Origin of the sequence: Streptomyces sp. NPDC085944, from assembly GCF_040686295.1 — a bacterium.
Lineage (GTDB): Bacteria > Actinomycetota > Actinomycetes > Streptomycetales > Streptomycetaceae > Streptomyces > Streptomyces salinarius.
This window is the reverse complement of the sequence record NZ_JBFBJX010000030.1, coordinates 1-57671: the sequence shown is the minus strand read 5'-3', so window position 1 is coordinate 57671 and position 57671 is coordinate 1. Positions and strand designations below refer to the sequence as shown.

Annotated in this window: 24 protein-coding genes and 1 pseudogene (1 of these 25 running past the window's edge); 7 read left to right on the top strand and 18 right to left on the bottom strand. The window is 74.0% G+C overall.

Annotated elements, in window-relative coordinates; translation table 11 throughout:
* Together AB0P07_RS34835 and AB0P07_RS34830 are read right to left on the bottom strand one after the other, a co-directional pair.
* Positions 1-173: the 5' portion of a DUF4303 domain-containing protein gene (locus AB0P07_RS34835; protein ID WP_365557971.1), read on the bottom strand. The gene continues 160 nt to the left of window position 1, outside the view; 173 of the gene's 333 nt are visible here — the first part of the coding sequence; its start codon is at positions 171-173; its stop codon lies beyond the left edge, outside the window.
* A gap of 46 nt (positions 174-219) precedes the next feature.
* Positions 220-480: pseudogene (locus tag AB0P07_RS34830) on the bottom strand (IS3 family transposase); the annotation flags it as partial.
* 1213 nt (positions 481-1693) lie between these two features.
* Here AB0P07_RS34830 and AB0P07_RS34825 point away from each other — a divergent pair.
* A complete protein-coding gene (locus tag AB0P07_RS34825) occupies positions 1694-4075 on the top strand; it encodes a LuxR C-terminal-related transcriptional regulator (protein ID WP_365557969.1) in 2382 nt (793 codons plus the stop codon).
* Between the two features lie 146 nt (positions 4076-4221).
* Here the strand turns inward: AB0P07_RS34825 and AB0P07_RS34820 are convergent, their stop codons facing one another.
* Positions 4222-6456: a pyridoxal-phosphate dependent enzyme gene (locus tag AB0P07_RS34820; protein ID WP_365557968.1), complete on the bottom strand. Its 2235-nt coding sequence runs from the start codon at positions 6454-6456 to the stop codon at positions 4222-4224.
* A gap of 25 nt (positions 6457-6481) precedes the next feature.
* Positions 6482-6709 carry an MbtH family protein gene (locus AB0P07_RS34815; protein WP_365557965.1) on the bottom strand — a complete coding sequence of 76 codons (228 nt, stop codon included), beginning with the start codon at positions 6707-6709 and terminating at the stop codon, positions 6482-6484.
* Between the two features lie 243 nt (positions 6710-6952).
* On the opposite strand from AB0P07_RS34815, the gene AB0P07_RS34810 reads away from it, so the two are divergent.
* From AB0P07_RS34810 to AB0P07_RS34790, 5 genes are all read left to right on the top strand, one after another.
* The gene (locus AB0P07_RS34810) at positions 6953-7579 is read left to right on the top strand and encodes a TetR family transcriptional regulator (RefSeq protein ID WP_365557963.1); all 627 of its coding nucleotides are present in this window, start codon (positions 6953-6955) and stop codon (positions 7577-7579) included.
* Between the two features lie 153 nt (positions 7580-7732).
* On the top strand, positions 7733-10477 hold the full coding sequence (locus AB0P07_RS34805) for a LuxR family transcriptional regulator (protein ID WP_365557961.1): 2745 nt from the start codon (positions 7733-7735) through the stop codon (positions 10475-10477).
* Positions 10478-10594: 117 nt separating this feature from the next.
* Entirely contained in the window at positions 10595-13495 is a 2901-nt protein-coding gene (locus AB0P07_RS34800; RefSeq protein ID WP_365557960.1) for an AAA family ATPase, read from the top strand.
* A 269-nt stretch (positions 13496-13764) separates the two neighbouring features.
* Complete coding sequence (locus tag AB0P07_RS34795) at positions 13765-14136, top strand: nuclear transport factor 2 family protein (protein ID WP_365557958.1); 372 nt, start codon at positions 13765-13767, stop codon at positions 14134-14136.
* A gap of 143 nt (positions 14137-14279) precedes the next feature.
* Entirely contained in the window at positions 14280-15722 is a 1443-nt protein-coding gene (locus AB0P07_RS34790) for an FAD-dependent oxidoreductase (RefSeq protein WP_365557955.1), read from the top strand.
* A gap of 19 nt (positions 15723-15741) precedes the next feature.
* Here the strand turns inward: AB0P07_RS34790 and AB0P07_RS34785 are convergent, their stop codons facing one another.
* The 13 genes from AB0P07_RS34785 to AB0P07_RS34725 form a co-directional block, all read right to left on the bottom strand.
* On the bottom strand, positions 15742-16659 hold the full coding sequence (locus AB0P07_RS34785) for a kinase (RefSeq protein ID WP_365557954.1): 918 nt from the start codon (positions 16657-16659) through the stop codon (positions 15742-15744).
* Positions 16656-18143, bottom strand: coding sequence for a lyase family protein (locus AB0P07_RS34780; RefSeq protein ID WP_365557951.1), 1488 nt, complete (start codon positions 18141-18143; stop codon positions 16656-16658). Before AB0P07_RS34780 ends, AB0P07_RS34785 begins: the two co-directional genes overlap by 4 nt.
* Complete coding sequence (locus AB0P07_RS34775) at positions 18134-19786, bottom strand: condensation domain-containing protein (RefSeq protein ID WP_365557949.1); 1653 nt, start codon at positions 19784-19786, stop codon at positions 18134-18136. Before AB0P07_RS34775 ends, AB0P07_RS34780 begins: the two co-directional genes overlap by 10 nt.
* A complete protein-coding gene (locus tag AB0P07_RS34770; protein ID WP_365557946.1) occupies positions 19783-23019 on the bottom strand; it encodes an amino acid adenylation domain-containing protein in 3237 nt (1078 codons plus the stop codon). Before AB0P07_RS34770 ends, AB0P07_RS34775 begins: the two co-directional genes overlap by 4 nt.
* 49 nt (positions 23020-23068) lie before the next feature.
* Positions 23069-24217 carry a glycine amidinotransferase gene (locus AB0P07_RS34765; RefSeq protein WP_365557943.1) on the bottom strand — a complete coding sequence of 383 codons (1149 nt, stop codon included), beginning with the start codon at positions 24215-24217 and terminating at the stop codon, positions 23069-23071.
* 58 nt (positions 24218-24275) lie between these two features.
* On the bottom strand, positions 24276-25580 hold the full coding sequence (locus tag AB0P07_RS34760; RefSeq protein WP_365557941.1) for a PLP-dependent aminotransferase family protein: 1305 nt from the start codon (positions 25578-25580) through the stop codon (positions 24276-24278).
* Positions 25577-26956 carry a (3,5-dihydroxyphenyl)acetyl-CoA 1,2-dioxygenase DpgC gene (dpgC, locus tag AB0P07_RS34755; protein WP_365557939.1) on the bottom strand — a complete coding sequence of 460 codons (1380 nt, stop codon included), beginning with the start codon at positions 26954-26956 and terminating at the stop codon, positions 25577-25579. The genes AB0P07_RS34760 and dpgC overlap by 4 nt, the downstream gene beginning before the upstream one ends.
* Positions 26953-27669 (bottom strand): enoyl-CoA-hydratase DpgB, encoded by a 717-nt coding sequence (gene dpgB / locus AB0P07_RS34750; protein ID WP_365557936.1) that lies wholly within the window; start codon positions 27667-27669, stop codon positions 26953-26955. The genes dpgC and dpgB overlap by 4 nt, the downstream gene beginning before the upstream one ends.
* 20 nt (positions 27670-27689) lie before the next feature.
* Entirely contained in the window at positions 27690-28736 is a 1047-nt protein-coding gene (gene dpgA / locus AB0P07_RS34745; RefSeq protein ID WP_365557974.1) for a 3,5-dihydroxyphenylacetyl-CoA synthase DpgA, read from the bottom strand.
* A 128-nt stretch (positions 28737-28864) separates the two neighbouring features.
* Entirely contained in the window at positions 28865-29776 is a 912-nt protein-coding gene (locus AB0P07_RS34740) for a TauD/TfdA family dioxygenase (RefSeq protein ID WP_365557934.1), read from the bottom strand.
* Between the two features lie 67 nt (positions 29777-29843).
* Positions 29844-30755 (bottom strand): sulfotransferase domain-containing protein, encoded by a 912-nt coding sequence (locus tag AB0P07_RS34735; protein ID WP_365557931.1) that lies wholly within the window; start codon positions 30753-30755, stop codon positions 29844-29846.
* Between the two features lie 97 nt (positions 30756-30852).
* On the bottom strand, positions 30853-32064 hold the full coding sequence (locus tag AB0P07_RS34730; protein ID WP_365557927.1) for a cytochrome P450: 1212 nt from the start codon (positions 32062-32064) through the stop codon (positions 30853-30855).
* A gap of 45 nt (positions 32065-32109) precedes the next feature.
* Positions 32110-50850, bottom strand: coding sequence for a non-ribosomal peptide synthase/polyketide synthase (locus AB0P07_RS34725; protein WP_365557925.1), 18741 nt, complete (start codon positions 50848-50850; stop codon positions 32110-32112).
* 302 nt (positions 50851-51152) lie between these two features.
* On the opposite strand from AB0P07_RS34725, the gene AB0P07_RS34720 reads away from it, so the two are divergent.
* Positions 51153-52214: a methyltransferase gene (locus tag AB0P07_RS34720; protein WP_365557922.1), complete on the top strand. Its 1062-nt coding sequence runs from the start codon at positions 51153-51155 to the stop codon at positions 52212-52214.
* Positions 52215-52274: 60 nt separating this feature from the next.
* Here the strand turns inward: AB0P07_RS34720 and AB0P07_RS34715 are convergent, their stop codons facing one another.
* Positions 52275-57623, bottom strand: coding sequence for a type I polyketide synthase (locus AB0P07_RS34715; RefSeq protein ID WP_365557919.1), 5349 nt, complete (start codon positions 57621-57623; stop codon positions 52275-52277).
* Positions 57624-57671 lie beyond the last annotated feature (48 nt).

Here is a 57671-nt window from a genome sequence, read left to right as displayed (position 1 = left end):
CCGTAGCAGCACAACGGGGAGTCCGCGCACGACCACTTGAGGGCGAGAGGCGCGCAGCCCTGTCGTTCCGACTCCGCCGCCGGGGTTTGGTGAGACCAGGCGGAACGCGCGGCCGTGGAGTCCGGCGAGCAGAGCGACGGGCGCCGACAGCGCGGCTCGGGACCGGTCCGCACCCCGCCCACCTGCGGCGCGGCGTCTGCGAGAAGTTCCGATGCGGCCGGCTATCGCCCAGCCGGCCAGCCGTCGCGATGCGAGGTCGATGACGGTCGCCAGGCAGCAGAACCTCCCGCCCTCGACGGGCAGGTAGGTGATGCCGCCGGCGTACTTCGTGTTCGGAGCCTGGACGTTGAAGTCGCGGCCGATCAGGTCCGGCGCCGTGTCCGCTGCCGCGCCGGGGACGGTGGTGCGGTGACGGCGGCGCAACCGGATCCCTTTGATTCCGGACGCGCGCATGATCCTGGCGACGCATTTGTGGTTGACCGTCTCACCGCGGTTCACCAGCGGCCGCGACTCGTACAGCGCGACCGCGTCCGCCTTGAACTCCGGCGGACAGTTCTTCATGACCACGAGATGTCCGTCCTCGGATCCTCAGGATCCGGTGTCTCGTGCGTCCAACATCAGGGGTCAAGGCCCATTGCGAAACTTCGCACTTCAACGGAACCGCGACTCCGACACCGACCCGCATCCGCCGTGTCCGCCCCGACCAGCCACGACGGCAAGGCCGCGTCAGCAGACGCTCCCCCAGTGTGCCGTGCGATTCCAGGGGCGCGTCCACTGCGATCGGCGTCGGCCACCGCCACGAGGGAGGCCGACGCCGACGCCCTGACTCACGACCGAGTACCTGAGCGAGGAGCCGATCAGCGCTCCAGTACCGCGCAGGTGTTGTCCGGACGGATGTGGTGGGCGACGGCGACCGGCAGCGCGAGCCGGGCGAGGACACCTGGTCGCAACGCGGCCGGACGGCAGCACGGGGCGACTCACGGTGGGCCGCCGATCGGGTGAAGGCGGAGCGGCGGGACTGAGCCCCCGCCGCGTCTGCCCACGGGAGTGCCGAGAAAGCGGGCCGTTTGGAGAGGGTGAGGGAAAACGGAGGAGATCCGACCTGCGCTGCCGGTGAAAACGGGCCCGCACGGCGACGTCCATGCGCCCTTCTGCCGCAGATAGTGCGAGAACTCCGTTCAGAACGGGCACGAAACGGTCTCTGCTCACAGAGAAACAGACGCACTGCCCCCGAACCCCCGAACCCCTGGACCACAGTATTTTGGGCGCGTGCAAATCATTGCTTGACCTGCGGACGCGACCATTTCTAGGCTCTGAGGCAATGAGTCAGAACACTCACGCCCAGCGGCTGAAGTGTTTCTCTCCACAGGCTACGGACGCTCATCCTTGCCCCGATTGCTGATTGCTGATTGCTGACGCCCCGGCGCCCACCGCACCGGCACCTTCTGCGATTCCCAGTAGCACCCTCGTCTTCCCCGACGCCGGCCTTGCCTCCCGAACCACTGCACGTCACCGCACCCGCCGACCCCCATGAAAGGTGTGTGCCATGTCCGCCCCCACGACTGTCACGTGCGACACATGCGGATCCCCACTGGCCCGGACCAAGCAGCACCGCTCCCCACAGCCCCGTGCGCGCTACTGCTCCAACGCCTGCCGCCAGCGCTCCTATCGGATGCGGCATCGATCCGGCGGTGTGGACGCAGGGCTGAGCAGCGAACACCTGACCCAGCTGAGCAGCTTTCTCGGCCGGACCGAGGAACTGGTCGAGCTGACCCGGCTGTTGCGCGAGGGCCGGCTTCTGACACTGACCGGGCCCGCCGGGGTGGGCAAGTCCCGCCTGGCGTTGGAGGTGGCCGGTCAGGAAGCACGGGGCCGCCGGAGCGAGGTGTCGGTGGTGAGGCTGAGCACCGTCACCGACGCGGACGCGGTACGCCGGCGGATCCTCGACGCGCTCGGCGACGAACCTGAAGGGCATGCCCCAGCGGACCGGCTGCTCGTCCTGGACGACTGCGACCACGTGCTGTACACCTGTGGAACCCTGCTGACCGAACTGCTCCCCGCCCGGCCACGGCTGAGCGTGCTGGCCACCAGCAGGGAGCCGCTGTGCCTGCCCGGTGAGTCGGTCTTCTCCGTACCCGGCCTCTCGCTGGGCGCCTGCGAACCCGTGGCCTCCCTTGCCGACGTCCTGCGGTCGGACGCGGTCACGCTCTTCGTCGACCGGGCCCGTGCGATGGCCCCGGACTTCCGGCTCAGCCGGGACAACGCCGGCGACGTGGCCGAGATATGCGCGCGTCTGGACGGGCTGCCGCTGCCGATCGAGATGGCGGCCCGGCTGGTCCGGGTCTTCCCGCCGGCCGAGATCCGCTCCCGACTGCACGACCGGCTGGCGCTCCTGACGAACGGCTGGCGGCTCGCCGACGAGCACCACCGGAGTCTTCGCGCGGCGCTGGAGTGGGGGTACGCGCTGCTCGGCCCGGTGGAACAGGCGGTGCTGCGAAGGCTTTCGGTCCTGCCGGGTGGATTCGGGCCGGATGCGGCCGTTGCCGTCACGGCCGACCTGCCGGACGCGGCGACCGCGTTGCCGGAACTCCTGGTCGCCCTGGAAGCGAAGTCCGTCATCACACCACTGCCCAGGGCAAGCGGCGGGACGCGCTTCCGGATGCTGGAGTCCATGCTGTGTTTCGGGCAGGAGCGGCTTGTCTCGGAGGGGGAGGACACGGCGGCGTACGAACGGCTGACGGCCTGGCTGACATCGTTGTCACAGCCACTGCGGGAGGAGGCGGTGGTCCCGGCGGCGACGCTTGACAGACTGGCCGGGGAGCGAGTCAACCTCGCGCACGCGGTGCGGTGGCTGGCATGGGGTTCCGACGAGCGCCAGCTTCTCCTGGCCGGGGCGCTGGCGGCGGTGGAGGAGACGCAGGGGCAAGGCCTTGAGGTGGCCGAACTGGTGGAGCACGCCCTGGAGCAGGCCGGGTCGGGATCCGTTTATCGTGCCGTGGCGCTGGAGGCGGCGGCCCTGACCGGCCAGGACGCCGGGACGGACGGGGCGGCGCGGCGGATTGACGAGGCTGTGCGGGGCGAGCGGCGTCGGGGCCGTTCACCGCTGTTGGGGCGGCTGCTGCTGGTACGAGGGACCCTGCGTCAGGTGCGGGACGAGAGCCGGGCGGCGGTCAGCGATTTGGAGGACTCGCTGGAGATCGGTCTGCGGTCGCGGCACGACGGCCTGGTGGCTCTGAGCCTGGGCGCTCTCGCCCGGTACCGGCTGGAGAGCGGCGACCCGGCCGGCGCGGAACGCGACCTCGACCGGGCGCTGCCTGTGCTGCGCGGCGAAGTGGTTCCGCCCTGGCTGGGCCCCGTGCTGTCCACCGCCGGCTCGCTGGCGCTGGAACTGGGCGACGCGCGACGGGCGGAGGAGTACTTCGCCGAGGCGCTGCGCTGCCGGGCACATCGCCGCGGGGACGTGGCACGCGCGTTGGAGGGGCTCGCGCTGGTCGCCATCCGCGGCTACCGGTTCGACCGGGGGGTACAACTGCTGGGCGCCGCTGAGCGGCTGCGCGGCGGAGGGAGCGGGGAGAGCGGCTGGTGGCGGCTGCGCATACAGCGGGCGCGTGAGACCGCGATGCGGGCGCTGCCCGTGGGCCGGGCCGAATCCTGGCTGGAGGCGGGGCGTGCGATGCCGTGGCGGCAGACGCTGTGCGTGGCGCTCGGCGAGGAACGGACGGAGACCCGGGTCAGGGGGGCCGCACATCCCCTGAGCAGGCGGGAGCAGGACGTGGCCGCGTTGGTTGTGGAGGGTCTGACCAACCGGCAGATCGCCGCGCGGATCCATGTGTCTGTCCGCACAGTGGAGACTCACATCCGTCATATCCGCACCACGCTGGGCCTGCGATCGCGGGCGCACATCGCTGCGTGGGCAGCGCAGCAGCAGGGCGACGTGCCCGAGGCGCCCTCACCGGCCGCCTCCTGGCCGGCGACAACCGTGCCCCTGTGGCGGCTCTTCGAACCCGCGGAGCCGCCGCGGGGGGTGAGGGCCGGCGGCAGAGCCGCCCGGCCGGAACTGCGGGGCAGCGTGTAACCGCCGTACGGGCTGCGGTGTCCTGCCGCCGTGGCCCGTCCTCCTCACCCGCGCCGCGGTGGCAGGGGCAGGGGTTCGCCCGGGACACGGAAAGGGGTGGGCCGGGGCCGTACCGCCCCGGTGCGGACGGCCGGCGGTGCCCCGTCTCACGCGGCCGGGGTGGTTTCCACCCGGATCAGTGCCGTCGCCGTCTCCAGCGCGGTCTCGACCTCCTGCCGCGTCGAGCCGACCGCGACGACGTGGCCCAGGCGATCGTAGGCGTCCCGCGGCGGGCACACCGTCCGCCCCGCGCTCCCGGTGGTGACGACGGACGTGATGCCGGGAACCCGGGCGGCCTCGGCAGCACCGGTGATGGCGGTCAGTCGCCCGCTATCCGTGACGGTCAGGAACCGCAGGCCGGCGTGCCGGGCCCGGTCCGCACCCAGTGCGAGGGGGCGTCCGGTAACCGCGCGCAGGTGTTGGTCCAGCAGGTCGATGCCGGTCGCGGCGCGCACCAGTTCGGGGATCATGCCGCCGGCCAGTCGTCCGTTGACCTCGATGACGACGGGTCCCGCCGGGGTCAGGCGGACCTCCACGTGGGCGGGGCCGAGTTCGAAGCCGATCGCCTCGAGTGCGTGCCGCGCGCTCTCCGCGAGTTCCGCCTCGGCCGCGGCGGGCAGTACGGCCGGGAAGAGGTGCCCGGTCTCGACGAAGTACGGCAGCGCGGTGGTGGTCCGCTCGGTGATGCCGACGCACACGGCCTCACCTCCGGTGCAGAACATCTCCACGCTGTACTCCGGGCCCCGCGCGAATTCCTCGACAAGCACCTTGCCCGCACGCTTTTGGCCCCGGACGTTCTCGGTGGCGGCGAAGATGCTCGCGGCCTGCGCGAGGGCACTCGCCTCGTCGGCGCACCAACGCACGTCCTGCGAGCCGGAGCCGTCGGCCGGTTTGACCACACAGGGCAGGCCCACACGGGCGACGGCGGCAGCGACACCGTCGCCCGATTCGACGACGACGTGGGCGGGCTGCGGCACACCCGCCTCGCTCAGCACCGCCCTGCTCAGGGACTTGTCGCGGCACAGCGCGGCGGTGTCGGGAGCGTGTCCGGGCCGCCGGAACGACCGCGCCAGCAGCGCCGCGTGGACGAGGTAGAAATCGCTGGTGGTGGTGACCCCGGCCACCGAACGTCTCGCAGAGGCCGAATCCGCGGCGGCACGCACGGCCGCGGCGTCCTCGGTGTCGCAGCGAACGACGGGACAACCGGTCTCCTCCAGTCCCGCGTAGCGGGCCGGGTCCTTCGTCAGGAGGACCGGGGCGAGGCCCAGCCGGGTCGCGGTCCGCAGGGCCAGCATGCCGGTGCCGGTGGTGTTGGACTCGACGAAGAAGAGCACAGGTCGGTCCCGGCGCGGGATCACCGCGCAGGACCAGCTGTGGACCGTCGTACCGAAGGGCACCTCGGTGGGGGCGGTGGCGACGGGACCGGCGGCCTCGTGGCGGTAGACGGTCTCGGCATAGCGGTCCCCGCGGTCCGGCATGATGCCCACGAGCCGGGTCCCGGGCGCGGCACGGGCCGCGAGGTGGGTGAGGACCCGGTAGACCGAACCGGAGGTGTTGCCGGCGAAGATCTTCTCCTCTCTCGCGAGGCGCTTCGTCGCGTCGAAGGCCTCGTCGTCGGAGAGCCAGTGGACCTCGTCGAAGAGCCGGTAGTCGATGTTGTCGGGGTGGAGGCTGTTCCCCAGACCGCTCTGTTTGCGGGTGGCGAGGTCGGGCTGGCCGAACAGGACGCTGCCGACGCAGTCGACGCCCACCACCTTCAGGTCGGGCAGGTGCTCCAGGAGCGCGGCGGAGGTGCCGCAGAGCGAGCCGCCGCTGCCGACGGAACCGACCAGGACGTCAACGGTGCCCAGGTCGTGGAGGAGTTCGGCGGCGAGGGTGCGGTAGGCGGTCGGGTTGTCCGGGTTGCTGTACTGCTGCGGCCACCAGGCGCCCGGCAGGTCGCGCATCAGGTCGGCGAGTCGCTCGAGGCGTGCGCTCTGCCAGCCCTGGGCGGTCATGGCCTCCACGATGTGCACGCTGCAGCCCATCGCCTCCAGCTTGGCGAGGGTGACGGGGTCGATGCGGGGGTCGGTGACGATGTGCACCGGGTGTCCGAGGTAGGTGCCGACCAGGGCGACACCGAGGGCCATGGTGCCGGAGGAGCTCTCCACGATGGGGGCACCTTCTCGCAGCGCACCGGTGCGGCGGGCCTCGAGGATGATGCGGCGGGCGACGCGGTCCTTCATGGCGTAGGGGTTGAGCAGTTCGAGCTTGGCATAGACCTCGACGCCGTCGGGGGCGTCCGTCCGCAGCCGGACGGACGGGGTGTTCCCGATGGCGTCGACGAGGGTGTCGTGTCGCATGCGCGCTCCTCGGGGTGTGCCCGGGTCAGTCTTCCATGGCCTCGATCAGGCTCCTGGGCCGCAGGTCGGTCCAGTTCTTCTCGATGTGGGCCAGACACGCCTCGCGGCTGTCCTCGTCGTGCGCGACGGTCCAGCCGTCGGGGACCTCCGCGAACGCGGGCCACAGGGAGTGCTGCCCCTCGTCGTTGACGAGAACCCGGAAGGTGGCGTCCGGATCGTCGAACGGGTTCACTGTCCCACCGTCCCTTCCCATGTCTTCGCACGGTGGCCGTTCCACCGTCGCGCCGTCATCCTCACGGCACGTACCGGGGCCGGTCCTCGGTGGGATCCACCGTTACGGCGCCGAGGAGGCCTCCGCCTCGCAACGTGCCTGCTAGAACTGGGGCCGTGTTCCGGGAGTTTGCCGGATGGGGGGCTGCCGGGGTGCGGATTTCGCAGCCGCCCGTGGGCGCGCCGAAACAGGACAAGCGCCTGCCATCACCAACTTGAGGACGCGATGTACAGGAAACCGCCGTCCAGCCCCGTGCACGGCCGTACCTTCACCCAGGAGGCGCGGAGGGCGCAGATCGTCGAGGCCACGATCGAGACGCTGGCCGAGATGGGTCACACGAAGACGTCGTTCACGGCGATCTGCAAACATGCGAACCTGAGCAGCACCGGCCTGATCTCCTACCATTTCGCGGGAAAACCGCAATTACTCAGGGAGGTCACCAGGACCATCGTGGCCAGGGCGGGCACCCTGCGGACCAGCCGTGTCGTGCGGGAGGCGACGTACCGCGGAAAACTGGTCGCCTACATCGCCTCGTACTTCGACTTCGTGGACCGCTACCCGGCGCACGCCCGGGCACTCGTCGAGATCGCCGCACTCGTCCGCGAGCGGCCGTCGGCGGAACTGGACGACGTCGCGCGCAGCGCGTTGTCGGTGGAGAGCTTGGTGACACTGCTGGAAGAAGGATGCCGTGCGGGCGAGTTCCGCATCGCCGACCCGCCGGTGCTGGCGCTGACCGTGCAGGGCGCACTCGACAACGTGGTCCGTCATCACGAGTTGTTCGCCGTTGCCGAGCTGGACCACCTGGCCCGGGAGCTCACGGAGATCTTCACCCGTTGCGCTCTGTCCCCGTAATGGCCCGTCGCGGTGCGTGAACCGTTCGTCCGGGTGATGCGTACTGGATTCGGACGCGGTGGCGGGCCCGGCGGTGTCCGGCGCTCGCCGGTCCGGGGCTGGGTAGAAGTACGTACGGGGACGGCCGCCGGAGCGCACGGGAACGGGACGACTTTGCTGCTACTGGAACGTGAGACCGAACTGGCGCTGGCGGCTGCCTGCCTGCGCCGGGCCACGGCGGGACACGGATCTCTGCTGCTGGTCGAGGGCCCGCTCGGCACGGGCAGATCGTCGTTCCTGGAGGCACTGCCCGAGCAGGCGCCGGGTGGGCGGATCACGGTTCTCAGGGCTCAGGCGTCCAGCTCGGAGCGCCGGCTGGCGTTCGGTGTGGTCGACCAACTGGTGGAGTCCGCGGCCTGCGCCGCGGCGACGGCGGAGTCCGGCAGGGCGCGGCGGCCCTGCGACTACGCGCACCGTGAGCCGGCCGGTGACCGGGTGTCCCTGTCGGATGTCCTGGACGCAGTGCCCGGCGAGGGTACGGTACTTGTCCTGGTCGACGATCTGCACTGGTGCGACGCGGAGTCGCTGGCGGAGCTCTCGAAGGGCCTGGCCGGACGGCACGATCGCCGCGTGGTGTTCGCCATGTCGCTGCCGTCCGGGGTCGTGCCCGCTGCGGGTTCCGTCCTGCGCGGGCTGGTGGACGCGGCGGACCGGAGGGTCCGGCTGGGCCCGCTCGGCCCCGAGGCCGTGCGCCGGTCGGTCGAGGCCGCCCTGGGCGGGAGCGCGGACGCGGAGTTCGTGGCGGCCGTGCGGGTGCGGTCCGCCGGCAGTCCACTGCTGCTCCGGTCCCTGCTGGACGAGGCCTACTCCCGCGGTCTGCGGCCCCGGGCCCGGGGCGCGGAGCTGGCGCGTACGCTCCGCTCCGACGTCCTGTGCCAGTACCTGACCGCGTTCCTGCGGTCCCAGCCCGACGCGCTCCGCCGCACCGTGCACGCCCTGTGCGTCCTGGGCGGTGACGCGGACCGACGGGTCGCTGCCCTGCTGGCGGGCCTGGACGCGGCGGGGTACGCGGAGGCGGTCGGCGCGCTGCGCCGCTGGGGGCTGGGCCGGCCGGGGGACGAGGAGTACGGCACGCTCCTGTGGGACGCGCTGGCGGACGGTGTCCCGGCGGACGAACTCACCGATATGCGCAACCGCGCCGCGGTGCTGCTGCACCGGACGGGGCACTCCGTGGAGGCCGCCGCCGGGCAGCTCATGTCGGTGCACACTCTGCGGGCTCCCGGCGCCGCGGGGATCCTGCGTGCCGCTGCCGACCGCGCTCTGGCACGGGGAGCGCCGCGCGACGCGGCCCGCTATCTGCGCCAGGCTCTGCTGGACGGCTCGTGCACGGGCCCGCTCCGGGCCCGGGTGCTGACCGATCTCGCCGTGGCGGAGCGGCAGTTCGCGACCGTTGCCGCGCTGCGGCACGTGGTCGAGGCGCTGCCGTTGTTCGAGTCCGCCCTGGACCGTGCCGCCGCCGCCGTGCAGTTGGGCCCGCTGCTCTACCAGCCCTCGGAATCCGGCATCGCCGCCCTGACCGGGGACCTGGCGGCCCAACTGCGAACGCGGGGCGGTGAAGACGCCGCGGCGGCCGAACTCACGATGCGTCTGGAGGCCCGCCACTACGCCCTGAGCGCCCAGGATCCCGCGGTCGTCCCCGCCGCCCTGCGCCGGCTCGGCGAGCTGGGCGCCCGACCGCCCGTGAGGACGGTGGGCGAACGGGAACTGCTCGCCGCGCTCATCCACATCGCGTTCGTCACCAACAAGGCGTCGGCCGAGCGGGTGGCGGACCTCGGGGCATCCCTCATGGCGCTCGAACCGCCGGATCCCCGCCATGCCCACACTCCCCTGCCGCTGGCGGTGAACGCCCTGGCCGCCGCGGAGAACACCGCCGAGACGGTCCGCTGGCTGGACGCGGTCGACCGGCGCGTCGGCCAGAACGCGGACGCCGAGACGGCCGTACTGCGGGCGGAGCGCGCCATGGTGGCCCTCTCCCACGGCCGGATCGCCGAGGCCCGCCGGACGGTCGTACCGACCGGTGCCGCGGAGGAGGCGCAGGCCCGTGCCTCGGCCCTCTGCACCGCCGTCCACGCCATCGTCACCCTGCGCAGCGACGAGCCCGAGCTGGCCGAGGGGCTGCTCACCGGCAATCTCTGCCACCACCGGGACCAGTACCACGCCGCGCTCCTGCACATGGCGCGCGGTCTGCTCGCGGCGCGGCGTCGGCACGACCGCATCGCCCTCCACCACTTCCGTACGGCCGGTGAGCGGCTGGAGCGGATCGGCTGGTCGAATCCCGCCGTGCTGCCGTGGTCCTCCCGGGCGGCCCTCGTACACCTCCGGCTGGGCGAGCAGGACCGGGCGCTGGCCGCGGCACGGCTGGAAGTGGAGCGGGCCCGCGCGTGGGGCGCGCCGTCCGCACAGGGGCGGGCGCTGGTGGCGCTGGGCCGCGTCACTCCCGGCCGCCGGGGAACGAACCTGCTGGCGGAGGCGGTCTCCGTGCTGGAGCGGTCCACGAACGCCGACGAGCTGTGCCGGGCGCTGTACGCCTACGGCAGCAGGGAGGGCGTGGACGGGCGACGGGCCGGAAGGGCGCTGGAACGGGCCCGCGAGCTGTCCGTCCTGTGCGGTGCGGACCGGATGACGCGGCTGATCCGGGAGCAGATCGGCCGACGCCCCGCCGTGTCCGGGCAAGCGCCCGAACTCACCCCGTCCGAGGCGCGGGTCGCCAGGCTGGCGGCCGCCGGACTGCACAACGCGGACATCGCACGCGAACTCCAGGTGTCCAAGCGCATGATCGAGAGGTACCTGACCAACGCCTACCGCAAGCTCGACATCAGCGGGCGCCACGCCCTTCCACCGGACGTCGGCGCGCGATGAACGGCACACCGAACCCGTGGACCGCAGTGTTTCCACCGCGAGCGAGGGTTTGCTTGACCGAGCAGGATTCCACTTCCTAAGGTCGATCCCACTCGATCATGAGGTGATCAGGACCGGGTGCACGGCGCTGGGAGGCGGGTCACTATCACTACGTCGGGCGTCCAGGGCCAGAAGCTGCCGGCCGGTCGGACGCGGCTCGTCGAACGTGAGCGGGAGATCGCTGTCCTGCGCACCCTCGTGCGCCGGACCGCGGCAGGACGCACCGGCCTCGTCGTCGTCAAGGGGCCGGCCGGCATCGGCAGGACGGCGCTCCTGGGGGCGCTGGCCGAGGAGGCCGGGCGCCGCGGGCTGCGCGTCGTCAGAACGGCGGGAGCGCGGGAACGGATGCTCCGCTTCGGCTCTCCGGGCGCTCCGACCGACACCACGGCCCACGACGGCCGCGCCATGGCCACCCCGGGCCGGCGGCCCTCTCCCCCGGGGCGGCGGGCACGCGTCCTTCTCGCCTCGCCCGATACCACCGCCGCACCACCCCTTGACGGCCCGCTCCTCACCCACCGGCAGGTGATGGGTTGCGCCGTGGCGACGCGTCCGACGCTCCTGTCGGTCGACGACGCCGACCGCGCCGACCTGGAGTCGATCAGGGCGCTGGTCCGCCTCATGCGGACCCGGCAGGACCTGCCGGTCCTGCTGGCCCTCGGCTGGCGCGACGGTGAGGAGCCGATCGCGCCCATGGAATGGGCGACCCGCTCGATGCTCGAGGTGATCAGGCCGCGGCCACTGTCCGGGCAGGGGGCCGCGACGGTGGTGCACCGGCTGGCGGGGACCGCCGTCGAGGCCCGGTTCCAGGCGGACTGCCTGACCGCGACCAGCGGTGTCCCCTCGCTGGTGACGGGGCTGGTCGCCGGCCTGGACGAGCTGCGCCTGCCGTTGACGGGCGCCGGCCTCGAAGCGGCGAGCGCGGGCGACATACCGGTGTTCGGGGCACGGGTGCGGTGTCTCCTGCACGGGCAGTCCCCTGTCGCGATGCGTGCGGCGCAGGCCATGGCCGTGCTGGGCGACGGGACGGATACCACCACCGCGGCCGGTCTGGCGCGGGTGGAGACAACCGCGTTCACCCGCTCCCTGCACAGGCTGGAGACGATCGGGCTGGTCCGGGCGTTGGCCGGGGACACCTGGTCCTTCGCGCACCCGGCCGTCCGGAACGCGGTCCTGACGGGAACCCCGGCCGGGACCCGGAGGGACCTGCACGGGCGCGCCGCCCGGCTGCTGCACGACAGCGGAGCACCGGCCGACGCCATCGCCGTGCACCTGCCGGCGTCACCGGCAGTCGCCCGGGAACCGTGGGCGACTGCCCTGCTGCGGGAGGAGGCCCGCACGGCACTCCTGCGCGGCGCCGCGGAACACGCGGTGAGGTTACTGCGGTCCTGCGTCCCGCCGGGGCGCGAGGACAGCTGCGACCCGGTGCTGGTGATGGAACTGGGCATCGCCGAGAGCAGGGTGGACGCGGAGTCCGGCATCGGGCACCTGACGTCCGTGCTGGACCGCCTGCCCGACCCCGACCTGCGTCTGACGGCCCTCAGCACGCTCGTCGGAGCCCTGACGCGCACCGGCAGGACAGGACGTGCGGCCCAGTTGCTGGCCGCCCAGGACACCGGTTCGCCCTCCGGACGGGCTCGTCTCCAGCTGCTGGAGGCGGACATGCTGTTGGCCGCGACCGACAACCGCGAGGCCTATACGGGCCTGCTCGAAAGGGCCTCGCTGCGTCTGGACCTGCCCGGCACGACCCCGGCGGAGCGGGCCCTGCTGGCGGGCCGTGCCTTCATCGCGGTGAGTCGGGCCGAGCACCTTCCGCAGGCCCTGTCCGCGGCGGACAGGGTGCTGCGCAACGGTACCCCGATCACCGACTCCCCCGTCTCGCTGGCCGCCGCGGCCACCGCGCTGGCGTACGCGGACCGTCCCGCCGACGCCGCCCACGTGTACCGGCAGTTGCTGGAGGGTGCCGACGCCGTGCCCGACCACCTGCGGGCGGGTCTGCTCGCCCTGGACGCTGAGGCCGCCCAGCGGCTGGGGCGTATCGACCAGGCGCTCCGCTCCACGGTCCAGGCCCTGGGGTCGACGCCCGGCGCACGGGTCACCCACCACCAGACGCTGGCACTGGCGGTCCGGCTGCACGCGCTCCTCGACCGGGGCGACGTCGTGGCGGCCGACGCCCTGGCCGGTACGGTGCCGCCGGACGCCATCGACGACGCCTGGCAGTGGAGCGAGTACCTCGCCGCCCGCGGGCGCCTCCGGCTGGCCCAGGACGACCCGGTGGCCGCGGTGGCGGACCTGACGGAGTGCGGCCGCCGGCAGGAGCTGTGGCAGCGGACGAACCCGGCCGCCTCGCCGTGGTGGTACTGGGCCGGCCACGCCCACCTGGCCGTCGGCGACCCGGCCGAGGCCGGCCGGCTGGCCACCCGGGCCGTGGATCTCGCGCACTCCGCCGACTTCCCCGTCGCCCTGGGCACGGCGCTGGAGCTGCTGGCCTCGGCGGGCGGGGAACGCGGGCGGCTGCAGATCCTCGAGGACGCCGAGAGCGTGCTGGCGCAGAGCGGGGCCGCGCTCTCGCTGGCACGGACCCGGGTGGCCCTCGGCCGTGCGCTGCTGCGGGCCGGGCACGTCGGACCGGCCCGGAAGGTGCTGCGCCGGGGCTGGGACGAGTCGCACGCGCTCGGTGCCCACGCCCTGCACGACGAGGCGCACGGTCTGCTGCTCAGCGCGGGGGCCCGGCCGCGGCGCGCCACCTCGCGCGGTGCGGGCGAACTCACCCGCAGCGAGAAGCAGGTGGCACGGCTGGCGGCGGCGGGGCGGACCAACCGGCAGATCGCGGAGGCACTCTTCGTCACGCGCCGTACGGTGGAACTGCACCTGACCTCGGTCTACCGCAAGCTCGGCCTGTCGGGACGGAAGGAGTTGCGGAGCGCCCTGGCGCGGTCGCGGGGCGCCACGGACCCCGCTCCCACCGGTCGCGAGCGGTGACCCGGGGGCCGACCGGCGCCGGCTCCAACGACCGTGCCGCTCATCGGACTTCTTTTCCCGGTGGGCTGCCCCGACGCACCGAAGTGTGTCTAGTCTTGCAGGAGTCGCACAGCTCTCGCAGAACTCGCGCAGCCAGGCCGTTCGCCTGTCGTCTGCCGGATCCGTTCTCGCCCACCGCGGGCCGGGTCCCTCTCTCCCCCCACCGTCGGCGCCGGTCGGCTCCCCGTCGCGCGGAGCACCGAGCGCCCTCATGACCGGAAGGAAACGGCATGACCGCTTTCGAGGTGGAGCAGATCGCCGAACGAGTCCGCCGCTACTACGCGTTGGTGGACGACGGAGACGTCCGGGGAGTGGTCGGGCTCTTCGCCGACCGCGCGGTGTACGAGCGTCCCGGCTACGAGCCGATCGTCGGACGGGACGGGCTCGACGCCTTCTACCGTGATGAACGGGTCATCGACACGGGAAGTCACACGGTCGTCAGGCTGGTGGTCGGGGCGGGCGACGCCGCCGTCGAGGGTGAGTTCCGCGGGACGCTGAAGGACGGCAGCGAGGTGGGCCTGCGGTTCGCCGACTTCTTCCGGCTGAACGGGGACCTGCTCTTCGAGGCCCGCAACACCTACTTCTTCTCGCCGATGGTCTGAGCGTGGGGCGGCGCCGCGCGTAACGGTGGCTGACACCGATGTTCCGGGCGCCGCCGCCCGCGAGGATTCCGTCCGGACGACCGCGCCGTGGTCGCCGCCGGCCGGTCCCGTCGGCCGGTCTCCCCTCGGGCGGAAGGGCCACCATGACCAGTACCGGCGATTCGGAATCGGCGGAGTCGTTCGACGTGGTCGTCGTCGGAGGCGGCCCCGCCGGGTCGTCGGCCGCGACGTTCGTGGCCATGCAGGGGCACCGTGTCCTGCTGTTGGAGAAGGAAGGCTTCCCCCGGCACCAGATCGGTGAGTCCCTGCTGCCGTCCACGGTGCACGGGATCTGCGTGCTCCTCGGCGTGTCCGAGGAACTGCACAGTGCCGGGTTCGTGAAGAAGCACGGCGGCACGTTCCGCTGGGGCTCCAACACCGAACCGTGGACCTTCGACTTCGCGCTCTCCGAGAAGTTCGCGGGCCCCACCTCGTACGCCTACCAGGTCGAGCGCATGAAGTTCGACCAGTTGCTGCTCGACAACGCCCGGCGCAGGGGCGTCGTGGTCCGTGAGCGCTGCGCGGTCCGCGACGTCCTGGAGGACGGCGGCCGGGTCACCGGGGTGCGCTACACGGACGAGCACGGCACCGAGCGGGAGGCGCGCGCGCGGTTCGTCGTCGACGCCTCCGGCAACCAGAGCCGGCTGCAGGGACGCGTCGGCGGCGAGCGTCGCTACTCGGAGTTCTTCCAGAACATCGCGCTCTACGGCTACTTCGAGGGCGGCAAGCGACCGCCCGCGCCGAACAGCGGGAACATCACCTGCGTCGCCTTCGACTCGGGCTGGTTCTGGTACATCCCGCTGTCCGACACCCTCACCTCGGTGGGCGCGGTGGTGCGCAAGGAGTGCGCCGACCGGATCCGGGGCGACCGCGGCCAGGCACTGGCCAAGATGATCGCCGACTGCCCGCTGGTCTCCGACTACCTGTCGGAGGCGGAACGGGTCACCAGCGGGCCGTACGGCGAGGTCCGGGTGCGCAAGGACTACTCGTACCTGCACGACCGCTTCTGGCGGCCGGGCCTGACGCTGGTGGGTGACGCGGTCGGTTTCATCGACCCGCTGTTCTCCTCCGGCGTGCACATGGCCACGTTCAGCGCGCTGCTGGCCGCGCGTTCCGTCAACAGCGTGCTCCGCGGCGACCTGGAGGAAGAGGAGTGCTTCGCGGAGTACGAGGCCCGGTACCGCAAGGAGTACCAGACCTTCCACGACTTCCTCGTCAGTTTCTACGACGTCACCCGCGACGAGCAGCAGTACTTCGACGAGGCCCGGCGCGTCACCCGTGACTCCGCGCCCGGCGCCGGGGCGTTCGTCGGGCTGGTCGGCGGGGGTGCCTCGGACGACACGGCGCTGACCTCCGACGACTACCGGGACCAGCGCAAGAAGGACCTGCGTCAGCAGTCCCGGGACGTCCACTGGGAGGGGCACCGCATCCAGATGCAGGCGGCCTTCGGTGAGGCGGACGACGACCATCCGGCCGTCAAGGACGGGCTGGTCGTCGCGCAGGACGGCATGCACTGGACGAAGAGCGCGGAGCCCGCTCCGGTGTGATCCGGCGCCCCTTCTCCGGCTACCGCGTCTGCGGCGCCTGCGCGACGGCCGAGCGGTAGACGGAGAGGGTTCCGGGAAGCTCGGAGCAGGCGGCGCGCGCCGCTTCGAGCCTCTCCCGGTGCCCGTCGGCGGTGGTGTCGAGGAGCAGCCCGAGCATGGTGCCGCTGTGCGTGCAGACCACTCCGGGGGCGCCGACGCGTTCGGCGATGGCGGTCATGGCGTCGAGATTGCGCTTGGGCAGCCGGCGCTGGTTGAGGGCGGCACTGCGGGTGCTGACCGCGCCGACGGCGCTCAGGTCGGCGCCGCGCACGGCGCGGGCGAGGTCGTCGACGAGTCGCGCGTACTCGTGCCGCAGTCCGGGCGGCACGGGGTGGGGGCGCCGGTTGTGGGCGACGGTGTCGAGGTGTCCGCCCTCGTCGACGGCGACGACGGTGACGGGCGGCAGCACGCCGAGGCGGGCGCGGAGCCGGACGGCACGGTGTTCGAAGACGACGACGCCGGGGTGCATGACCCCGTCGGTGGGTTCGACGGGGCGCAGCCAGTCCTCTACGGCGGCCGGTGAGGTGTCCAGTCCGAGTACGGTGCCGACGCCGCGGGCCGTCGCGACGAGGTCGGCGGAGGAGCTGGCGAGGCCCTTGCCGACGAGCAGGTCGCTGTCCAGCAGGAGGGTGCCCCCGCCGCCGTCGCCGTGGGTGTCGAGCATGGCCCTCGCCAGCGTGAGCGACTTGGTCTTGTGCGCGGGGTAGACGTGGAGCGGGCCGTGCGGGTCGAAGCGGAACCGGGCGCGGCTGCCGAGGCTGATCGGGAGGGTGGCGAGGAAGGCCGTGCCGTCGGGCAGGACGCCCTGGAGGAGTTCCCCGAAGGTGCCGCAGGCGGCGCCGGTGCCCTCGGCGATGTCCACGGCGACCCGGCGGGCGGCCGCCGTCAGCCCCGTCATGTCTGGCCCCCTGCGGTGATGGGGGTTTCGAGGTGACGTGCCGCGGCTGTCCGGTGTGCGGTCCTGCGCGACCACTCGGCGTCGAGCCGGTCGAGTTCGCGCGACTCGTCGGCGAGGAGCCGCGCGACCTGGTCGGGGTGGGCGGAGCCGGCCGAGCGCTTGGCGCGCAGTCCCGCGTCGATGTCGAAGGACTCGGCGAGCAGTTCGGCGGCCGGCTCGGCCTCGTGACCGGATTCGGCGGCGCAGGCCCGCAGCAGGTCGGGGTCGGGGCGGTCGGCGCGCAGGCCCTGCTCGACGGCGCGCTTGACGTAGCGTCCGGCGACGATCTGGGCGGTGCGCCAGGGGATGCCGCAGTCCAGGGTGAGGCGGTTGGCGAGGGTGAAGCCGCCGAGGTGGTCCTCGGCGCAGGCGCCGCGCATCCGGTCGGTGCGGTAGGTGGTGCCGGTGACGACGGCGTGGGTCAGACGCAGCAGCGAGCGCATGGCCCGGGCCTGGGTGTGCAGGTGGGCGCCGGTCTCCTTCGACACCTCGACGGTGTTGCTGTACGGGGTGTTGCGCTGCCCGGCGACGAGGTCGGCGGCCCGGCCGACGACGTGGGCGCAGCGTCCGCGGATGCGTTCGAGTACGGGGAAGTTGCGCTTCTGCGGCATGGCCGCGGAGATGCCGACGAGGACGTCGGGCAGGTCGAGGAAGCCGAAGCCGCTGCCGCCCCAGGTCATGAAGTCGGTGGTGAAGCGGCTGAGGACGGCGGCGTAGCCGGCGAGGTCCGAGGCCATGCCGGTGGTCCAGGTACGGGAGGCGACACCGACCAGCGCGTGCGGCTGGGCGCGGGCGAAGCCGAGGTGGGCGGCGAGCCGGTCGCGGTCCCAGGGCAGTTCCTGTCCGGCCATGGCGCCGGATCCCAGCGGGCAGGCGTCCGTCTCGTCGTAAGTGTGCAGCATGCGGCGGAGGGCGGCGCCGGTCTCGGCGGCGAGGGCGGCGAGGTGGTAGGCGGGAGTGATGATCTGTGCGGCCTGGCCGTGGGTGTAGCCGGGCATGGGGGTGTCGGTGTGGCGGGCGGCGAGGGCGGTGACGGCTCGGCCGAGGTCCAGGAGGTCCGCCGCGACGGCGGTGAAGGCGGTGCGTGCTGCCATGAGCTGGGCGCACACCTGGGCGTCGTTGCGGCTGCGGTCGACGTGCCAGGCGGCGAAGGGCGGGGTGGGGCCGGACTGCACGTGGTGTTCCAGCGCGAAGGAGATGTCGGACATGTTGCGCTGCGGGTCGGCGCGTATCGCGTCGGCGTCGAGCGAGCCGAGGCGGGCGTCGAGGGCCACGGCGCCCGCGGTGTCGACCAGCCCCATCCTCAGGTACTCGCGCAGCAGGGCCCGCTCGACGGCGACGTAGTGGGGCAGCAGGTGTTCGGCCTCGTGGGCGAACTGCGCGGCGAGCACCTCCTCGTGCCACACGTCGCTCGGTGTGCCGTCGATCCGGCCGGTCACCGCCATGCCGTCCTCCCGTCCGGGGTGCTTTTCAGGGCGGTGGCGAGTCCGGCCACCGTCGGGTCTGCGAAGAAGGTCCGCAGCGTGGGGCCGCTTCCCCGCGCCGGGGCGAGGCGGGCCAGCAGGCGCAGGGCCTGGAGCGAGTGGCCGCCCGCGGTGAAGAAGTCCTCGTGTACGTCGACGGTGCCGCTGTCGGGGCCGAGCAGCGTCCGCCAGACGGCCGCCACCCGTTCCTCGGCCGCGTCGCGCGGGGCGGTCCGCGCGCCCGGGGCGGACCGTGCGGCCGGCGCGGCGCCCGCGGAGCGGGGGGTGTGCCGGGGGGCGGGGCCGGTCAGCAGCGCGGAGAGGCGGGTGCCGGGAGCGTCGAGGAGGGCGGCGAGCAACCGCAGGTAGTCGGCGAGCAGCAGGTCGGCGGTGGAGCGGTCGAAGAGGGCGGCATCGTAGACGAGGCGCAGGCCGCTGCCGGCGACGTCGAGGAGGAGGTCCTCCTCGCAGGAGGAGACGGGCGGGCCCAGACCGTCGGCGGCGGTGTGGTTGAAGGCGAGCTGGTAGAGGGGCGGTACGCCGGGCAGGCGTGGCGCGGCGAGGCGTTCGACGAGGCTCTGGAAGGGGATGTCGAACTTCTCCCCGGCGCGGACGGCGGTGGTGGTGCGGCGGACCAGTTCGGTGCCGTCGGGGTCGCCGGAGAGGTCGGCCCGCAGGACGCGCATGTTGACGAAGGTGCCGACCATGGCGCGGGTGGCGGGGTCGTCACGGCCGGCGACGGGCAGGCCGACGGCGAGGTCGGCGGCGCCGGAGTGGTGGTGGAGCAGCGCGGTCCAGGCGGCGAGGAACAGCATGACGGGGCGGGTCCCGTGGTGCCGGGCGGCACCGGTCAGGGCCGCGGTGACGCCGACCGGCAGGGCGGCGCGCACCTCGGCCCCGCGGAAGGTGCGGGCGGGCGGGCGCGGCCGGTCCAGCGGGACGGTGTGCACGGGGGGCAGCCCGCGCAGCCGGGTCCGCCAGTGGGCGGCGGCCGCGTCGGCGCCGCCGGTGCGGGCCCGCTCGCGTTCGCGCCGCGCGTACGCGCCGTAGCCGAGGGGCAGCCGGGGCAGGCGGGCCTCGCGTCCTTCCTCGGCGGCGGCGCAGAGTTCGGTGAGTTCGGCGTGGACGTTGAACCCGGAGGCCGTGTCGTACACCGTGTGGTGGGCCGCGAAGACCACCGACCAGGCCCCCTCCCCCAGGTTCAGGACGGCCGCGCGCCACTGGGGAGCCCGGTGGGGGTCGAACGGGGTGCGGGCCAGCCGGGCACGCAGGGAGCGCCGTTCCTCGGCCTGTGCGACGTGGTCGTGCGCGCTCAGGTCGGCCAGTTCGATCCGCGGCTCGGGACGCGGGTGCACCTCCTGGCGGAGCCGTCCGTCCACGGTCCGCAGGACGGTGCGCAGGGGTTCGTGGCGGTCCATGAGGACGTGCAGGGCGTGCACGAGGTCGTTCGCGGTCACCGCCGCGTGCAGGGGGAACTCGTCGACGGCGCAGTAGGTCGGCGGGTCGTGGGCCAGCCGGGAGGCCAGCCAGGCGCGTTCCTGGGCGTACGTCGCCGGGGCGGTGGCCGGCCCGACGGCATCGGGTGCGGGCCGGCCGTCGCGCACGGCGGGTCCGGGACGCGTCACGACGGCCCGCCGTCGCTCAGCGGCAGGACGTGGCCGGGCAGCCGTACCGGGTCGCCGAGGACGACGGCGATCTCCCGGGCGCCCTCGTAGGGTTCGCGGGCGTGGGCGGTGCGGATGTTGTCGACGAGCAGGACGTCGCCCTCCTGCCAGGGCTCCCCGACGGTGAACCGGTCGTAGACGGCGTTGATCTCCTCGACCGCGCCGGCGGTGACGGGGCCGCCGTCGCCCGCGGCGGTGTCGAAGGGCAGCCCGCCGGGTCCGTAGACGTCGGTGAGGTACTCCCTGATCGCGGGTTCGAGGGTGAGGCCGTTCAGGAAGGCGATCTGGTTGAACCAGCAGGGGGCCCCGGTGCGCGGGTGGGGCACCACCGCGGCGCGGCGCTGGCGGGTGAGCAGACGGCCGTCGGCGAGCCAGGTCGGTTCGACGGCGGCTTCGGCGCAGTACGCGTCCACCGACGCGCGGTCGGTGCTGCCGAACGCCTCGGGCCAGGAGAGCCCGACGTCGTGGTAGGCACGGCGCAGCAGCCAGCCGTGCTCGGCGAAGCGGGCGGTCAGGTCGGACGGGAGCGCGGCGAGTACCTGCTGGGAGTCGGCGACGGTGGTGCGGCCTGAGCCGTCGGGCGCGGTGAGGCACGCGAAGAGCAGGGTGCCGGGGACGGTGGCGGCGTGGCTCAGCTCGTGGTGCATGCACATCGGGTCCTCGGCGGGCCAGTGGCTGCCGGAGTACACGCCTGGGGCGAGTGCGGTGCGGGGCGCGAAGCCCTCCCGTTCCGTCAGGGGTTCGATGCCGAGCGCGGCCGCGACGCGCGCGACGTCGGCGGGGGTGCGGGCGCCGACGCCGCGGAGCATGACGGCGCCAAAGGCGGCGAGGGCGGCGAGCGCCGGGGCGCGGTGCGCGGTGGCGCGGGCGGCGGAGTCGGGGGCGGGGTCGGCGGTGCGGCAGTCGAGGACCGGCAGCGGCGCCGGGCCCTCGGCGGGGCGGGCCGGGGTGGTCGCGGGGGCGGGGCCGGCCGGCGCGGTCGCCTGGGCGGGAGCGGACTTGCCGTCCAGCAGAGCGGCGACATCGGCGACCGTGGGGGTGTCGCGGAGTTCGGCGACGGTCACCCTGCGGTCGAGTTCGACGGCCAGGCGGATCGCGGTGAGGGAGGTGCCGCCGAGGTCGGTGAAGCGGCTGTCGCGTCCGATGCGGTCTTCCGGCACGTGCAGCAGGCGGGCCCAGACGGCTGCGACGCGGCGTTCGGCGGGGGTGTCCAGCCGCGGGGCGCCGGTGCCGGCGCTCCCCCGGGCGTGCGCGTTGTCACGGGCGCGGGCGGTGAGGGCCTGCTTGTCGATCTTCCCGTTGCCGGACAGGGGGAGTTCACGGACGCGGTGGAGCCGGTGCGGAACCATGTAGTGGGGCAGGGCGGTGCCCAGGGCGTGTGCGGTGCCCGCTCCGTCGGGGGCTTCCTCGCCCGTGTAGTAGGCGACGAGCTGGGGCGCGTCGTCGGTGCCGGCGACGACGACGGCACCGTCGCGGACGCCGGGGACCTGGAGCAGCCGGTCCTCGATCTCGCCGATCTCGATGCGGAAGCCGCTGATCTTCACCTGAGCGTCGCGCCGGCCCAGGTACTCCAGTTCGCCGGAGGGGAGCCGGCGGCCGAAGTCCCCTGAGCGGTAGAGGCGTTCGGCGGGCCGCAGGGGGTCCTGGTGGTAGACGGCGGCGGTGCGGTCGGGGTCGTTGACGTAGCCGCGGCCGACGCACACACCGGCGATGACGATCTCGCCCGGGGCGCCGTCGGGGACGAGGTGGAGCTGTTCGTCCATGACGTAGACGCGGCAGTTGCGGATGGTGTCGCCGAGGGGCACCGAGCGGTGGTCCGGCACGGCGCGCATGACGCCGTGGTGGGAGTCGTCGCTCACCTCGGTGAGGCCGTAGCAGTTGACGAGGGGCACGCCGGGGAACTGCTCGAACCAGCGGCGCACCAGTTCCTTCTTGAGCGCCTCGCCGGTCACGGCCATGACGCGCAGGTGCGGCAGGTCGGCGCGGCCCCGGGCGGCCTCCGCGAGGACGAGTTCGAGGTAGGTGGGCACGAGTTGGAGGACCTGGACGCCGTGCCGGTTGACGAGGTCCACGAACCGGGCCACGTCCAGTACGGCCTCCTGCTCGACCAGCAGCACGCGGCCGCCGACGAGGAACGGGGAGACCAGCTGCCACAGGGAGATGTCGAAGCACTGCGGGGCGGTCTGCCCGACGGTGTCGCCCTCCTGGACGCCGAGGTCCTCGATCTTGGCGTAGAGGTGGTTGAGGAAGCCGTCGTGCTCGCACATGGCGCCCTTGGGCTCGCCGGTGGACCCCGACGTGAAGTACACGTACGCCAGGTGGTCCCCGGCCACGGCGACGCCCGGATCCCGCGTGGGTCCGTCGCCGCGGGCGAGGTCCCCGACGGTCATCCGGCGGATCGGGTCGCGGCCGTTCAGGGCCTCGTCGAGGGACGGCACGTCGGGGTCGGAGAGCACCCAGCGGCACTCGCTGCGGGTGAGGGTCCTCGCGATGCGGGAGGCGGGGAACTCCGGCTCCAGCGGCAGGTAGCAGCCGCCCGCCTTGAACACGGCGAGCACCGCGGCCGGCCAGAGCGGGTGGCGTCCGGTGACTACGGCCACGACGTCCTCCGGGGCCAGCCCCTCCCGCAGCAGCGCCTCGGCGATCCGGTTGGCGTCGTCGTTGAGTTCGCGGTACGTGCGCGTGGTGGTCCCGTGCACGACGGCCACGGCGTCGGGGTGGCGCAGGACGCGTTCCTCGAAGAGTTCGTGGAAGCGGCGGCCCGGCAGCGGCCGCAGCGGTCCGGCGCCGCGTGCGACGACGGCCTCGGTCTCCTCCGGCGTCAGGAGCCCGTGCCGGGTGTGCGGCAGGTCCGGGTCGTCCGTCATCAGCCGCAGCGCGCGCAGCTCGTACCCTCCGAGGCGTTCGGCGGTCGCGTCGGCCGCGGCCGACGCGTTCGCCCAGGCCTCCTCCGCCTCACTTCGTCCGTCGTCGGTGCCCACGTGGCGCACCAGATCGCGCCAGGAGACCTCGGGGGCCGCACAGGCCCTGCCCAGGAGCACCGAGGCGACCTTCAGCCGCGCGGCGAGCCGCACGGAGGCCGGGTCCGAGGCCAGGTCCGCCGCGCAGGCGTGGGCGAGGGCCGCGACGGCGTCCTCCGGCCCGGCGGGTGCCGGCTGCCGCCCGGCGACCGGGTCGGGTGCTGTTTCATGCATCGGGACGCTCCTGCTGTCGGTGAGTCGGCGTGCGGTCGGCGCGGGACGTTCAGGCCAGGTAGTCCTCGGCGCCGCCGGTGCGCACCGTGTCGAGGGTGAAGCAGTGGAAGCCCCCGCCGAACAGGCGCCGATGGCGGTGGCGGACGGGGACGACGGTGAACCCGTGCTGCTCCAGCGTGGCCACGAGGGTCTTGCAGGCGTCGTTGACCAGAACGGTGTCCTCGTCGACGGAGAGGACGTTCAGGTCGATGTAGGGGCTGGCGGGGATCGGGTCGTCGTTCTCGTACTGCGGGTAGTCGTCGACGCCCGGCGGCGGCGGGACCACGACGTCCCAGCCGCGCAGGGCCTCGGGCAGGTAGTCCACGACGCCCGGGTCGCGCAGCAGCAGGGTGCCGGGGCGCAGCGGGACCACGACGGAGTCGATGTGGCTCTGGGTCAGCCGGTCCATGCGGTGCACGCGGAACCGTCCGTCGAGGTGGCGCGTCAGCCAGTCGAGCGCGAGGGCGTGGTTGGCGTTGGAGACGTTGACGATCAGGTCGCGGCCCAGCCGCAGGCAGTTGGCTCCGTCGATCAACGGTTCGATGCCCACGTCGTACGGCGACTCCTGCGGGTCGAGGGGGACTTCGATGTTCGGTGCGGCGTGGGCGACGTTGGCGGGGTCGAAGGAGTGGTCGGTCATCAGCGGGCGCGGCATGGTCGTCCAGCGGGCGCCGCCGCGGAAGTACTCCAGGAAGACCGGCTTGAGGAACTGGGTCTCGAAGTAGCGGTCGTGCAGCATGGGCGGGGTCTCGATGATCTCGTCGCCCAGGATCAGGGTGTTGTCGCGGAGGTTCAGCGGCGGTGTGACGGCGGCCTCGAAGGCGGGGGTGGCGACCCGGGTCGTCTCCCGGGCGGGCGACAGGGGCCGGTGCACCGTGACGCCGAGCGCGGTGAGCTGCGCCGCGAGTCCTTCGACGTCCTCGACGAGTTCGCCGAGGAAGCGCTCCTTCTGCGCCAGGCGGTGGGGGGTGTTGCGGTCGCGGCGTTCCTCGCCGTCGCGCCAGGTGGAGAGGGAGGGGTAGTAGCCGCGGGCTCCGGAGAGGTTGTCGCTGATGAACATGTCGAACGACATGTCGCGCACCCGGTCGAGGTAGCCGTCCGCCGCGCCGAGGACGACCTCCTTCAGCGGGGTGAAGTCGTCGTAGCTGTTCAGGCGCATCGGCGGGGGCCTTTCGTGGGGCGTCGGGGGGTGGCGGCCCGCGTGCGGTGTCTTCTCGTCATCCCGCGGCCTCCTCTCTGAGGAAGGCCGCGAGGCGCCGCACGCCGGTCTCGATCCGGTCGGGCTCCAGGTAGCTGCACGACAGCCGGATCTGCCGGTCGCCGCGGTCGGTGAGGGAGAACTGCCGCATCGGCGTCCACAGCACGCCGTACCGGTCCGCCGAGACCTCCAGGAGGGCGAGGTCGGCGGGGACGGACAGGTCGACGCGGGCGAAGAAGCCGCCGGCCGGGCGGTGCCAGGAGACGCCCGGCGGCGCGTCGTCGGTCAGGTGCCGTTCCAGGGCGGCGGTGAGGTGGGCGAGGTTGGACCGGTAGCGGTCGGCCTTGCGCCGGGCCAGGGCCCGCAGGGAGCGCCCGTGTTCCAGCAGGAGGCCGCCGACGACGGCCTGGGACAGGGGCGAGGTGTTGACGGTGACCATCGTCTTGAGGTCGGCGAGCTCCCGGGCGAGGGACCGGGTGCCGCCGGCCCGTCCGACGCGCTGGTCGGCGACGGCGTAGCCGACGCGGGCCCCGGGGAACCCGACCTTGGCGAACGTGCCCAGGTGGACGACGCGCCGCCGGGTGTCGAGGGCCTTGAGGCCGGGCAGGGCGTCGTCCTCGGGGGCGGTGAAGGCGTAGGCGTTGTCCTCGACGAGCAGCAGGTCCTCGCGTTCCGCCAGGTCGAGCAGTGCGTGCCGGGCGTCGAGGGGCATGCGGGCGCCGCCGGGGTTGGAGAAGTCGGGGGCGACGTAGCAGGCGCGGACGCGGCGCCCTTCGGACCGGGCCTGCCGGCAGCGGGCGGCGAGGTGCTCCACGTCGAGTCCGGCGGCGTCCTCGCGGACGTCGGTGACAGGGATGCCGAGGAGTCGTGCGACGCCGACGATGCCCGGGAAGCACGGGTCGGCCACGGCGAGCACGTCGGCGGCGGCGTCCCGGTACAGGGCCCGCAGGGTGAGGAGCATGGCCTCCTGGGCGCCGACGGTGATCACGACGTCGTCGGGTGCGGCGTGGATGCCCTGGTCGGTGCGGAGGGCCTCGGTCACGAGGTCGTTGATGAGTCCCTGCGCGGGTCCGTACTCGTAGAGCACGCGTTCGGCGCGGGAGGGGTCGAGGCCGCGGTCGGTGCGCAGGTGGGTGAGGAAGCGGTCGGTCAAGGTGCGCAGGTCGAGGCCCTGGACGAAGTCGGGGTGCGGGGCGCCTGGGGCGAAGGAGATGGCGTCGGGGTGGCGGTCCATCACCTCGTTGAGGAAGCCGATGGCGCCGAGCACCGGGTCCTGGAGGGACCCGTGCAGGTCCGCCGCGCTCAAGTCGGGGGCGGCGGTCATGTCCGGCTCCCCTGTGCGGCGCGCCGCCGCTCGCGCTCCTGCCAGCGGCGTTCGACCTTGTCGAGGACGTCCGGGGCGTAGGCGCGGTCCGCCTGGGCGAAGGCGAACTCGGCGAGGTAGGTGCGGAAGTGGTCGAGGGGTTCCTCGGCGAGGGCGAGCATCCGCCGGTTGGCGGCGACGGCGGGGGCGGCGAGGGCCGCCGCGGCGCGTTCGACCGCCTCGTCCATGCGGTCGGCGGGGACGACCTCGTCGTAGACCGCGGCGGCCTCGGGGTCGGTGGCGGCGATCCGGCGTCCGCCGAGCACGACCTGCCGGGCGAGGCGGGCTCCGGTCTGCCGGGTGAGCCGGAGGTTGCCCGCGCCGGGGACGATGCCCTCCTCGGCGGCGGGCAGGCTGACGTAGGCGCCCTCTTCGGCGACGACGTGGTCGAGGGTGAGCAGGAGTTGCATGCCGCCGCCGATGGCGAAGGTGTCGACGGCCCCGATCCACGGTTTGGTGACGTACCGTTCGCTGCCGGCGCCGGGGGCCGGGTCGGTCAGCAGGCCGTGGAGCAGCTTGTTGACGTAGCCGAGTTCCCGGGCCAGGAGGAAGCCGACCAGCGGGATCCGGCCGTCGCGCAGGTCGGTGAGATCGATGCCGGCGCTGAAGACGCGCCGCCCCCGGTGGGCGGGGTGGTCGGTGGTGCCGCCGCGCAGGACGCCGACGCGGACCGTGTCGTCGAGCAGGACGAGGTCGACGGCGGTGTCGAGGTCGGCGACGAGCCGGGCGTTCTCGGCGTTGAGCCGGCCCGGGTTGCGGAACTCGACGTAGGCGGTGGCGCCGCGGCGTTCGACGTGGACGGCGTCCAGTTCGACGCGGCCCTCGGCGCGGAAGCGGTCCAGGAGTTCCAGGGCGCGCGGGGTGGGTCCGAGCATCGTCTCCACGAGGTGCCGGCCGGCGGTGGGCGAGCGCAGCACGGCGCCGCAGAACCGGCCCTGGTCGATCTCGCGGCCCTCCTTCTCCGCCTGGACGAAGCGGAGTTCGGCGGCCATCTGCGCACGGGTGGGCACCAGGCCGGGCACCAGGTCGGCAGCGGCGTCCACGAGGTCCGGCAGGCGCGGGCACCGGGTCAGTCCGTCGGTGAGCAGCCCGTAGACGGTGTCGGTGTGCCTGGCGAGGAAGTCCCGCCGGACGGCGCGGACCTCCGCGTGCGCGGTCACGGCGCGGATCCGCTCGTCCCGGGACCTCCCCGGGACCGGGGGCAGCGCCGCGAGGATCCGTTCGGCTGCCGCGGCCTGTTCGGCGAGATGCCGTGCGTCGTCGTCGAAACGGCCGGTGAGCAGGACAGGGGCGGTGGGTCCGGCGGAGGCGGCCGGAGCGGCGGGCCGGGTGGTCACTGCGGCACCTCCGTCGGTTCCGGGCCGTGGCCGGACAGGCGTCGCAACTCGCGGTCGCAGGCGGCCAGGTGGATGCCGAGCGCGTCCTCGTACTCGGCGGAGGCGGCCTCCTCCAGGAGCCGCCGGCGGATGCGGGTCTCCCGGTCGGAGAGCCGGCCGCGCAGGACGGCCGCGGTGTGGACGGCCTCGGTGAGGTCCTCGCTGACCTGGTCGACGATGCCGAGTTCCGTGGCGTCGCCGAGTTCGATGGCGGAGTCCCAGAGCACGATGCGGCGGGCGCGGGCCAGCCCGATGTGCTGCACGAGCCGGTACAGGGTCATGCCGGGCCAGAAGTGCCCCTCGTTGACGGGCAGCAGCAGGCGCAGGTCGGGCCCCGCGATCCGGTAGTCCGCGGCCAGCAGCAGGTCGAGGACCGGGCCGCCGCACGTCCCCTCGGCGACGGCGATGTTGACGTGGTCGAGCCGTTCCAGGCGGCGCACGGCCCGCTCCCAGCGCTTGACCTCCTGGATCGAGACGCCGCCGGGCCACTCGCGCGGCTGGTGGGGTGCCGGGGTGAACCGCAGGACCACGACCGTCCGTTCGCCCCGGTCCCCGGCCTGTTCGCAGACCGCGTCCAGCGCGGCGGTCAGTTCGGGCAGCGGGCTGCCGCCGTCCAGCCGGGCCAGGAGGCCCAGTTCCCCGGGCAGCCCCGTCCGGTCGGATCCGGTCTTCATGGTCGTACCAGCTCCTTTCCTCACCAGCGCACCAGGGCCGTCTCGATGGTCGAGCCCGGTCCCATCGTCATCAGGACTCCGAGGTCGCCGGGGACGGCGGCCTTCTCGTCGCGCAGCCGCTCGTAGGAGAACAGGAACGATCCGCTGGAGAGGTTGCCGTGGTCGCGCAGCACTCCGGTGGTGTGCCGCACGTCGTGCCGGGACAGTTCGAGGTTCACCCGGATCGCGTCGATGACCTTCTTGCCGCCGGAGTGCACCACCCAGTGGTCGATGTCCCCGGTGCCCAGTCCGGTGCCGTCCAGGAGGCGGGAGACCGCCGTCTCGGCGTGCGCGCCGACGACGTAGGGCACGTCGGCGTCGAGGTAGAAGCTGAACTTGCCCTGCGCGTCGTCCCAGTCGTAGCGCATCGCGGAGACGGCCTCGGGGATGATGTGGCTGGCGAACCTCAGCAGTTCGGGGCCGGGCGGCGCCTCGTCGCCGGGGTGTTCCCGGGCTCGGACGGCGACGGCCGCCGCGCCGTCCCCGAACAGGCTGTTGACCACCGAGGAGCGCATGGTGCCGTCGAAGACGTAGGCGGCGGAGCATGCCTCCACGCAGACCGTCAGGGCGAGTTCGCCGGGGTGGCCGCCGGCCCAGCCCGCGACGGCGTTGAGCGCGTTGAGCCCGGCGTTGCAGCCCATGCCGACGACGTCCAGGCGCTGGCAGGACGGATGGATGCCGAGGTCCCGGATGAGGAGCGCGGAGAGGCCGGGCGTGAGCAGTCCGGTGGAGGTGACGCAGCACAGGTAGCGGACGTCGGCGAGTTCCGCGCCGGCGTCCGCCAGGCAGCGTTCGACCGCCTCCCGGCCCATCCGCAGCCCGGTCTCGGTGTGCTTGCGCAGCAGGTCGCCCTGGGACTCCTCAAGAGGGGTCCCGTCAGGGCCGGTCGGGGGCAGGGTGAGGTTGCGGCGCTCGATGTTGCCGCCGAGGAAGACGGAGCGGATGCGCCGGTCGGTGATGCCGAAGGTGTCGAGTACCTCCCGCTGGGTGTACGAGACGGGCGGTACGGCGGTGCCCACACCGGCCAGTCCCGGGGCCCCGGCGGCTGCTCGCTGCGGCGGCGGCCCGGGTGCCCGGCCGGCCGTTTGCTGGGTTCCGCGCACGTCTTCCTCCGTCTTTCCTGCGTGGGACGTCCTCCGCGGGGTGCGGGACCGGCTCAGTAGCCGACCTTGGCGTTGATGCGGCGCGGGTAGTACCGCTCGTCACCGTTGCGCCGGTACTCGGGCCGGCGGGGGGTGTTGCTGGTGGGCACGTCGCCGTTGACCGTGACGCGCTGGCCGCGGCGGTGCTCCTGGTAGTCGTTGATGGCGATGTGCTGGGTGACGCGGTTGTCCCACAGGGCCACGGTGTGCGGGTCCCAGCGGTGCCGGAGGGTGAAGGCCGGCTGCTCGGAGTGCTCGAACAGGTGCTGCAGGACGGTGTCGCTCTCCTGCCGAGTGAGCTGCGGGATGTGCGAGGTCCACATCCGGGTGACGTAGAGCGACTTGCGTCCGGTCACCGGGTGGACGCGGACGACGGGGTGCTCGGCGGACATCTCGACGACCGGCGGGATCTTCAGGACGTGGACCGCGGTGAGCCCTTCGAGCATCTCCCGGAACGGCTCGGAGAGCGTCTCGTACGCCCGGTACTGGTTGCTCCACATGGTGTCGCCGCCCGCGGAGGGGGTGTCGATCAGGTGCAGGATCGACGCGATCGGCGGGCTGGGGCTGAAGCTGACGTCGATGTGCCACTCGTCGGCCTTGCCGCCCTTGTCGGGTTCGATCACCGTGATCTCGGGGTGGTCCGCCAACTTGGGCAGGAAGGGGTGGACCTCCACCTCGCCGAAACGCCGGCCGAACGCCACGTGCCCGGCGGGGGTCAGCTTCTCCTGGTCCGGAAAGAACAGCACGAGGTGTTCGAGCATCAGCTCGTGGATCCGGTCGAACTGCGCGTCGGTGAGGTCGTCGAGGTCGATGCCGCGGACCTCGGCCCCGAGGGCGCCGGAGACGCGGCGGACGTCGAGGGCGTCGGCGGGGGCGGTGGCGAGCCGGGCGGCGGTGGCGGGCTGCGGTGGCGCGGACGGTGTCACAGCGAGGTCTCCTTCGAGTCGTGGTGTGGGCGGCGAAGTGCCGCGTCGGCGGGCCGCCGGGCAGGCGTCACGGGCGGGCGCCCGCCGCTCCGCCGTGCAGCCAGTCGAGGAACGGCTTCGGGGCGAGGGCACCGACGCGCTCGTGGTAGGCGTCGAGGTCGGCGTCGGTCAGGACGCCGCGGGCGCCGCCGGAGCGTCCCGAGCGGAAGAACTCCGCGGGGTCCGCGAGGATCTCCTTGTCCGGCGCCAGGTGCTCCGCGCGGCTTTTCATCTCGTCGAAGGTCGCCGCCCGCACCAGCTCCGGCCAGACGGCCGGGTCCACGGTGATGCCCAGCCACTCGGCCAGCGCCGACATCTGGCCCTCCAGGTCGGCGCACAGGTCGTCGTAGTGCAGCAGCCGTACGTTCGGCTCGTCACGCCGGTTCCAGGCGTCGAGCGGGTGGTGGAGTTCGGCCGCGGCCACGTCCTGCTCCCAGCCGTCGGACTCGCCGGCGCGACACCAGTTCAGCAGGTACTCGCGGGCCCGCCCGGAGTACTTCTCAAAGTCCTGGTCGCTGTTGAAGGCGCGCAGCCACTCGGCGCGGACGTTGGCGACCTGGTGGTACATGGACAGGGCCCGGTCCAGGGGGTGCCGGTTGACGACGAGGTAGCTGACGCGCGGGTCGAGGGGCAGTCCGTCGAGCGGGACGTGCGTCTTGATGACGCGCCGGTGCTCCTGCTCGGCGAGCTGCGCGTACATCTGGTCCTGCGGCGTGAAGAGCTGGTCCAGCCACGGCGACAGTGCCGACAGCGGCTTGGGGAGTTCCGGGGTCTGGAACACGAGCAGCGCACAGATCATCTGCACCCATGTCGTACCGGCCTTGGCCGGACTGCTGACGACGATGTCGCCCTCGCGCAGCGGGAAGTCGTCCCAGCGGGCACTGTCCTGTTGCGGCGACTTGTACCGGCGCGGTGCTTGAGTCAGTGTCTGATCACTCATGGCCACGTTCCTCACTGGTGCACGGAGGGGCAACGGATCGGTCACAATCTGCCGTGGCGGGGGCCGGACGGCATCCACGTTCGCCACAGTTACGCGTCTACGCGTCCCAGGTGACGGGCAGGCTCTTCACGCCGTAGACGTCCGCGATCTCCGCTTCGGGGCGCAGGGCGATCTCCTCGGCGGGTACGGCGAGGCGCAGCGTCGGGAAGCGGTTGACCAGGGCCGGGAACGCCACCTTCATCTGGACGCGGGCCAGTTGCTGGCCCAGGCACTGGTGGATGCCGTGTCCGAAGGCGATGTGCGCGCCCTCCCGGCGGTGCAGGTCGAGCCGGTGGGGGTCGGTGAAGCGCTCGGGGTCGCGGTTGGCCGTGTTGTAGCTCAGGATCAGCGAGGTGCCGGCCTTGACGGTGTGCCCGCCGAGTTCCACGTCCCGCAGTGCCGTCCGCATGAAGGTCTTGCCGACGCTCAGGTAGCGCAGCAGCTCCTCCACGGCCCGGTCGGCGAGAGCGGGGTCGGCGCGCAGCGCGGCGAGCTGTTCGGGGTGGCGCAGCAGCGCGAAGGTGCCGAGACCGATCATGTGCATGGTGGTGTCGAGTCCGGCCGCGAGCAGGAAGAGGGACATCCCGACCAGTTCCTCGTCGGTGAGGTCCCCGTCGGTGAGTTCGCTGAGCACGTCGTCGGTGGGGTGGGCGCGTTTGGCGGCCACCAGCGCGGCGAGGTGGGCGCGGGTCGCGTGGTAGGCCGCTATGAGGTCGTCGCGGTCGGACTCCAGGTCCCGGAAGGCGTCGACCTGTTTCTGGAAGGTGGCGCGCTCCTCGTGCGGGACGCCCAGCAGTTCGCAGATGGTGACGGCGGGGATGGGTTTGGCGTAGGCGGTCACCAGGTCGGTGGGCCCTCCGGCCAGTTCCATGGCGTCGAGGTGTTCGGCGGTGATTTCCTCGATGCGTCGGGTCAGCAGCCGCATGCGCCGCACGGTGAACTTGCCCATGAGCGGCTTGCGGTAGCGGCCGTGGCGTGGTTCGTCCATGAAGAGGAACTCGCCCGGGGGCGCCGGTTCGAGTTCGACGTCCCCGTGGTCGACGGTCGGGTGGCGCAGGAGCTCCCAGCGCGAGCTGAACCGGGGGTCGGCCAGCACCGACCGGATGAGGTCGTATCCGGTGACCAGCCATCCGTCGACGCCGCCGGGGAAGACATAGCGGCTGATGGGGCCGTGGCGGCGGGCTTCGAGCAGTTCGGCCGGCGGGTCGAACGGCCGGTCGGGCCGGCGTCGCGTCGGCATGGTGGTGACGGTGTACAGGGGGTCGCCCACGGCCATCCTCGTCTCGCAGGGGCTTCGGTCCGCCGGTTCGGGCCGTTACGCCCGGTCGGGGTCGTTGTCGGTGTCGTCGGTGTCGGTCGGTTCCAGCTCGCCCGCCGCGAGGTCCCAGATCCGCCGGACGACGTCCGGGTTCAGGAGCATGTCGCGGTGGGCGCAGTGGAGCACGTGCTCCCGTACCTCGCCGGAGACGAAGGGGCGCCACAGTGCCGCCTTGGTCTCGGAGTCGGCGGAGACGAGCAGCAGGGTGCCGGTGGTCTTCCGGGTGCGGTGGGCGAGCAGGATGCGGGTGTTGTTGCGGACGATGCGGAGGTACGCCTCGTGCTCCTCACCGGTGAGTGCGCCGGCCACCGTCTCCTCCTGCTCGGCGAAGCCCGCCCGCTGCTCGGCGGTGGCGGGGCCGTCCAGGGGGCTGGAGTCCAGCAGGACGAGGGCGGCCACCTCTTCTCCCGCGTCCTGGAGCTGGGCCGCCATCTCCTGGACGACGTTGCCGCCGAAGGACCAGCCGAGCAGGTGGTAGGGGCCGGTGGGCTGCACGGTGCGGATCTGCTCGACGTAGTCGGCGGCCATCCGGGACAGCGAGTCGGGCAGTTCCGCGGTGCCGGTGTCCATGCCGCGGGGGCGCAGGGCGTACAGCGGCTGGTCGCCCGGCGCGACGTCGGTGAGCCAGCCGTACTCCCAGCCGAGGCCGAGCACGGTGTGGGCGCAGAACAGCGGGGGCCTCTCGCCCGTGGAGCGCATGGGCACCAGCACATCGGCGGTCCCCTGTCGTCCTTCGCGGGCGATCCACGCCAGCAGGGCGGTGACGGTGGGTGCCTCGAAGACGGCCCGGACCGGGACGTCGGCGCCGACGACCACCCTGATGCGGTTGACGAGCCGTACGGCGAGCAGCGAGTGGCCGCCGAGGTCGAAGAAGCTCGCGTCGACGCCGACGGGCGAGACGCCGAGCACCTGCTCGAAGACGGAGCACAGCAGCTGCTCGCGCAGGGTGGCGGGTGCCCGGCCGCCGGTCGCGAGGGCGGTGTGGTCGGGGGCGGGCAGGGCGGACCGGTCGAGCTTGCCGTTGGGGGTGAGCGGCAGCGTGTCCAGCGGCGTCAGCACGGGCGGCACCAGGTGCTCCGGGAGGCGCTCCGCCAGGTATTCCCTGACCTGCGTCACCAGGTCCACCCCGTCGTCGCCGGCGGCCGGTACCAGGTAGCCGACGAGGGCGGGGTCGCCGCCGGGGCCCTCGCGGGTGACGACGGCGGCCTGGGCGACCTTCGGGTGGCTGGCCAGGGTCGCCTCGACCTCGCCCGGCTCGACCCGGAAGCCGCGGATCTTCACCTGGTCGTCCGCGCGGTCGAGGAACTCCAGGTGGCCCCCGGCCGTCCAGCGCACGATGTCGCCGGTGCGGTACATCCGCTCGCCCTCCGGTCCGTACGGGCAGGCCACGAAGCGCTCGGAGGTGAGTACCGGCCGGCCCAGGTAGCCGCGGGCCAGGCCGGTGCCGGCGACGTACAGTTCACCGGCCGTGCCGGGGGGCACCGGCAGCAGGCCGTCGTCGAGGACGTACGCCCTGATGTTGCGCAGGGGGCGTCCGATGGGCACGCAGGCGCCGTCCTGTGCCGCGTCGCACGGCCAGGCGGTGACGGCGACGGACGCCTCCGTGGGGCCGTAGAGGTTGTGCAACTCCGCGTCCAGGGTCTGCCGGAATCGGTCGCGCACGGCGGCCGGGAGCGCCTCGCCGAGGCAGAGGACCGTCCGCAGGCTCGTGCACCGCCCGGCGGCGCCGCCGTCGAGGAACGTGCGCAGCACGGAGGGGACGAACTGGGCGACGGTCACCCGTTCCCGGTCGACGAGGTCGGCGAGGTACTCGGGGTCCGCGTGGGAGCCGGGGCCGCTCAGGACCACCGCCGCGCCGTTCAGCAGGGGCCAGAAGATCTCCCACACCGAGGCGTCGAAGCCGAACGACGCCCGCTGCAGCATGCGGTCGGCCGGTTCGAGGCGGTACTCCTCCTGCATCCAGGCCAGTTGGTTGACCACGCCGGAGTGCGGTACGACGACGCCCTTCGGGGTGCCGGTGGAGCCGGAGGTGTACATCACGTAGGCCGGGTGGTGCGGCCGCAGCGGCGCCCCCCGGTCGGCGTCGGTGACGGACGCGGGCGCCGGGGTGCCCCGGAGGCCGTCGGCCAGGGGGCCGTCGAGGTCGATCCACCGTGCCGGCGTCTCGTCCTCGGTGCCGCCGAGCCGGTCGGTGGTCTCCGCGGTGCTCAGCACGAGGACCGGCGAGGCGTCGGTGAGCACGAGGTCGGTGCGCCGCCGCGGCTGGCCGGGGTCGACGGGCAGGTAGGCGGCGCCGGTCCTGACGACGGCCAGCAGCGCGACGATCTGTTCCACCGACCGGTCGAGGGCCACGCCGACCAGGGTCTCCGGCGCGGCTCCGAGGCCGATCAGGTGCCGGGCGAGCCGGCCGGAGCGCTCGTCGAGTTCGGCGTAGGTGACCTCTGTGCCGTCGTGGACCAGGGCGACGGCGTCGGGGGTGCGGGCGGCCTGCCGGTCGAAGAGCCCGGCGAGGGTGACGTCCGGGAGGGGGCCGGCGGTGTCGTTCCACTCCTCGGTGACGCGCCGCCGCTCGGCGTCGTCGAGGAGGTCGACGCGGGTCACCGGGAGGGCGGGGTCGGCGGCCACCGTCTCCAGGACCCGCAGGAGCCGGGCGGTGAGCGTCTCCACGGTGGAGCGGTCGAAGAGTTCGGTGGCATAGACGACCTCTCCGTCGAGTCCGGCGGGCGCGCCCGACTCGTCGAAGTTCTCCCGGGCCTCGAAGTCCAGGTCGAACCGGGCCGTCAGGGCCCCGGCCGGCTCCTCGCGCACCTGCACACCGGGGAGGCTGAGCGTGCCCCGGTGGTTGTTCTGCACGGCGAGCATCACCTGGAACAGGGGGTTGCGGGCCATGGAGCGGGCCGGGGCCAGCTCCTCCACCAGCCGCTCGAAGGGCACGTCCTGGTGCTCGAAGGCGTCCAGGCCGGCCGTGCGCACCCGGTCGAGCAGTTCCAGGAAGTCGGGGTCCCCCGACAGGTCGGTGCGCAGCACCAGGGTGCCCGCGAAGAAGCCGACGAGGTCGTCCAGGGCCTGGTCGGTGCGGCCGGCGACGGGACTGCCCAGCACGATGTCGCGTCCGGCGCCGCTCTTCGACAGCAGCACCGCGACCGCCGCGTGCAGCAGCATGAACATGGTGACGCCCTGTCCGAGTGCCAGCTCGGCCAGCCGTGCGTGCAGGGGTGCCGGTATGTTCAGCGGCACCAGTCCGGCCCCGTGGTCCGACACCGCCGGTCGGGGCCGGTCGACGGGCAGGGCGAGCTCCTGGGGGGCGTCCCGCAGCCGCTCCTTCCAGTGGGCGACCTGCGTGGCGAGCACGCTGTCGGGGTCGTGCACGTCGCCGAGGAAGTCCCGCTGCCACAGGGTGTGGTCGGCGTACTGCACGGGCAGCGGTTCCCATTCGGGGGCGCGTCCGGCGGCGCGCGCCCGGTACGCCTGCGAGAGGTCCCGCCACAGCGGGCCCATCGACCATCCGTCGCCGGCGATGTGGTGGACGGTCGCCGAGAGCACCCACTCGCCCGGACGCAGGGAGAACAGCGCGGTCTTCAGCGGCAGTTCGCGGGCCAGGTCGAAGGGGTGGGCGGCGAGCGCGTCGAGCCGGCCGACCAGTTCCTCCTCGGTGACGGCGGTGACCGGCAGGTCCACGGCCGCCTCCTCGACGGCCAGGACGTGCTGGCTCGGCTCGTCGTCGACGAGGGGGAAGGTGGTGCGCAGGCTCTCGTGCCGGGCGACGACGTCGGCGAGGGCCAGGCGTAGCAGTCCGGGGTCCAGGTCGCCGGTGAGGCGCAGGACGAGGCAGATGTTGTAGAGGTGGTTGGGGCCTTCGACGCGGTCCACGAACCAGAGGCGGCTCTGTCCGTAGGACAGGGGCAGCACCGGTGGCCGGGGCATCGGCACGACGGCGGGACGGGCCCGGCCGCCGGCCCGGGTGAGCTGCCGCGCGAGGCCGGACACGGTCGGATTCTCGAAGACGGTGGCCACGGAGGTCTCCGCGCCCAGTACGGCGCGGATGCGACTGACCAGCCGGACCGCGAGCAGGGAGTGCCCGCCCAGGGCGAAGAAGTCGTCGTCGACGCCGACGCGGGGCAGGCGCAGCACGTCGGCGAAGACGACGCCGAGCAGTTCCTCGTACGGCGAGGCCGGGCCGCGTGCGACGGTGACGGCGGCCATCGGGTCGGGGACGGGCAGGCCGGCCCGGTCGACCTTCCCGTTCGGGGTGAGCGGCAGCCGGTCCAGGACGGTCACGAACGGCGGCACGAGGTGGTCCGGCAGCCGGTCGGCGACGAAGTGCCGGATGCGGTCGGCCAGTTCTCGGCCGGAGACGGCGGGGTCCGCCGGTGCCGCATAGGCGGCGAGACGCTTGTCGCCGGGGGTGTCCTCGCGGACCACGACCACGGCCTGGGCCACGTCGGGGTGGGCGGAGACGGTGGCCTCCACCTCCCCGGGTTCGACGCGGAAGCCGCCGATCTTGGCCTGGTCGTCGGCCCGGCCGACGAACTCCAGCACCCCGTCGGCCCGCCACCGCACGAGGTCGCCGGTGCGGTACATCCGGGCGCCGCCGTCCTCGAACGGGCAGGCGGTGAACCGTTCGGCGCTCAGGCCCGGACGGTTGGCGTAGCCGCGTGCCAGGCCGTCGCCCGCGATGTACAGCTCGCCGGGCACGCCGACGGGGGCGGGCCGCAGGGCGGTGTCGAGGACGTAGGCGCGGGTGCGGGCCAGCGGGCGGCCCAGCGGGATCGCCCGGCCGCTGTCGACGTCCGCGCGGGTGACGGGGTGGGTGTGGGTGTAGGTGACGCTCTCGGTGGGGCCGTAGCCGTTCATCAGCCGGGTGCCGGGCAGGGTGTCGAGCAGGGTGCGGCAGTGCTCGACGGAGAGCGCCTCGCCACCGGTCAGCACGGAGCGGACGCCGCGCAGCGCCTCGACGTCGAGGTCGATGACCTGGTGCAGCAGTCCGGTGGGCAGCAGGGCGACGGTGACCCGGTGCCGGGCGAGGTAGTCGCGGATGTCGGCGACGGACGGGGAGCCCGCCGGCCCCACGGCGAGGGTGGCGCCGTTGAGGAGGGTGGCCCAGATGTCGAAGGTGGTGGAGTCGAAGGAGACGGACCCCAGATGGGAGACGACGTCTCCGGCGCGCAGATCGGCGTAGTCGGCGGGGCGGACGAGCCGGTCGACGGCGCGGTGGGTGGCGACGACGCCCTTGGGGGTGCCGGTGGATCCGGAGGTGTAGATGGTGTAGGCGGCGGAGTCCGGGTGCGGGGGCGTGGCCGTGGGGGTGGCGTCCTGTGCGGCCACCGCGTCCCGGACCGAGGGGTCGTCGAGGACGACGCGGTCCGGTCCGCCGGTGCTCCCGGGCAGCCGGTCCACCAGGTCGGTGGTGGTGAGGAGGAGGGCGGGGGCGGCGTCGCGCAGCATCAGTTCGATGCGGGCGGCGGGGTAGCCGACGTCGACGGGGAGGTAGGCGCCGCCGGTCTTGAGGACCGCGAGGAGGGCGGTGATCGTCTCCGGCGAGCGCTCCATGACGACGGCGACGAGGCGCCCGGGGCCGGCGCCGTGCCGGGTCAGGTACCGGGCGAGGCGGTCGGAGGCGGCGTCGAGCTCGGCGTACGTCGTCCGGGCGCCGTCGGTGACCAGGGCGACGGCGTCGGGGGTGCGGGCGGCCTGGGCCCTGAAGTGGTCGGGCACGGTGGCGGCCGGTGCGGCCCGTTCGGTGCGGTTCCACTCGGTGAGGACGCGGTGCCGGTCGCCGCTGTCGAGCAGGGCGATGTCGTGGACGCGCCGGGAGGGGTCGGCGACGACGGCGCGCAGGACGAGCAGGAGGCGGTCGAGCAGGGCCTCCACCGTCGTGCGGTCGAAGAGGTCGGCGGCGTAGGTGATGCCGCCGTCGATGCCGGCGGGCCGGCCCTCGTCGTCGAAGGCTTCGGCGACGTGGAGGTCGAGGTCGAACTTGGCGCGGCCCAGCTCGGTGGGGAGTGCCTCCACGCGCAGGCCCGGCAGGTCGACGGTGGCGGCGGGCACGTTCTGCACGGCGAGCAGGATCTGGAAGAGGGGGTGGCGGGCACGGGACCGCGTGGGTGCCAGCTCCTCGACCAGCCGCTCGAACGGTACGTCCTGGTGTGCCAGGGCGCCCAGCGCCGACCGGCGGACCCTGCCGAGCACCTCGGTGAAGGTGGGGTCGCCGGAGAGGTCGGTGCGCAGCACGAGGGTATTGACGAAGAAGCCGATCAGGTCGTCGGCGGCCTCGTCCGTGCGGCCCGCCACGGGGCTGCCGATCGGGATGTCCTGGCCGGCGCCCAGCCGGGAGAGCAGGACGGCGAGCGCCGCCTGCCACACCATGAAGGCGGTGGCCCCCTGGGCGACGGCGAGTTCCGTCAGGCGGGCGTGCAGGTCGGCGGGCGCGCTCATGGGCACCCAGCCGCCCTCGTGGCTCGCCACGGCGGGACGCGGCCGGTCGGTGGGCAGGGCCAGTTCCTCGGGGCTGCCGTCCAGCGCGTCCCGCCAGTGGGCGACCTGGCCGGCGAGGACGCTGTCGGGGTCGTCGCCGTCGCCGAGCAGGCCGCGCTGCCAGAGGGTGTGGTCGGCGTACTGCACGGGCAGCGGTTCCCAGCCGGGGGCGCGGCCGGCCCGGCGGGCGGTGTAGGCGGTGGACAGGTCGCGCAGCAGCGGGACCATCGACCAGCCGTCGGCGACGATGTGGTGCGTGACCAGGACCAGCACCGCCTCGTCGGCGTCGGGCCCGTCCACGGCGAGGAGGGTGGCCCGCACGGGCGGTCCGGCGGTGAGGTCGAAGACGTGGCCGGCGGCCTCGTCGATCCGGGCTTCCAGTTCCCCGCGGCCCACCGACTCGACGGCGAAGTACGGGGGGAAATCGTCGAGGGAGACGATGTCCTGGTAGGGGTCCCCGTCGGCGTGCAGGAACCGGGTGCGCAGGCTCTCGTGCCGGGTGAGCAGGTCGGTCCAGGCCGTCCGGAGTGCGCCCGTGTCGAGTGCACCGGTCAGCCGCAGCGCGAGCGGGACGTTGTAGAGGGGGCCGGCCGCCTCCAGCCGGTCCACGAACCACAGTCGGCGCTGGGCGTACGAGAGCGGCAGCCGGCGGGGCCGGGGCCCGGCGGCGAGGGCGGGCCGCAGGACGCCGGTGGAGCCGGCGGCCTCGACGGTGGGGGCGAGACCGGCGACGGTGGAGGTCTCGAAGACCGCCTGTACGGGGATCTCGGCGCCGAGGACGCTGCGGATGCGGCTGACCAGGCGCACGGCCAGCAGCGAGTGGCCGCCGAGGGCGAAGAAGTCGTCGTCCACCCCGACCCGGGGTACGCCCAGGACCTGGGCGAAGACGGAGCAGAGGAGGTCCTCGCGCGGGGACGGCGGCCGGCGCGCCGGGCCGGTGCTCGCCGCCTCGGGGGCGGGCAGCGCCGCGCGGTCCACCTTGCCGTTGGCGGTGAGCGGCAGTCGGTCCAGGACGACGACGGCGTCCGGCACGAGGTACTCGGGCAGCCGGCCGGCGACGAACTCCCGGACGTCCGGGAGGGCTTCGCCGGGCGCCGCGGTCAGGTGGGCCACCAGGCGCTTGTCTCCGGGGGTGTCCTCGCGGACGGTGACGACGGCCTGGGCGACGGCGGGGTGTCCGGCCAGGATCTTCTCGACCTCACCGGGCTCGACCCGGAACCCGCGGATCTTCACCTGGTCGTCGGCCCGTGACACGAACTCCAGCGCGCCGTCGGCCCGTCGGCGCACGATGTCCCCGGTGCGGTACATGCGGGCGCCGGGCACGTCGAACGGGCAGGCCACGAACCGCTCGGCGGTGAGTCCGGGGCGGGCGACGTAGCCGCGGGCGAGTCCGGCGCCCGCGATGTACGCCTCGCCCGCGACGCCGGCCGGGACCGGTTGGAGGCTGTCGTCGAGGACGTACACGCCGGTGTTGTCCATGGCGCGGCCGATCGACACGACGTCGCCCAGGGCGTCGGGTTCGGTGAGCGGGATCTGGGTGGCGATGACGGTCGCCTCGGTCGGCCCGTAGCTGCTGCGGACGACGATGCCGGGGACCGCTTCGAGGACGCGGCGGACCGCCTCCTTGGGGACGACGTCGGCGCCGGTGAGCACGTCGTGGACGCCGGTGAAGGCGGCCGGGTCCTCTTCGGCGACGACCCGGAACAGGCCGGCGGTCAGATGGGCGTGGGTGAGTCCGTGGTCGGCGACGAGGGAGCGCAGGCGGGCGGCGTCGGTTCGCCCGGGCGGGGTGACGATCAGGGTGCCGCCGGTGAGCAGCCGTACCCACACCTCGACGGTGGACCCGTCGAAGGTGTGCGGCGCGGCGAACATGCCGCGCGCGGTGCCGGGGAACTGCCAGCAGCGGTCGCCGGCGAGGTCCACGATGTCGCGGTGGGTGGTGCCGATGCCCTTGGGTTCGCCGGTGGAGCCGGAGGTGAACATGAGGTAGGCGAGCTGGTCGGGCAGGCTGCGTCCGGCGACGGTGCCGGCGGGCCGGTCGGCCCACTCGGCGTCACCCGCGTCGGCGACGACGACGGTGGCGAACCGGCCGCGCGCCGCTTCGGCGTACCGCCCGTCGGCCAGGCAGACCCCCGTTCCGGCGAGGGCGACCATCTCGGCGGTGCGGGAGTCGGGTTGGGCGGGGTCGAGCGTGAGGTAGGCGCCGCCCGCCTTGAGTACGGCCAGCAGGGTGGTGACCACGTCCGGGGAGCGGTCCATGACGACGGCGACCACGGTCTCCGGGCCGACGCCGAGGTCGATGAGGTGGTGGGCGAGCCGGTTGGAGCGGGCGTCCAGTTGTCCGTAGGTGACCGGTTCGGCCCCGGTGTCGAGGGCGACGGCCTTCGGCGCGCGGGAGGCTCGGACGGCGAACAGCTCGGGGACGGTGAGCGCCAGGGTGTCGCTGCGGGCGCCGTTCGACTCGGTGAGCAGGCGCCGCCGTTCGGCGGGGTCGAAGACGTCGATGCGGGAGACCCGGCGGGCGGGGTCGGCGGTGACCGCGTCCAGGACGCGCAGCAGCCGGGCGACGAGGCGCTCGGCGGTGGCGTGGTCGAAGAGGTCGGTGGCGTAGGTGAGCCCTCCGGCCATGCCGCTCGGCGCACCGTCCGCGTCGTGGCGTTCGACGACCTGGACGTCGAGGTCGACCTTGGCCGTGGTGGGTTTGCCGGGTCCGGCGTCGACGTCCAGGCCGGGCAGCGCGACCTGGGCCTGCGGCATGTTCTGCACGGCGACCAGGACCTGGAAGAAGGGGACGCGGTCGGTGTAGCGGGCGGGTGCCAGCTTCTCCACGAGGCGGTCGAAGGGGACGTCCTGGTGGTCGAGGGCGTCCAGTGCGGTGCTGCGCACCCGGGCGAGGACGTCGGTGAAGGCGGGGTCGCCGGACAGGTCGGTGCGCAGCACGAGGGTGTTGAGGAAGAACCCGACCAGGTCCTCCAGCGACTCGTCGGTGCGGCCCGCGACCGGGCTGCCCAGCGGGATGTCCTCCCCCGCGCCCAGCCGCGAGAGCAGCACCGCCACCGCCGCCTGCCACACCATGAACATCGTCACGCCCTCCGACCGAGCCAACTCGGCCATCCGTGCGTGCAGTTCGGCGGATACGACGATGTCGGCCCAACCGCCGCCGTGTCCGGGCCTGGCCGGTCGGGGCCGGTCGAACGGCAGGGCGAGTTCGCGGGGGACGCCGTCGAGGGCGGCTCGCCAGTGCTCGACCTGCGCGGTGAGCCGGCTGTCGACGGCGTCCTCGTCGCCGAACAGCCGCTGCTGCCACAGCGCGTAGTCGGCGTACTGCACCGGCAGCGGGGGGAAGTCCGGGGCCTTGCCCGAGCGGCGTGCCGCGTACGCCGTCGACACGTCCCGCCACAGGGGTGCCAGGGACCAGCCGTCACCGGCGATGTGGTGCACGACGAGGACGAGGACGGAACTCTCCTCGCCCGAGGTCAGCAGCGCGGCGTGCACGGGGAGTTCGGCGGCCAGGTCGAAGACGTGACCGGAGACCTCCTCGATCCCCGCCTCCAGCTCACCGGCCGCCACCGGCACCACCGGCAGCTCCACCCGCGCCTGCGCGACGGGCACGATCTCCTGATACGGCTCCCCCTCCACCTGCGGGAACCGCGTACGCAACGCCTCGTGCCGCCCCACCACATCACCCAGCGCCGCACCCAGCGCCCCCACATCCACCCGCCCCGACAACCGCACCACCAACGGAATGTTGTACAGCGCGCTCGCACCCTCCAACCGGTCCACGAACCACAACCGACGCTGCGCGTACGACAACGGCAACCGCTCCGGCCGCTCCCCCACCACCACCGACGGACGCACCTCGGCCCCCGTCCACTCGTCCAGCCGGGCGGCCAGTCCGGCCACGGTCGGTGTCTCGAAGAGGTCGCGGACGAGCAGTTCGACGCCGAGGACGGCGCGGATGCGGCTGACCAGGCGCACGGCCTGGAGGGAGTGGCCGCCGAGGGCGAAGAAGTCGTCGTCCGTGCTCACTTCCGGCGCGCCCAGCACCTGCGCGAAGACGGTGCGGAGCAGTTCCTCGCGCAGTTCCGTCCCGCTTCCGCGCGGGACCGGGGCGTCGGACGGCCGCGTGTCCGGCTCCGGGGCCGTCGCGTCGTCGGCCGTCAGAACGTGTACGCGGCCCTCGTCGTCCCAGCGGGCCTGTGCGCCGGTGGGTCGCATGACGGACTCCTCCTCGGTGAACGGGCAGGCGACCGTGGAGTCCGCGGACGCGTCGCAGGTGGTGTAGAGCAGTCCGGTCACGCCGGGCGGGACCGGCATGAGGTGGTCGTCGAGGACGAAGACATGGGCGTCCGGGCCGGCGATCGCCGGCTGCCGGCGGGACCACTCCCCCACCAGCCGGTGCCGCTCGGCGTCGTCGAGCACGTCGACGGTGTGCACGGGGCGTCCCGGCGCGTCGGCCACGGCGTCCAGGACGCGCAGCAGCCGGGCGGTCAGGGTCTCGGCGGTGGCGTGGTCGAAGAGGTCGGCGGCGTAGACGAGTTCGCCCGCCATGCCGGTGGGGCGGCCTTCGGCGTCGAAGTGCTCGGCGATCTGCAGGTCGAGGTCGAACTTGGCGTCGCGGACCGCGCGGGGCAGCACCGCCACGTCCACTCCGTCCAGTTCGGGCGTGAGGAGGGGGGTGGACTGCACTTCGAGAACGGTCTGGAAGAAGGGGTGGCGGCCCACCGACCTGGGCGGCGCCAGTTCCTCCACCAGCCGTTCGAAAGGGACCTCCTGCCGGTGCAGGGCACTCAGCGTGTCCCGGCGGACGCGGGCGAGTACGTCGGTGAAGGCGGGGTCCCCGGACAGGTCGGTGCGCAGCACGAGGGTGTTGACGAAGCACCCGACCAGGTCCTCCAGCGACTCGTCGGTGCGGCCCGCGACCGGGCCGCCCAGCGGGATGTCCTCCCCCGCGCCCAGCCGCGAGAGCAGGACCGCCACCGCCGCCTGCCACACCATGAACATCGTCACGCCCTCCGACCGAGCCAACTCGGCCAGTCGCGCGTGCAGTCCGGCCGGGACACGCACGGGAACGGCCGCGCCCCGGTGCGTCTTGGCGGACGGTCGCGGCCGGTCGGCGGGGAGGGACAGCTCCTCGGGTACACCCTCGAGTGCCGTGCGCCAGTGCGCGACCTGCTTTGCCAGCATGCTCTCGGGGTCGGCCGCGTCGCCGAGCAGGTCGCGCTGCCACAGGGTGTAGTCGGCGTACTGCACGGGCAGCGGCGCGAACCGCGGCAGGCTCCCGGCCCGACGCGCGCCGTAGGCGGCGGCCAGGTCCCGCCACAGGGGTGCCAGGGACCAGCCGTCACCGGCGATGTGGTGCACGACGAGGACGAGGACGGAACTCTCCTCGCCCGAGGTCAGCAGCGCGGCGTGCACGGGGAGTTCGGCGGCCAGGTCGAAGACGTGACCGGAGACCTCCTCGATCCCCGCCTCCAGCTCACCGGCCGCCACCGGCACCACCGGCAGCTCCACCCGCGCCTGCGCGACGGGCACGATCTCCTGATACGGCTCCCCCTCCACCTGCGGGAACCGCGTACGCAACGCCTCGTGCCGCCCCACCACATCACCCAGCGCCGCACCCAGCGCCCCCACATCCACCCGCCCCGACAACCGCACCACCAACGGAATGTTGTACAGCGCGCTCGCACCCTCCAACCGGTCCACGAACCACAACCGACGCTGCGCGTACGACAACGGCAACCGCTCCGGCCGCTCCCCCACCACCACCGACGGACGCACCTCGGCCCCCGTCCACTCGTCCAGCCGCGCCGCGAGTCGCGCCGCCGTGGGGGCCTCGAAGACCGCGTGCACGGGGATCTCGGCGTCCAGCACGGCTCGGATCCGGCCGACCAGGCGGACGGCCAGCAGCGAGTGGCCGCCGAGGGCGAAGAAGTCGTCGTCCGCACCCACCCTCGGTACGCCCAGGACCTGGGCCATGGCGGCGCAGAGCAGTTCGTCGTACGTGCCCGCGGGACGCGCGGCACCGGCGCCGGTGGCGGGGTCCGGGACGGGCAGCGCGGCCCGGTCGAGTTTGCCGTTGACCGACAGCGGCAGCCGGTCCAGGGCCACGAACGCGGACGGCACCAGGTGGGCGGGGAGCAGGGCCGCGAGGTGGTCGCGCAGCGCGGAGGGCAGCCCGGGGACGCCGGGTCCGCTCGGCACGACGTAGGCGACGAGGCGTGTGTCGCCCGGGGCGCCGGGCACGTCGTCGCGGGCGACGACGGTGGCGTGTGCGACGCCTTCGTGCTCGGTGAGCCGGGTCTCGATCTCGCCCGGCTCGACGCGGAAGCCGCGGATCTTGACCTGGTCGTCGGCGCGCCCGGTGTACAGCAGGCGGCCGTCGGCGGTGCGGCGCACGATGTCCCCGGTGCGGTACATACGGGTACCGGCGGCTCCGTGGGGGTCGGCCACGAAGCGCCCGGCGCTGAGGCCGGGCCGGTCGAGGTAGCCGCGCGCCACGCCTGCGCCCGCGACGTACAGGTCGCCGTCGACGCCGTCGGGGACGGGACGCAGGCGGGCGTCGAGGACGTACAGGCGGACGCCGGGCAGGGGTCGGCCGATGGTGGGGGCGTCCCCGGGGCGCAGCGGGCCGTCGGCGGCGGCGATGACGGTGATCTCGGTCGGACCGTAGGCGTTGCCGAACCAGCGGCCGGCGCCCCAGCGGTCGACGAGCGCCTGGCCGAGGGCCTCGCCCGCGACCAGCAGGGTGCGCACGGAGGCGAGTCGGTCGTCGTCCGCGACCATGCCGAGGACGGTAGGCGGGAGTTGCAGGTGGGTGACCGCGTGGCGTTCGACGACGTCTTCGAGGCCGGCGCCGGGCAGGAGGCGGGTGGCGGGAGCGACGACGAGGCGGGCACCCGCGGCGAAGGCCGTCATGATCTCCCAGGTCGCGACGTCGAAGCCGATCGAGGCGAACTGCAGCAGGCGGCTGTCGGCGGTCAGGCCGGGCCAGCGGAAGGCCAGGAGGTTGACCGCTGCGGAGTGCGGGACGACGACGCCCTTGGGGATGCCGGTGGAGCCCGAGGTGTAGATGACGTACGCCGGGTGGGAGGGGCGGAGCGGGCCGGTGCGCTCGTCCTGGCCGATCGGGTCCGGTGCGTGTGCCGCGACGGCGGAGCGTACCGCGGGGTCGTCCACGACGATCGGCGCCGGAGCGGACCGGGGCACGGACGCGGCGTGGGCCGTGCCGGTGAGGACGGCCGCCGGAGCGGCGTCGGCGCACAGGTGGGCGACGCGTACGGCGGGCTGGTCCGGGTCTACGGGGACGTAGGCGGCACCGGCCCCGACGACCGCGAGGAGCGCGACGACGAGGTCGGGCGAGCGGTCCATGAGGAGCACGACCCGGTCCTCGGGGCCGACGCCCCGCCCGATCAGGTGGCGGGCCAGCCGGTTGGCGCGGGCGAACAGCTCGGCGTAGTCGAGCTCCTCTGGCGCGCCGTCGTGGTCGTAGGTGAGCGCGGGGGCGTGCGGGGTGGCGGCCGCGCGGTCGGCGAGGAGGTCGGCGAGGGTGCGGGCCGTGTCGGGCCGGCCGGTGTCGTTCCACTCGGTGAGGATCCGGTGGCGTTCGGCGGCCGGCAGGACGTCGACGTCGGCCAGGGGGGTGTCCGGCGCCTGTTCGAGGGTGTCGACGACGCGCTCGGTAGTGGCGTGCAGCAGCCGGGTGACGAGGTCGGGGTCGATCGGGGCGGCAGCCTGGACGTCGAACGCGAGCGCCCCGCCGTCGTCGTCGACGGAGACGAGCAGCGGGTAGTTGGTGCGCTCCCGAAAGGCGAGGAGCTCCGTGCCGGGCGGCAGGACCGTGCCGGGGCCGCCCGCGGGGTTGTGTCGGTAGTTGAGTACGGCGGTGAACAGCGGCGCGGGTGGCCGCACGCCGCCGGCCCGCTGTGCGACGGCGAGCGAGGCGTGTTCGTGCACCACGAGCTCCGCGAGCTGGTGGTGCATGGCGTGGACCGCCTGTGCCACGTCGGTCCCCGCCGTGCGGGCCCGTACCGGGAGGGTGTTGATGAACATGCCGGGCGCGTCGCCCGCGCCCTCGCCGGCCTGCATGCGGCCGAGGAGGAGGGTGCCGAAGACGACGTCGTCGCGCCCGGACACGGCGGCGAGGACCCGGGACCACACGACGTGCAGGACGGTCGCGGCGCTGACTCCGGTGCGCCGGGCCTGTGCGCGCAGCCGGGCCGCCACCGGTTCGCCGAGGACGGTGCGGCGTTCCGTGACGTCGGTGCCGCCGCCCCGCACCTCCCACACGCCGAAGGGGGCGGTGGGTTCGGTGACGTCGCCGAGGAGCCGGCCGAAGTGGGCGAGGTGTTCCTCGGCGGGGGTGGTGAGCAGGGCCCGGCCGACGAACTCGCGGTAGGGACGCGGGGCGGGCAGGGTCCCGCCCCGGCCGGCGAGTACGGCGGTGGCCTCGCGCAGCACCAGGTCGAGCGTGGTGTGGTCCTGGGTGATGTGGTGCATGCGGACGGCGAGCAGCCGGCGGCCGGTGCCGGGTTCGGTGGCGGTGCGGGCGTCCATCAGCGGGGCGCGGCGCAGGTCGAGGGGCTCCTCGCCGTGGGCCAGCAGTCGGGCGACGGGGTCCGGTCCGTCGCCCAGGTCGGTCTCGGTGACGGGCAGCTCGGCGCGCCGGTGCACGACCTGCACGGGGTGCGGCAGGCCCGCCCAGGCCAGGGAGGTGCGCAGCACGTCGTGCCGGTCGATGACCTGGGCCAGCGCCGCGAGGAACGAGTCGAGCAGCCGCGGGGTGTCGAAGCCGAGGACGTAGCGGACGACGTAGGGGTCGCCGTCGCCGCTGCCGCCCGCCGTACCGGTGCCGGCGTTCAGGCGGTGGTGGAAGAAGAGCCCCTCCTGCAGCGGTCCGAGGGGGTAGACGTCGGCGACACCGGCCGCGCCGTCGGGCAGGGCGTCGGTGACGGTGCGCAGTTCGTCCTCGGTGAGGCCGGCCAGGGGGACCATCTCGGGGGTGAGGCGGGTGGCGCCGGGCGGGACGGTGCCTTCCGGGACCCGCACGGGCTCGAGTCCCGCCGCGGCGGCCAGCCTGGCGGGCGTCGGGGCGGTGAACAGGGTCCGCAAGTCGACGCGGACGCCGCGGGTCCTGAGGTGGTCGAGGAGGCGTACGGCGAGCATGGAGTGGCCGCCGAGGGCGAAGAAGTCGTCGTCGGCTCCGACCGCGGGCAGGTCCAGGACTTCGGCGAAGGCCGAGCAGAGGATCTCCTCGCGGGCGGTCGCGGGGCCTCGGCCACCGCCCGCGGCGCTCTCCCGGTCGGGGGCGGGGAGCGCGGCGCGGTCGAGTTTGCCGTTGGCGGTGAGCGGCAGCCGTGCCAGCGGCACGCAGACCGAGGGGACCATGTGGGCGGGCAGCAGCGCGGCGGCGTGCTCGCGGGCCCGGCGTGCCAGTTCCGCGCCGTCCTCGCCGGTGGCGGCGGCCGGGTCGCGGGGGACGACGTAGCCGACGAGTCGCCGGTCGCCGGGGGTGTCGGTGCGGAGCACGACGGCCGCCCGGCCGATCGGCTCGTGGTCCAGGAGGGCGGCCTCGACCTCGCCGGGTTCGATGCGGAAGCCACGCAGTTTGATCTGGTCGTCGGTGCGGCCCAGGTAGGTGAGGGTGCCGTCGGCGGCGCGGCGGGCCCGGTCGCCCGTGCGGTACATGCGGGTGCCCGGTTCGAAGGGGCAGGCCACGAAGCGTGCGGCGGTCGTCGCGGGCCGGTTCAGGTAGCCGCGGGCGACTCCCGCCCCGGTGACGTACATCTCGCCGGGCACGCCGGGTGGTACGGGTCGCAGCGCGTCGTCGAGGACGTGGACGCGGGTGTGGTCGAGGGGGCGTCCCACGGGGCTGCCGCCGTGCGCGCCGGGTGCGGCGGCGGTGCCGGGGTCCAGGTCGAGATGGGTGACGTGGACGGTGGTCTCGGTGATGCCGTACATGTTGACCGGGCGCGGGCCGTCGGTGCCGTGGCGGTCGTGCCAGTCGGTGAGCCGTGCGGGGTCCAGTGCCTCGCCGCCGAAGACGAGGAGCCGCAGCCGGGCACCGAGCGCGGCGGCGTCGCGGCGGGCGTCGGCCTGGTCGAGTTGCTGGAAGGCGGAGGGGGTCTGGCTGAGGACGGTGACTCCTTCACGGACCAGGAAGTCGTGGAAGTCGCCCGGGGAGCGGGAGGTGTCGTGGTCGACGACGACGAGGCGGCCGCCGGTGAGGAGGGCGCCCCACAGTTCCCAGACCGAGAAGTCGAAGGCGTAGGAGTGGAACCAGCTCCAGACGTCGTCGGTGCCGAGGCCGTAGCGGTCGGCGGCGGACCGCAGCAGCGCCGTCACCTGGGCGTGGCCGACGACGACTCCCTTGGGGGCGCCGGTGGAGCCCGAGGTGTGGATGACGTAGGCAGGGTGGCCGGGCCGCAGGGGGGTGCGGCGTTCGTCCTGGGTGAGCGGGCCGGCGTCGCGGGCGGCGACGGCGGTGCGGGTCTGCGGGTCGTCGAGCAGGACGCGGCGCAGGGCGGGAGCCGCGGCGGCGTGCGCGGTGGTGTCGGCGGTGGTGAGCAGGAGGGCGGGGGCGGCGTCGGCGAGGAGCGCGCCGGTCCGGGCGGCCGGGTGGGCGGGGTCGGCCGGGAGGTAGGCGGCGCCCGCCTTCATGACCGCGAGCAGTGCGGTGACCAGGCCCGCAGTGCGTTCCAGCGACACCGCGACGCGGGTTTCGGGGCCGGCGCCGCAGGCCACGAGGTGGCGGGCGAGGCGGTTGGACTCGGCGTCCAGCTCGGCGTAGGTGAGGTTGGTCGCGCCGTGGGTGACGGCCGCCGCGTCGGGGTGGGCGGCGGCCCGGGCGGCGAAGAGGTCGGGGACGGTCGCCCCGGGCGGCGGGGCCGCGGCGCTGCCCGCCGCGGCGGTCAGCGCCTGGTGTTCGGCGGGCGAGAGGACGTCGACGGCGTGCAGGGGGAGGTCGGGGGTGTGCGCGACCTGCGACAGGACGCGCAGGAGCCGGCCGGCGATCGCTTCGGCGGTGGCGCGGTCGAACAGGTCGGCGCTGTAGTGCAGTTCGACGCGCTGTCCGGCGGGCCGGCCCTGCGCGTCGGCGTGTTCCTGGACCTGGACGTCGAGGTCGTACTTGGCCAGCGGCGGCGCGGCGAACTCGGCGACGGCCGTCAGTCCGGGCAGTTCGACGGGGAGCCGCGGGGTGTTGTGCAGGGTGAAGTTGACCTGGAAGAGGGGGTGCCGGGTCAGTGAGCGGGCCGGGGCCAGGTCCTCCACGAGCCGCTCGAAGGGCACGTCCTGGTGGTTCATGGCGTCGACGGCGGTGCCGCGCACCCGCCGGACGACCTCGGTGAAGGCGGGGTCGCCGCTCACGTCGGTGCGCAGCACGAGGCTGTTGACGAAGAACCCGACGAGGTCTTCGAGGTCGGCCTCGTCGCGGCCGGCGAACGGGCTGCCGACGGGGATGTCCTCGCCGGCGCCGAGCTTGGCGAGCAGGACGGCGAGCACCGCGTGCCAGACCATGAACATGGTGGCGTTCTCGTCCCGCGCGAGGTCGGCGAGCCGGGCGTGCAGGTCGGCCGGTACGTCGAGGCGTACGACCCCGCCGTCGTGCGCGGAGGTGGCGGGCCGCGGCCGGTCGGTGGGCAGCGCGAGTTCCTCGGGGGCACCGGCCAGCGCCGCGCGCCAGTGGGCGAGTTGTTCGGCCATCAGGCTGCCGGGGTCGTCGGCGTCGCCGAGCAGGTCGCGCTGCCACAGGGTGTAGTCGGCGTACTGCACGGGCAGCGGCGCGAGGTCGGGTTCGGCTCCGGTCAGGCGCGCGGCGTAGGCGGCGGAGAGGTCCCGCCAGAGCGGGGCGGCCGACCAGCCGTCGGCGGCGATGTGGTGCAGGGCGACGACGAGTGCCGAGGTCCGGTCGTCGACGGTGAGGAGGCGGGCGTGGAAGGGGATGCCGGCGGCCAGGTCGAAGACGTACCGGGCGGTGCGGCCGATCTCGTCGTGCAGTTCGTCGGCCCGTACCTCGTCCTCGGTCAGCAGGTCGTCGAGCTCGCCGGCGGGCACGATCTCCTGCACCGGCTCGCCGTCGACCTGGGGGAACCGGGTTCGCAGCGACTCGTGGCGGGCGACCACGTCGTGCAGCGCCGCCCGCAGCGCGGTCACGTCCGGCCGCCCGGTCAGGTGCAGGACCAGCGGAACGGTGTAGAGGGCGCTCGGGCCTTCCAGCCGGTCCACGAGCCACAGCCGGCGTTGCGCGTAGGACGCAGGGATCACGTGCACTCCTCCATGCGGGCTGGGCCGTCGGTCGTGTCCGCGCGGGCCGTCCACGGAGCGCGTCGCGGCCCTGTGCGGGCAGTAGTGATGGTGCTGAGGAGCGGGGCGCACCGGCATCGGTGGGAGCCACAGTTACGAGCGGCGCGGGTGCGCGGGCACCGGGCGGCGGAGCGGGCCGTCCGGTCGCGGGCGACGGTGTGCCCGTAACGGCGGGGATCGTCGTTGCCGCCCGGTTCGCGCCCGCCTAGCGTGCCGGGACCACCGTGGCGTGCCGGCCGACGCCTTTCCTTCCCGGGAGAACGATGAAGAACGCCGTCCACGAAGACGCTCACGAGGACGACCCGGTCCTCGAACGCTTCCACTTCCTCGTCAACGCTCCGGCGCTGTTCAACGCCGTCACCACCGCCGCCGAGCTGAGGATCTTCGCCTTCCTGTCGGGGAGTCCCGGCGCGAGTGCGGCGGAGATCCGGTCGTTCTGCGGTCTGCCCGCGCACCAGTTGCGGGTACTGCTCCAGGCGGTGTGCACGACGGGGCTGCTGGAACGGCGGGGCGGTGTCTACCACAACTCGTCCGTCGCCGAGGATCTGCTGGCCGCGGACGAGGAGCCGGACAGCTGGAGTCACATCCTGACCGGCTGGAAGGAGGTCTACTATCCCGCGTTCGCGGACATGACGGCGGCGCTGCGGGCGGGCACCAACACCGCCCTGTCGGTGCATTCCGGCGACGAGCCGACCCTGTACGGGCGGCTGGCCCGCAATCCTGCGCTGGAGGAGGTCTTCCACCGGGCGATGACGGCCTTCACGCTGCGTTCGGTGGACGCGCTGATCGGGCAGCCGGTCTTCGAGGACGTGCGGCACGTGCTCGACGTGGGCGGCGGCGACGGCAGCACCTCGGCGAGGCTGGTCGCAGGCCATCCGCGGCTTCGGACGACGGTGTTCGACATGCCGAGCGTCTCCCGGCTCGCGTCCGGCGCGGGGGCGGAGGCGCAGTCGGGGCGGGTGAGTGTGGTGCCCGGTGACATGTTCACCGATCCGTTCCCCGAGGGGCCGGACGCCGTGCTCTTCAGCCATGTGCTGGAGATCTTCGACGAGGAGGCGATCCTGCTCCTGCTGAAGAAGGCGTACGACGCCCTGCCCGTGGGCGGCCGGGTCATGGTGTACGGCTACAACGTCTCCGACGACGAGACGGACGGCGTGTTCGGCGCCCGGCTCGGCCTGTACTTCAACGTGCTGGCGAGCGGCCGGGGCATGGCCTATCCGGCGCGCGACTACGAACGCTGGCTGAGCGAGGCCGGGTTCGGGGAGGTCGGGACCGTTCCGGGGCTGCCCTACGAGCACGGGCTGAGCCTGGGCGTCAAGCGCTGACCGCACGCACGCGGGCGGGGCCGGCCTCCGGGTCGGCCCCGCCCGCGTGCGTGCGGCGTGTCAGTCGCGGTCCCGGGGGCGCAGCCGGGGACGTGTTCGGGCGCGCGGGGCCTTGCAGAGCCCGAGCAGGTGGTCGGCCAGGGTCTGCGGGGTGGGGCATTCGAGGACGGTGGCGGCGCTGATCTGGAGGCCGGTCGCGGCGCCGAGACGGTTGCGCAGCCGGGTCGCGGTGAGCGAGTCGAAGCCCATCTCGACGAAGCCCCGGTCGGGGGTGACCACGGCGTCGGTGCCGTGGCCCAGCACCAGGGCGGCGTGGGTGCGTACGAGCCGCAGCATCTCGGCGCTCCGTTCGATCGCGGGCAGCGTGCCGAGGCGGCGGCGGAACTCCTCCGGGTCCCCGGCGCCGGTGTCCTCGCGTGCGGATCCGGTACCGCGCACGGCGTCGCGCAGCGCGGGAACGCCGTCGAAAAGCCTGGCCGTCGGCCGGGCTGCGGGCGTGGCGGCGGCGTGGGCCGCGACGCGTTTCCAGTCGGCGTCGAAGACGGCGGTACCGGTCTCCCGGGCGCGGACGGCCCGGTCGACGGCCCGCAGGGCGAGGTCGGGGCGCATCGGGAGCAGGCCGCCGTCCCGGGCCGCGGTGTCCTCCGTGGTGTCCGCACCGGCCCACGGCCCCAGCGCGACGCGGGTCACGGGCAGTCCGGCGCTTCGGCGCTCCTCGGCCAGGGCGTCCAGGAGGGCGTCGGCCAGGGCCGGTCCGGCCCGCCCGGGGGCGCCGACGGTGGCGGCGAGGGTGGTGAGGAGGACCAAGGCCGCCGGTTCGGTCCGGTCGCGGGTGAGGTCGTGCAGGTTCCGGGCGGCCCGGGCATCGGCCCGCAGCATCTCCTGGAGCCCGGGGGCGGTGTGCTGGGCGAGGGTGCTGCCGCCGGACGCGGTGCGGGTGGGCACGACGACGGTGAGGGGGCCGGTCGGGGAGATGCCCTCCAGCAGGGCGGCCGCCTCGGCACGGTCGCCGAGGTCGCGCTCGGTGATGTCGGCGCGGGCGCCGAGTGCGGTGAGTTCGGCGCGCAGGGCCTCGGTCGCGTCCGCGGGCTCCGGGGGCGTTCCGCCGGTCTGTGTCGCTGTGTCCGCCCCGGCAGACGCGGCCTGCGGGGCCGCCGGGGCGGGGCGGGTGACGAGCAGGAGGTGTCCGGCGCCGCCGCGGGCGAGGTGCAGGGCGACCTGCCGGCCGAGGGGGCTGGTGCCGTCGGTGACGACGACGGTGCCGGTGGGCGGCCACGGGGTGGCGGCGTCCGCGTGGACGGGCACGGGTACGGGTGGGGCGGGCGCCTGCACGAGGCGGCGGGCGAAGAGGCCGGCGCCGCGGACGGCGATGTCGTTCTCGAACTCGTGGCCGCTCCCCCTTTCGCCGTCGTCCGCGCTGTGCGCGAGGACCGCTGCGAGCCGGCCGCCGGTCCAGCCGTCGATCCGCCCGGGCAGGTCGACCGTGCCCGCCCAGTGCCGGGAGGACTCCAGGACGGCGACGCGTCCGAGTGCCCGCACTGCGAGTTGTTCGGGGTGGTGCACCCGCTCGGCCGGGCCGACCGCCGCGGCGGCGCGGGTGGCGTGCCACACGGGGACCCGGCTGCCGCTCTCCTCCAGTGCGCGCAGCAGCGCCAGGGTGAGGACGGTTCCCCGGGGCAGTGTGTCGTGCGCGGGGTGCCGTCCCGGGGCCAGGGCGAACAGCGACAGGACGCCGGAGACGGGCCCGACGTCGCCAGTCGCGGACCGGAGTCGCCCGGCCAGTCCGGCGTCCCCGGCGCACGGCAGGAGGACCGGCTGCACGCCCCCGGCGGACAGTGCCGCGACGAGAGCGGTGACCCACGGGTCGTCGGCCTGCTCCGCGTGGACGGGGAGGATCCAGGTGCCGGCCGGTGCCGCCGGGGGGACGGCGGCCGTCGCCCAGGCGGTGCGGTGGCGCCATCCGTCGGCCCGGGCGTCGTCGTCGAGTCGCCGGCGGTAGGCGGCCAGGAGCGGCAGCAGCGTGGCCACCGACTCGGGGTCGCCCAGGCCGAGTTCGGCGGCGAGAGCGGCGTCGCCGCCGTCGTGGGGGACGAGGCCCGCGCGCCCGGGGCCCCGGGCGCCGCCTTCCGAGGGCAGCCAGTACTCGGTCCGCTGGAAGGCGTACGTGGGCAGGTCGGCGGTGGACGGCGCGTCGTCCGGGACGCCGAGTACGGCGGACCAGTCGATGTCCGCGCCGCGTACGAAGAGCTGCCCCGCGGCTCGGGTCAGGGCGGCCGCCTCGTCCTCCTCCGCGTGTTCCGCGTCCTCTGCGTGCTCCGCCTTCTTCGCGCGCAGCGTGGGGATGAACTCGGCCTCGGGGGCGCTGTCCTGACCCATGGCGGACAGTACGGCGTCGGGGCCGATCTCGAGGAAGGTGGTCACGCCCCGGGCTGCCAGCGCGGCGACCCCGTCGGCGAAGCGGACCGGTTCCCGCACGTGCCGTACCCAGTGCTCCGGCTCGACCGGCCGGTCCGAGGGCAGGAAGTCGCCCGTCAGGTGGGACATGACCGGGATCTCGGGCACGGCAGCGGCGAGGTCGGCCAGTTCGGCGCGCAGGGGGGCCAGTACGGGCTCCATCAGCGGCGAGTGGAAGGCGTGGGAGACGGTCAGCCGACGCGTCCGCGCGCCGCGCTGTTCGAGCCGGCCGACGATCTCGTCGACGGCCTCCGTCGCTCCGGACAGGACGACGGCGTCCGGGCCGTTGACGGCGGCCAGGCCGACCTCATGGGCGCGGTCGGCCAGCAGCGGCTCGACCTCGGCCTCGGGCAGCCGTACGGCGACCATCGCGCCGTCTTGGGGCAGGCTCCGCATGAGCCGGCCGCGGGCGGCGACGAGCGTGCACGCGTCCGCGAGGGTGAGCGCACCGGCGACGTGGGCCGCGGTGATCTCGCCGACGGAGTGGCCCGCGACCGCGTCGGGGCGCACGCCCCAGGAGGCGAGGAGCCGGTACAGCGCGACCTCGACCGCGAACAGCGCGCACTGGGCGTGGAGCGTCCCGGTGAGGGTGCGTGCGGCGGTCTCACCGGTGTCGAAGACGACGTCCCGCAGGGGCGGTTCGTCGGGGAGCAGGGCGTCGAAGCGGGCGCAGACGGCGTCGAAGGCGGCGGCGAAGACCGGGTGGGTGCGGTGGAGCTGTCCGGCCATGCCCGCACGCTGGCTGCCCTGGCCGGTGAACAGGACCGCCGTGCGCCCGGCCGGTGCGGCGCCCGTCACCAGGTGGGGCGCGGGCCGTCCGGCGGCGAGGGCCGCCAGTCCCGACGCGAGGTCCTCGTGCTCCTCGCCGGTGACGACGGCCCGGTGGGTGAACGGCGACCGCCGGGTGGCGAGCGCGACGGCCAGGTCGCGCGGGGCGGGGGCGGCGCCCGGCGGCTGCCGGCGCAGGTGCGCGAGGAGGCGGCGGGCCTGGTCGCGCAGCGCGGCCGGGGAGTGCCCGGAGAGCACCCACGGCAGGGCGCGGACCGGGAGGCCCCCGCAGGCGCCGGGGGTGGGCGCGGTGTCCGGTGCGGGCTGCCGCTCCCGCGGCGCCTCCTCGATGATCACGTGGGCGTTGGTGCCGCTGATGCCGAAGGAGGACACGCCTGCGCGCCGGGGCCGTTCGCCGGCGGGCCAGGCGACGGGGTCGCGCAGCAGCTCGACGCCGCCGCTCGTCCAGTCGACGTGGTCCGACGGCTTGTCGAGGTGGAGGGAGCGGGGCAGTACGGCGTGGTGCAGTGCCTGCACCATCTTGATGACACCGGCCGCCCCGGCGGCGGCCTGCGTGTGACCGATGTTGGACTTCACCGAGCCGAGCCGTACCGGGACCCGGTCGGCGCGGTCGGCGCCGTAGGTGGCGAGGACGGCCTGTGCTTCGATCGGGTCGCCGAGCCGGGTGCCGGTGCCGTGCGCCTCCACGGCGTCGATGTCGGAGGTGGTGAGGCGGGCGTCGGCGAGGGCGGCGCGGATGACGCGCTGCTGGGACGGTCCGTTGGGGGCGGAGAGGCCGTTGGAGGCGCCGTCCTGGTTGGTCGCCGTACCGCGCACCAGAGCGAGGACGGGGTGGCCGCGCCGGCGTGCGTCCGAGAGCCGTTCCACCAGCAGGACGCCCGCGCCCTCGGCGAGCGAGGTTCCGTCCGCCGCCTCGGCGAACGGCTTGCAGCGCCCGTCCGGTGCCAGGCCACGCTGCCGGCTGAAGCCCATGAGGGCGCCCGGTCCCGGCATCACCGCGACTCCCCCGGCCAGGGCGAGGTCGCACTCGCCCGCCCGCAGCGCCCGTACGGCCATGTGCAGGGCGACGAGGGAGGACGAGCAGGCGGTGTCGACGGTGACGGCCGGGCCTTCGAGGCCCAGGACGTAGGCGATCCGTCCGGACACCACGCTGCCGGCGGTGCCGGTGATGAGGTGGCCCTCGATGCCTTGCCCGGCCTGGTGGAGGCGGGGGCCGTACTGCTGGTAGTGCGAGCCGACGAACACCCCGGTCCGGCTGCCGCGCAGGGACTCCGGGACGATGCCGGCCCGTTCGACGGCCTCCCAGCCCGTTTCCAGGAGCAGTCGCTGCTGGGGGTCGGTGGCCAGGGCCTCCACCGGCGAGATGCCGAAGAACTCGGCGTCGAAGCGCCCGGCGTCGTGCAGGAAGCCGCCCTCCCGGACGTAGGCCCTGCCGGCTGTGTCGGGGTCGGGGTCGTACAGGGTGTCGAGGTCCCAGCCCCGGTTGGCGGGCAGCGGGCCGATGGCGTCGCCGCCGGAGTCGACGAGCCGCCACAGGTCCTCGGGGGTGGTCACGCCGCCGGGGTAGCGGCAGGCCATGCCGACGATGGCGATCGGGTCGTCGGACGTGGACGTACCGGGTGACTCGTGGCCCTCCGGGCCGGACGCGGTGAGCGTGGGCTCCGCCTCGTCGGCTTCCGCTCCGAGGACTTCGCCGAGGAGGTGCCCGGCGAGGGCGGAGCAGTTGGGGTGGTCGAAGGCCAGCGTCGCGGGCAGCCGCAGTCCCGTGGCGGTGCCGAGCCGGTTGCGCAGGTCGACGGCGGTCAGCGAGTCGAGGCCGAGGTCCCTGAACGCCCGGTCCGGCGCGAGGGTGCCGGCGTCCGCGTGCCCGAGCACGGTGGCCACCTGGGCGCGGACCAGGTCGAGCAGGGTGGTCCGGCGGTCGGCGGGCGGCTGCCGGAGCAGGGAGTCGCGCAGCGCCGTGGCCCGGTCCGCGGTGCCCGGGGCGGCGTCGGTCAGGCTGCGGCGCCGTGGTGCGGCGGGTTTCCGGGCCAGGCCGCGCAGCAGGGGGTGGTCGGCGGCGTCGCCGGCTGCGAGGGAGCGGGTGTCGAGGCGGGCGGCCAGGACCGCGCTCTCGGGGGACCGTTCGGCGGTGTCGAGGAGTCGCAGTCCGTCCTGCGTCGACATCGGCAGCACACCCATACGACGCATCCGCGCCAGATCCGACCGCTCCAG

What these genes read in the sequence shown, in the direction of transcription:
- AB0P07_RS34820 (WP_365557968.1), bottom strand. Translation starts at nt 6,456, where the DNA reads ATGCGACACGACACCCTCGTCGACGCCATCGGGAACACCCCGTCCGTC.
- AB0P07_RS34815 (WP_365557965.1), bottom strand. Translation starts at nt 6,709, where the DNA reads ATGGGAAGGGACGGTGGGACAGTGAACCCGTTCGACGATCCGGACGCC.
- AB0P07_RS34810 (WP_365557963.1), top strand. Translation starts at nt 6,953, where the DNA reads ATGTACAGGAAACCGCCGTCCAGCCCCGTGCACGGCCGTACCTTCACC.
- AB0P07_RS34795 (WP_365557958.1), top strand. Translation starts at nt 13,765, where the DNA reads ATGACCGCTTTCGAGGTGGAGCAGATCGCCGAACGAGTCCGCCGCTAC.
- AB0P07_RS34790 (WP_365557955.1), top strand. Translation starts at nt 14,280, where the DNA reads ATGACCAGTACCGGCGATTCGGAATCGGCGGAGTCGTTCGACGTGGTC.
- AB0P07_RS34785 (WP_365557954.1), bottom strand. Translation starts at nt 16,659, where the DNA reads ATGACGGGGCTGACGGCGGCCGCCCGCCGGGTCGCCGTGGACATCGCC.
- AB0P07_RS34780 (WP_365557951.1), bottom strand. Translation starts at nt 18,143, where the DNA reads ATGGCGGTGACCGGCCGGATCGACGGCACACCGAGCGACGTGTGGCAC.
- AB0P07_RS34770 (WP_365557946.1), bottom strand. Translation starts at nt 23,019, where the DNA reads ATGCATGAAACAGCACCCGACCCGGTCGCCGGGCGGCAGCCGGCACCC.
- AB0P07_RS34765 (WP_365557943.1), bottom strand. Translation starts at nt 24,217, where the DNA reads ATGCGCCTGAACAGCTACGACGACTTCACCCCGCTGAAGGAGGTCGTC.
- AB0P07_RS34760 (WP_365557941.1), bottom strand. Translation starts at nt 25,580, where the DNA reads ATGACCGCCGCCCCCGACTTGAGCGCGGCGGACCTGCACGGGTCCCTC.
- dpgB (WP_365557936.1), bottom strand. Translation starts at nt 27,669, where the DNA reads ATGAAGACCGGATCCGACCGGACGGGGCTGCCCGGGGAACTGGGCCTC.
- AB0P07_RS34735 (WP_365557931.1), bottom strand. Translation starts at nt 30,755, where the DNA reads ATGAGTGATCAGACACTGACTCAAGCACCGCGCCGGTACAAGTCGCCG.
- AB0P07_RS34720 (WP_365557922.1), top strand. Translation starts at nt 51,153, where the DNA reads ATGAAGAACGCCGTCCACGAAGACGCTCACGAGGACGACCCGGTCCTC.
- AB0P07_RS34715 (WP_365557919.1), bottom strand. Translation starts at nt 57,623, where the DNA reads ATGTCGACGCAGGACGGACTGCGACTCCTCGACACCGCCGAACGGTCC.